We start from the raw sequence: 53,433 nt of genomic DNA, 5'->3' as shown, positions 1-53,433 counted from the left end.
CGTGCGGCTCTTGCCGATGCTGATGGTGAAGGCGGGGTAGCCGATCGAGCCGGCGAGCGGCCCGGCGACCGTGGCGCGCGGCACGGCCGGCGCCGACGCGGCGATCAGACGGACAGGCGCCGCCGTCGGTTCCGGCTCGGCCGCCTGCCGCAGCAGGAACACCGGCCGGCCGGTAGCTTGCGCCCGCGCATGCAGGCGGCGTGTCGCGGTCAGGTCGAGCCGCTGCGGATTGCCGCGGATTTCCAGGATAACGGCGGCAAGCGCGGTCATGCGGGCCGCCTCCTCGGCGACCCACAGCGCATCGACAAGCCTGGGCGCCTCGGAAAACAGCAATTGCCCGGGTTCAATGCCGAAGCAGCCATGCAGCCCCCTGGCGTAGGGAAAGCCGGCCTCGTGGAAAATTTCCGATGTCCCGATCCATAGGATGGGCAGCCCCTGCGCCCGGTTGAGGATCAGGCTGACGAGCGACAGAGCGAAGCCGGCGACGGCTCCCGCATCGCGGGTCTCCAGGCCATGGATTTCGGTCAGGGCGGCTTTCGGCAGGCCGCCGCTGAGCGCGGCATCGAGCCGCTCGATGCCGATGGGCAGGAAAGCATCCGGCAAGGCCGCGGCAAGGCCGCGCCGGACGATCGTCAGATCGCTGCCGGCGCCGGCATCAAGGGTTGCCGCCGCCGGCGCCTGCAGACGCTCGGGCAGCGTTCCCTCTATTTTCGCGATCTGGCGGCGCAGGGAAAAAACAGTCTCCCGCGCCACGGCGGTCATCGCCATGACGGTCAGCTTCCACTCACAATTGTTCCTGTTATGTTCTCTAGGATTCCAGAGGCGATCCGAAGAGTCAAGCAGAGTCATGAGGAATTTATTCCTCCCCTGGGCGACACCGGCCTATAGGCGTCATTTGCCTCGATCAGTGCGAAAGCCTATATGCCGGGTCAAAGGACAAAGCATGGCCCGCATTTACAAGACCCGCACCTGGCATGGCGAACTCGCGCCCTCGATGGAGGAACTGGAGTTCCTGGCGCTGGAGGCCTACGCCCATCTGCCGGAGGAATTTCGTAAGCTGACCGGCGAGATCATCATCCAGATCGCCGAATTCCCGACCGACGAGATCATGGACGATTTGTCGCTGGAGACGCCGTTCGACCTGCTCGGCCTGTTCGAGGGGCGCGGCATCGCCGAACGCTGGAACCCGCAAACCGGCGAAGGCCCGAACCGCATCACCCTCTATCGCCGCGCCATGCTCGACTACTGGGCCGAGAACGAGGAATCGCTGGGCGACATCGTCACCCACGTGCTGATCCACGAGATCGGCCACCATTTCGGCCTGTCGGACGATGATATGGAGAAGATCGAAGAGGCTGCTGAGTAGACCACTTTCGTCACCCTAGGGGTCTGCGCCGCCTCGCTTGGCTCCTTGCTTTACCCTAGGATGACGAAAAGAGAGGAGCCTCCGCGCTTTCCACCTACCAGTCGCTGAGCTTGGTATCCGGCCCGTATTCCTGGCCGTCGACATCCTTCACCACGGCTTGGCCGCAGCGCATGGTCTTGGCTTTCTTGTCATAGGCGTAGGTCGGCGAGCCGAACAGATGCCAGCCCTTGTTCAGCGCCGCCGTCACCTTATGGCAGAAGCTGGCGTCGTCCGGGGCGGTGAGAAAGCGGTAGAGTTTCATCGTCCAATTCCTGTCATGAATCCCAAGTCGACGAATATCATGCGCCGATGGCGGCGGCCTTCGCCAGCAGTTTTTCGGCCTGCGCCAGGTGCAGCCGCTCGACCATCCTGCCATTCAGCGCGATGACGCCCTTGCCGCTGTTTTGCGCCAGCGCGAAGGCATCCTTCACCGCGCGCGCCTCGGCCAGCGCCTGCGCCGACGGGGCGAAGGCACGGTTGGCGGCCTCGATCTGCGATGGATGGATCAGCGTCTTGCCGTCAAAGCCCATGGCGGCGGCCTGAGCGCACTCGCGCGCAAACGCATCCGGATCGCGAAAGTCGTTGAACACCCCGTCGAGCATGTCGAGGCCGCCGGCGCGCGCCGCCAGCAGCATCTGCATCAGCCATGGCAGGAGATAGGCGCGGTCCGGCGTTGCCAGCACGCCGGTATCCTTGATCAGGTCATTCGTTCCGGCAATGAAACAATCCAGCCGCGAGGCGGGGTCACGGCCGAGTTCGGCGATGGCGCCGATGTTGAGCATGGCCTTGGGCGTCTCGATCATCGCCCATAGTTTCACGGTGTCGGGAGCAAAATTGTCGTCCAGCACATCGCCGACCTCGAGCACGTCGCGCGGTGTGTCGACCTTTGGCAGCAGGATGCCGTCCGGTTCCGCCTTGGCGACGGCCGCAAGATCGTCAGTGCCCCATTCGCTGGACAGCGCATTGACGCGCACCACCATCTCGCAGCGCCGGCCATTGTGGTCGGCATCAGGGCGATTGGCGAAAATGCCAGCCAGTTTTTCGCGCGCGGCGATCTTGTCGGCGGGGGCAACGGCGTCCTCCAGATCGATGATGACGGCGTCGCAGGCAAGCTGGGCGATCTTGGCCAGCGCCTTCTCGTTGGAGGCCGGGACATAGAGCACGGAGCGGCGCGGGCGGTAGGGTTCCATGTCCGATCTATGCCGCGTGTGGTTGGTCGAGGCAAGCGTCCGCCCGGTACCTGACACGCGCCAACCGCGAAAGCTTGCACTGCGACCCTTTGGGCACAAGGCGATGCGAGGCTTGCGCCTAGTGCCCTATGGCCGTTTGCGGCGATCACCAGGTGGTTCCCCCGCTCCGTCCCGGCTTCGCCGAGCCACCTCTGCTCCCTCCGGAGGGAGAGGGAAAGGAGCCTGGCTGGGGCGGCGCCAACGTCCGGAACCGATGGCGGGCAGCGCACCAGCCCTGCACGAAAACTGCACTCGCCTGCGGAAAACCTCCTCCGATCCGCCGCATCGCTTCCCTGCCAGCTTGCGAGACAGGCGGCATGCACAAGCGAGCAAAACCCCGTCTGCCCTATCGGCTGCGCAGTGAAGGCTGGTGGCTGGTCGACCCGCCACGCGCCAAGCCCGCCGCAATTGTCATCCCCTTTGTCCGCCCGCATCGCGCTCGGAAAATCCATGGCCGCGGTCCGCCAATCTTCCGACGTTATCCCTAGCGCTTATGCCTGCTGTTTCATCAACTTCGCCGTGCTGATCGCCAACTACAATGTCGACCATTCCGTTGAAAATGACCGGCCAGGGCATTCCCCTCGACGCCTGGTATCTGCGCTCGCTCGGTCCGGGCGCGTTTCCGGCACTCGATCGCTTCTTCGATCATCAGAACAAGACCCCGGACGCGGGCGCTGTCCGCGAACTTGAAGGATTGCGGGCCAGCGACAGCGTCCAGCGGAACTGGCGTGGCTGGAGCTTTCGTGACTGGCGCCTGCTTCGATATCTCGACAGCAAGGGGTCGCTCGTGCTTCCTCAGCCTTCGCTACCTTCCTTGCCGGACCGCTGACCGATGCCGCATCACATTCTTGTCGCCGACGATGACCCGCATATCCGCGAAGTGATCTGTTTCGCGCTGGAAAAGGCCGGCATGAAGACGGCTGCCGTGTCCGATGGCGCCGCCGCCCTGCAGGCGATCGAACGGCACACGCCCGACCTTGTCGTGCTCGACATCGGCATGCCGGAGATGGACGGGCTGGAGGTCTGCCGGCGGCTGCGCCAGCGATCAGACGTGCCGGTGCTGTTCCTGTCCGCGCGCGACGAAGAGATCGACCGCATCCTCGGGCTCGAAATGGGCGGCGACGATTATGTGACAAAGCCGTTCAGCCCGCGCGAACTGGTGGCCCGCGTCAACGTCATCCTGCGGCGCGCCCGCCCGGCAGGGCCCGAACCGGTTGACGACAGGCAGTTTACCCATGGCAAGCTCACGCTAGTGCCGGCCAGCCATAGCGCCGGCTTCGACGGCCGGCCGCTTGCCCTGACCGGAATAGAATTCTCGATCCTGAAAGGGTTTCTGGCGCGGCCCACCCACGTGCTCGATCGCGACGCGGTGATGGCCAGTGCCTATGCCGGCAAGATCCATGTCGCCGACCGCACCGTCGACAGCCATATCCGCAACATCCGCGCCAAGCTGGCGGCGGTCGGATGCCTGGATGCCATCGAGACGGTACACGGCGTCGGCTTCCGGCTCGGCCGATGCGGCTGACGACCTCAAGCAAGTGGAGCGGCCGCAAATGGCGGCCGCGCCTCGCCACGGTCGTCGTCGCCATCCTGATCCTGGTCATGGCCTTGCCGCTGGTCGGCCTGTTCTTCTTTCGCCTCTACGAAAACCAGTTGATCCGCCAGACCGAGGCGGAGCTGATTGCGCAGGGTGCGGCCATCGCCGCCATCTATGCGCAGGAGGTGCGCGACGCCGGCATTTCACCGGAGAAGCTCGGCGTGCCAATGCCTGGGGCCAATGGCAGTGCGAGCCGAGGCGCCGATTCGCCTTATCGGCCGATCGAGCCGCAGCTCGATCTCGCCTCGGATTACGTGCTTGCGACCCGGCCGGCGGGGACGCCCGCGACGGCCGATCCAGCCTTCGCCGCGATCGGCGCGCGGCTGACCGGCATTCTCGACGCGACGCAGAAAACCACGCTGGCCGGCTTCCGGCTGCTTGATCCCACAGGTGTCGTCATTGCCGGGCGCGACGAGATCGGGCAGTCGCTTGCCGAGGTCGAGGAGGTGCGTGAGGCGCTCGCCGGGCGCTATGCCAGCGCGCTCAGGCTGCGCATCCCCAACCAACCGCCGCCGTCGCTCTATTCGGTCAGTCGCGGCACCAGGGTGCGCGTCTTCGTCGCGCTGCCGGTTGCCGTCGACGGCAAGGTCGCCGGCGTGGTCTATGTCTCGCGGACGCCCAACAACATCATAAAACATCTCTATGGCGAACGCGGCAAGGTGACAGCGGCGGCGATCGCCATCCTCGGCGGCACGCTGCTCATCGGCCTCGTCTTCCTGCGCACCGTCAGCCGGCCGATCTATGCGCTGATCGACCGCACCCAGCGCATTGCCGCCGGCGAGCGCGGCGCGATCCGGCCGCTCGACCATCATGGCACGCGCGAAATGGCCGAATTGTCCGCCGCCTTCCTCGACATGGCCGAAAAACTGCAGGCGCGCTCGGACTCGATCCAGACCTTCGCCACCCATGTCTCGCATGAACTCAAGTCGCCGCTGACGGCGATCCAGGGCGCTGCCGAACTGCTGCGCGATTCCGGCTCGGCGATGGACGATGACGAGCGGCGGCGCTTCTCCAACAACATCGTCACCGATGCCGGACGGCTTAATTTGCTGGTGCGGCGGCTGCTTGACCTGGCACGGGCCGAAAACCTTGCACCGAGCGGCGAAAGCACCTCGGTCGGTGCGGCGCTGGCGCTGCTTCCCGTCGACACCAGGCTCGCGGTTCGCGTCGAGGCCGGCGGCGATCTGGCCTTACGCATCTCGGCCGAGAACGGAGCAATCGTATTTGGCCATCTCATCGATAATTCGGCCAGGCACGGCGCGACGCAAGTTTCGATCACTGCCGCAAGCGCCGGTGGCAAGGCGACGCTGCTGGTCAGCGACAATGGCGCCGGCATTTCGCCAAGCAATCGGGCGCGCATTTTCGAGCCGTTCTTCACCACGCGCCGCTCTACCGGCGGCACCGGCATGGGGCTGGGCATCGTGCTGGCCCTCCTGAAAGCGCATGATGGTACGATCCGGCTGGTTGACACCGAGCGCGGCACGCGCTTCGAGATCACTTTGCCGGTCGCGTAAGACGGACGGCGGATCGGAGAAAAAATGCGCTATGACATCGTCATCATCGGCGGAGCCATCGTCGGGTCCTCGGTCGCCTACTATCTGCGCGAGGAAGGGTTTTCCGGCTCGATCGCCCTGATCGAACGCGACCCGCAATTCGCCCATGCGGCGACGACGCTGTCCATGGCCTCGATCCGCCAGCAATTCTCCATTCCGGAAAATATCCGCCTGTCGCAATTCACGCTGAAACTGTTCCGGCGGCTGAAGGAAGAATTCGGCGCCGAGGCCGATATCGGTTTTCGCGAGGGTGGCTATCTCATCCTTGCCGGCGAGGCCGGGCTGCCGATCCTGAAGGCCAATCACGCGGCGCAGGTCGCCGAGGGCGCAGACATCCTGCTCGAGAACGCCGACCAGCTGACGCGCCGCTTCCCCTGGCTGTCGGCCGAAGGCATCACCGCCGGCGCCTATGGCCGAAGCGGCGAAGGCTGGTTCGACGCCCATGCGATGCTGATGCTGTTCCGCAAGGCGTTGCGGGAGAAGAAGATCGACTTCATCAGCGCTTCGGTCTCCAGCATCGAGCGGCAGGGCGACCGCATCACCGGCGTCAGCCTCGACAATGGCGATCGGCTGGAGGCCGGCACCGTCATCAATGCCGCAGGGCCGAATGCCGGCAAGGTCGCCGCCCTTGCCGGGCTGGCGCTGCCGGTCGAGCCGCGCAAGCGCAACGTCTTCGTCTTCGAGGCACGCGAGAAATATGCCGACATGCCGCTGCTGGTCGATCCCTCCGGCATCTATGTCAGGCCGGAAGGCTCGGTCTACCTCACCGGCGGCGCCGAGCCGGAAGAGGGTGACGGCCCGGCCAATGCCGGGGATTTCGAGGTCGACTGGCCGCTGTTCGAGGAGGTGATCTGGCCGGTGCTGGCGACCCGCATCCCGGCCTTCGAGGCCATCAAGCCGACGCGCGCCTGGGCCGGGCACTATGACTACAATACGCTCGACCAGAACGCGGTGATCGGCCCGCACCCCGAGGTGGCGAATTTCCTCTTCGCCAACGGATTCTCCGGCCACGGCCTGCAGCAGGCGCCGGCGGTCGGCAAGGCGCTGGCCGAGTTGATCGTACATGGCGGCTACCGGACGATCGACTGCTCGGCGTTTGGGTATAGCCGGGTTGCCGAGGGAAGGGCGTTCCGGGAATTGAACGTGATTTGAGGCGGGGCGGGCATGCCTCTCCCTTCTCCCCTTTTTGGAGAAGGTGGCCTCGCGAAGCGAGGTCGGATGAGGGGTGTTCCAGCTTGGCAAGGACGGCGATCCGTCACCCACCCCTCAACCGCCTCGGCGCTGCGCGCCGATCCACCGCCCTGGGCGAGTCACGGGCCTCGCCCGCCCTTCGGGCCCCACAAGGGGAGAAGGAAGAAGCGTCTACGCCATCATCGCATCAACCTTAAGTGCATCGCCAAGCGCATTGCCTCCGGCCGTGTTGTCGAAGATGCCCCAGACCTCGGCACCCGCAGCGGCCGCTGCCTCCAATTGTCGGCTAAATCGGGCGAGATTTTCGGCGTCGTAATCGGAGTAATAGACGCGCGGCGCGCCGTGCCAGCGGAAGTAGGCGAGGCCAGGCCAGCCGCCCGGCACCGCGGCAGATGGCACCGGAGCGGGGTCGGCGGCGACACGCGCAATCCGGCGATCGGCCAGAAGCGCTTCAGCGTCCGGTTCGAACCAGCCGGGATGCCGCGGCTCGCAGACCAGCCTGGCCTTTGTTCGCCTGCTGTCGAAGAAACGGCGCGCGACAACCGGCTCGAAGGGCAGGCTCGGCGGCAGCTGCACCAGAAGCACGCTCAGCTTTGCGCCGAGGCCTTCGACCTGCTGGAGAAAGCTTTCCAAAAGCTCGTCGCAGTCGACGAGACGGCGCTCATGGGTGATCGCCTTCGGCAGCTTGACGGCGAAGCGAAAGTGCTCCGGCACGGCGCGCGCCCAGCGCTCGTAGGTCTCGCGGCGATGCGGCTTGTAGAAGGACGTGTCGATCTCGACGATCGGAAAATGCCGGCCGTAGCGTTCGAGATGCGATCCGGGTTGCGGAAAATCTTGCTGGTATCGTGTCGGAATGCCCCAGCCGGCCGTGCCTATGAAACATGCCTGTTTTGCCATGCATTGGATGTGGACCGGACGAGGTCCGGGTCAAGGCGGACAAAGGGTATGCAAAGCAGCGACCCGCGGCTCACGCAGCAACCCGCCTTCCGGCCTCGACGTGCGCTTGAAGCCAGGCCAGCACCTGTGCCCAGCCCTCGGCATGTTCGGTCGCCGCCTCATGCAGCCCGGCAAAGCCGCCATGGCAGATGGTGACGCGCGTGCCATTGGCGACGGGCTCCAGCAGCCAGGCGACCGTGGTTTGCCGCCGGCCAAGCGTAGGGTGGTCCCACTCATAGGTCCGCGTCTGCACGATCCGGCGCGGCGCTTCGATTTCGAGGAACTCGCCGCTGGCCGGCAGGTCCATGCCGTCAGCCGTGCGGACAATAACGGTCCAACGGCCGCCGACGCGCGGGTCGGCCGACCAGTCTACCATCCGGTAGGTCTCGGCTGACCCCCACCATTGCTCTACCTCCTTGCCGATCAGCGCCTCGAAGATGCGTTCTGGAGGTGCTTCCATCTCGGCGGACGTCATGACAGTCTCGCCATTGGTCATGCTCCATACCCTGAGAGCGTGCATCATGGATGTCTCCACGGATTTGTTTCGCTAGCGAAACGAGCCTTCACCCTTTTGATGGGGGGCGCTCGAACCCCTTGCCGGTCTCGAGCAGGCTCTTGAGGCTGGCCAGCACCAGCGGCCAGCCCATGGCAACGTTGCCGATCAGCTTGTGCGGCCCGTCCGCTTCATGGGTGACGGCAAGCTTCATCAACTCGCCTTCCTGTTCGATGGTGAAGGTGCAGCGCGTATAGCCGTCTTCCCTGATCTCGGGCATCCATTCATTACGCCATTTTATGACTAGGCGTCGCGGCGGGTCGATCTCGAGGATCTCGCCGCTGTCGGCGACTCGCCCGTCCGGGAAGATCAGCTTCCAGCTGGAGCCCACTTTCCAATCGCTCTCCTGATAGGAGCAGAGGAAAAACTGCCGGTTGAACTCCGGGTCGGTCAACGCTTCCCAGAGCTTTTCGGGCGTGGTTCGGATATAAGTCACATAAACGAAGCTGTTGCTCATCAGTCTTCCCTTTCGAGGCGTTTCTTCAGCTCGCTGAGGGCGGTCAGCCGCCCCCGCTCGAATTTGCCGATCCAGCGTTCGGCGATCTCATTGATCGGAACCGGATTGAGGTAGTGCTCCTTCTCTCGGCCCCGGCGGATGGTGGTGACGAGGTTTGCTTCCTCCAGGATCGCCAGGTGCTTGGTCACCGCCTGGCGGGTCATGGCCATCTCAGCGCACAGCGCATTCAGCGTCTGCCCATTCCTGGCATGGAGGCTGTCCAGCAATTGCCGGCGTGTCGGGTCCGCCAGGGCGCGAAAGGCTGCATCCATGCTCATGGCTTTAATATGCAACCAAATGGTTGCATGTCAAGCGGCAAGATGCCCGTTGTTGGCCGTAGGCGGGAGAAGAAATCAGCGCTTGCGGGAGATCCAGAAGGCGTCGGGCATACGTTTCATGCCGATGCGTTCGTAGAAGCCGACAGCGTCGGGCATCGAGATCAGGCTGATGGCGACCGACGGTCCGAGCTGCCGGGCAACCTCGTCCATCAGCCCCTTGCCGATGCCCAGGCCTTGCGCCTTGGCCGAGACGGCGAGATCGGAGATGTAGCAGACCCAGGAAAAGTCGGTCAGGCAGCGGGCAACGCCAATCAGCGGCTTGGCTTCCCTGTCGAGAGGGGCCATGTCGAGGGGGGCCATGTCGAGACGGGCGGTCACGATCAGGTTGGCGCCTTCCATCATCGCCTTCAGCCTTGCCTCGTCATCGACGGGCCTGACTTCGCCGAGACCGGATTCCACCAGCACGCGGCGGAATTCGGAAATGCCGAGCGTCGGTTCGCGCGCGTAGAGGACGTGGGCGTTTTCTGCCATGGGACCAGACTGCACCATCGGGCGGCGATTTCGAAGCCGTTTTTGTGCGGCACCCTCTTGCCGGCACCCACAAACAGTTGCCTTTTATTTGCGCGCGGCTTTGTGTAAACCGGGCCTCAGCAAATCCCCCGCAACGAAAAACACGGGCCAAAGCCATGGAAAAATTCACCAAGCTCACCGGCGTCGCCGCTCCCATGCCGATCGTCAATGTCGACACCGACATGATCATCCCGAAGGATTATCTCAAGACGATCAAGCGCACCGGGCTTGGCACCGGCCTGTTCGCCGAGATGCGCTACAATGACGACGGTTCGGAAAATCCGGATTTCGTGCTCAACAAGCCGGCCTACCGCAAGGCGCAGATCCTGGTCGCCGGCGACAATTTCGGCTGCGGCTCGAGCCGGGAACACGCGCCATGGGCGCTGCTCGATTTCGGCATACGCTGCGTCATCTCGACCTCGTTCGCCGACATCTTCTACAACAACTGCTTCAAGAACGGCGTGCTGCCGATCACCGTCAGCCCCGAGGACCTGGAGAAGCTGATGGACGACGCCTCGCGCGGCTCCAACGCCACTCTGTCGGTCGATCTCGAAGCCAAGGAAATCCGTGGTCCGGACGGCGGCGTGGTCACATTCGACCTCGACGATTTCAAGCGGCACTGCCTGCTCAACGGGCTCGACGATATCGGCCTGACCATGGAAAAGGCCGGCGCCATCGCCTCGTTCGAGAAGAAGAACGCCGAACTGCGCCCCTGGGCCTGAGCGGCGAATAGACCGGTCCTTTCGGGCCGAGCGGCGACCGAGGGAGGGACAGTCATGACACGTTTGCTTCTGGCCGGCGTTTGCGCTTCGGCGGTGATGTTTCTGACGATCGCGGGCGCGCATGCACAGACCGGCACTGACGATGCGTCCGGCGCCGCTGACCAGGGCGCGTCAAGCACGGGCAACGTGGCGCTGGCCGAGGATGACAAGCAGGCGCCGATCCCGTTCGAGGGCGGTCAGCTGACCATCACGCAGCCGGAGCAGGACGGCGAAAAGGTGCTGGCCTATGACGGCAAGCAACTGGCCAGCAACTACGATGTCTTCTTCAACAAGATCGTGGAGGTCGGCGGCATCAAGGTGGCGCTGTTCAATGTCGGCGATGGCGGCAATCAATGCGGCCCGGCGACGGTGATCGTCTGGAAGCCAGAAGGCGGCGAGATCCAGGGCACCACGGTCGAGCAGGACGAGTGCGGCGCGCCGCCCTCCGCGGTGTCCGACAACGCCATTTATTTCGTGCCGTATCTCCTGCCGGGGGACCAGAAGCCGGCGCTGCAGTGGTCGCCGACGGATGGGCTGACGATTTCGGGCAATCTCACCTACATGCCGGAACCCGGCACCGACTGGAAAGACATTGATCCGGAAAAGTACCAGAACATCATCGACGCCTTCCACAATGAGGCCGTCTACAAGGAAGCCGAAAAACTGCTCGGCAAGGACATGCCCGACATGGCGACCAGCCTGCTGGTCGGCGGCGGCACGGAAAAGACTGCGTCCGGCGCCTTTTACGCCAGCGGCTGCGTGCCGCATGATTGCGGCGGCAATGACGGTTTCATGGCGGTCGACCCGGCCAAGCATCAGCTCTATTTCGCCCGCCGCGGCGACAATGGCCAGCCGAACGCCTGGCCGGCGGTGGCGACATGGCCGGCCGACGTGAAGGAGGCGCTGGACAAGGCGCTGGGGTCGGCGAATTAGCTAGAGCATTTCCGGCGAAAACAGGGCGAGGCGAATTTCCTCCGGCTTACGCGCGACAACCGTCCATTGTTGCCGACGCCCGCAGGACTGCGGTTTATACGCCGTTCTTCCTATGAGTGCCGCCGATCGCCGGCGCGGAGATCGAGGATCGCCTTCTGCCCAACCCGCGTCAACGGCGATATTCGCTGGGACAAATGGAACCAGATCGGCCGCGCGGCGTCATAGAAGCAGCTTCGCGCTGCAGTGCCTGGAGTAAATTGATGGTCAGGCTCATTCTTCTGGCGCTTGTTTTGTTCGCCTTCGCAGCTGGCGCCACGGAGGCGGCAAAGCTGGACGCAGCCGCCGTCAACAATGCTCAATTCGGCGACGCCGCAACGAACGGCGTCGATGCGACCGCGCTGAAGGCGCAGATCCTTTTGGATCGCGCGCGGTTCTCGCCTGGCCTCATTGACGGCCACCAGGCGGAGAACTTCACCAAGGCGGTTCGGGCATTTCAGGCGGCCAACGCTCTGCCCGCCGATGGCAAGCTCAACCGGGAGACCTGGGACAAGCTGGTCGCAACCTCACCAGGCCCGGCTCTTGTGAATTACGAGCTGACGCGCAAGGACGTGCGTGGACCGTTTACCAAGCGCATTCCGGCCGGTATGGAAAGAATGGCTCGCCTGCGCAGGCTCGGCTATCGCAGTTCGCTGGAACGGACCGCAGAGCACTTCCACATCAGCGAACAATTGCTGCGAAGGCTCAACCCGGGCATCAGCTTCAGGAGGGCGGGCGCAAAGTTGCTGGTGCCGGCTATCGCCCGAGGCGATCCGCCCGCAGCCGTTGCGAACGTCGAAGTCGACAAGGCCGCGCGCGAAGTTCGCGTTCTCGACAATTCCGGCAAAGTGGTTTCGGTCTACCCCGCCTCGATTGGAAGCGAAGAGAAGCCGGCGCCGAGCGGCGAGGCACAAGTCACACGCGTGGTCCACAATCCCACCTATCACTATGACCCCAACTTCGCCTTCAAGGGGGTCAAAACCAAACGACCCTTCACCATCGCTGCCGGGCCTAACAATCCTGTCGGATCGGTCTGGATCGATCTGTCCATTGAAAGTTACGGGATTCACGGCACGCCCGAACCAGGCAAGATCGGGAGGACTTTTTCGCATGGTTGCATCAGACTGACCAATTGGGATGCCGAAGACCTGGCCCTTGAGGTGCACAAAGGCACAAGGGTTGTCTTCACCGGAGAAACGGCTGAATCGGCCAACGACCAACCGGGCTGACGCATGACGGGCAATGCGGACCCCTGAGCCGGTGCCGGGGCCGCACGGAGAGCACCTCTCGTTAGCCGGCGCACGAGCTGGCACATCGACGTCACAGGTCCTGCACCGTCGATCCATTCGTCTTGGCCCTTGGCGGGATCGCGTTTTCCCCACAGAGTAGCTGCAACCATGCGAGGTCCTTCATGCGCAAGCTCATCTCCACCGGTTCGCCGTTCGAAAAGACCGCCGGCTATTCGCGTGCGGTGGTACAGGGCGACTGGTGTTTCGTCTCCGGCACCACCGGCTATGACTATGCGACCATGACGATGCCGGACACGCTCGAGGCGCAGACGCGCAACTGCCTGGCGACGATCGGCAAGGCGCTGAAGGACGGCGGCTTTGACATGGCCGATGTGGTGCGGGCGCATTACTACGTCACCGACCAGGCTTTCGTGGACGTGGTCTTCCCGATCCTCGGCGAGACGTTCGGCGACATCAGGCCGGCGGCGACCATGATCGTGTGCCAGCTCAACAAGCCGGAAATGAAGATCGAGATCGAGGTGACGGCGCTACGGCGTACGGCCTGAGGAGACCTACGCCATGAAGGTCAGGCGCATCGTGGCCAATATCGAGACACTGAATGCGACGGCAGCGAACCGTTTCTATCATGACGTGCTTGGCCTCGACATCCTGATGGATCAGGGCTGGATCGTAACCTACGGTTCCGAGGAAACGATGCAGGTGCAGGTCAGTTTCATGGCGCAAGGCGGGTCCGGTACGCCGGTGCCGGACCTGTCGATCGAGGTCGATGACGTCGATGCGACGCTCGAGGCCATGAAGGCCGCCGGTTTCGCCATCGAATACGGACCGGCCGACGAACCCTGGGGCGTCCGGCGCTTCTATGTGCGAGATCCCCTTGGCCGGCTGGTCAACATTCTCTCGCATCGGTGAGGGCATGTTCCGTAGGGCTATGGCTTGGATTCCGTGACATGTCGGCGGGACAGAGGGGGGCGCGAAGGATCGCTGCTTGGCCACTGTTCAGCACCGCTGCGTCCTTACGGCTTGCGCTGCAACCGCTTGGCGTTTAGCAAGGCCGCGGTCGCACAGCGCCGCGCGCCTCCTTGGCGCGCAAAGGACGCTGTGCAAATCGAAACGCATTCTTTCTGGGACGGCTCACCATGGCAACGAAGCATCTTTTCCTGCTCCCCGGCGACGGCATCGGCCCCGAGGCGATGGCCGAGGTCAAGAAGCTGATCGCGGCCATGAACGCAAAGCTCGGCAGTGGCTTCGTCACCGACGAGGGCCTGGTCGGCGGCTGCGCTTACGATGCGCACGGCGCGGCGATTTCCGATGCCGACATGGAAAAGGCGATGGCCGCGGACGCGGTGCTGTTCGGTGCCGTCGGCGGGCCGAAATGGGATGCCGTGCCTTACGAGGTGCGCCCCGAGGCCGGCCTGCTGCGCCTGCGCAAGGACATGGAGCTGTTCGCCAATCTCAGGCCGGCCATCTGCTATCCGGCTTTGGCCGCATCGTCCTCCCTGAAGCAGGAAGTCGTCGAAGGTCTCGACATCCTCATCGTACGTGAGCTGACCGGCGGCGTCTATTTCGGCGAGCCCAAGCAGATCATCGATCTCGGCAACGGCCAGAAGCGCGGCATCGACACGCAGGTCTACGACACGTTCGAGATCGAGCGCATTTCGGGCGTCGCTTTCGAGCTCGCGCGGACCCGCAAGAACCATGTCACCTCGATGGAAAAGCGCAACGTCATGAAGTCGGGCGTGCTGTGGAACGAGGTCGTCACCCAGACCCACAAGGCACGCTATTCCGACGTCAAGCTCGACCACATGCTGGCCGATGCCGGCGGCATGCAGCTGGTGCGCTGGCCAAAGCAGTTCGACGTCATCGTCACCGACAATCTGTTCGGCGACATGCTGTCCGACATCGCCGCCATGCTGACCGGCTCGATCGGCATGCTGCCGTCGGCCTCGCTCGGCGCGCCGGATGCCAAGACCAAGAAGCGCAAGGCGCTGTACGAGCCGGTGCACGGCTCGGCACCCGACATCGCCGGCAAGGGCATCGCCAACCCGATCGCCATGATCGCCTCCTTCGCCATGTGCCTGCGCTATTCCTTCGGCATGGTCGATGAAGCCGACAAGCTCGAAGCTTCAATCGCCGCCGTGCTCGACCAGGGCTGGCGCACCAAGGATATTTTCTCGCCCGGCATGACCGAGATTGGTACCGTCGAGATGGGCGACGCGATTATCGCAAAATTCCTGGCCTAGCCGCAGGGCGGCTCGGACTCAGCGGATCTCGCCGGCAAGCTGCTGCAGCAGGCCGACGAGCTGCGCCTCGTCCACAGGTTCGAAGAAGGCCGCGTCGGCGGTCTCGACGGCGACGATCGCTTGCTGTGCCGCAGCCACTCCGGCGGCGGTGACGCGGATCACCTTGGCTCGGGAATCCCGGGGGTCGGCCTCGCGTGCAATCAATCCCTTGACTTCCAGCCGGGCGACGACGTCCGAGGTCATCTTCACCTCCGTGCCGGCCTGGGCGGCGAGCTGCACCTGGTTGGGCGGTTCGCCATTGCGGCCAAGCCACATCGCCGAGGCGAGCAGCACGAACTGGACATGCGTCAGGTCTAGCGGCGCCAGCGCCGCCGTCATGACGCGCTGCCAGCGCATGGTGGTTCGCCAGAGCAGCAAGCCGGGGCTCTCCGATGGTCCACCCTTGAAGCGCGTGTCCAGTTCAGCCACGGTTCGCCAACGCCTCCGCCTGCTCGAACAGCCTGGCCATCGAGACGTCGAAATCGCCACTGATCTGCGGCCCGAGTTCCGGGCCGACCTCGGCGGCCGAAGGGCCCGAGATATCAAGCCGGTGCGTCACCTGCGTGCCGCCTTCGACGGGCACCAGCGTGTGCCGGAACAGCAGCGTGGTGTCACCGAACGAGGTTTCATCGGCATAGGTCAAATTGTCGACGAGATCGACGATGGTCGATTCGAACGTGTCCTGTCCAACCGGTGTCACCGAGACGCGGGTGCCCTTGGCGAACGGCCCATGCAGCACGAAAGTGTCGGAGCCTTCATAAGTCAGGCGGCCTTCATGCAAGGCCTTGAGCGCGTTCCAGATGGCTTGGGCGGGAAGGGGGGAAGTCGCGGTGTATTCATTGGTCCACATCGTCTTGCTCCACTGGTTTATTTAATCCGCACACAGACTATCTGTGCGCAGATTAAATTGCAAGCGGAATCTTCATCTGTGACGAAGATCGGCTGAACCGTCGTTTTTGGAGTGACTTTTCTCGGGACCTGACCGCTAAATCCCGACCCCAGCAGGCACCGGTCCCCACTGGTTTTCATGCGCCTGGGTCGGGATCAGCGCGAACACCAGGATAATCAGGCTGCCGATGCTGGGGATCAGGATCACCAGATAGAGCCAGCCCGAAAGGCCGATATCATGCAGCCGGCGCACGGTCATGCCGAGGCCGGGCAGGAGCGTCGCCAGCAGGAAGGTGCCGCAGAGGCCGACCGTCACCACCGCGGAGACGTCGGTGTCGAAATTGCCCATTTCGATATCGGTGAAGATGCCGATGCCGCCGGTGATGAGCAGGCAGACCACCCAGAACAGGCAGTAGCCCCAATATTCCTTGCGGGGGGCGCGGCCGGCGAAGTTGAAGTAGTTCCGCGTCAGGCCACGCCAGAAATATCCCCAGAGATCACTGGGTTCGGCGGTTGCGCTCTCGCTGGGTCGGCCAAAATGCTGCGCCTGCGGTGCGCGAGCCGCGGGTGCGGTGCCGGCTGGAGCCGGAGCGGCGTTTATGCCGGCGGCCACGGTCGAGCTCGCGGTGGTTTGGCCGGCGATCGAAAAGACGTCTCGCGCCTGGCCGCCGCCCGCCTGGAACTCCACCACTGTCCCATTGGGCATCGCGGTTTGCCGGCGCAGGTTCTCGCGGGTGAAGGTGTAGCGGTTGCCATCGGCGCCGGTGATGAAGCCGAAGCCCTGATCCTCGTCATAGTGAAGCACTTCGCCGCGCATCGCCCGCTCCCTTGTCGCCACGTCCCTGCCAAGATGTGGCACAGGGCCGAACCGATGGGCAAGCCGCCCATAAGCTACCGCCTTCGCGGCAAATGACGCAAAAATCAGCAGCGAGGCTTTCGCGTCGGTCTTACGACGGCCGCTTCTTCGTCTTCTTGTGCTTAGGCGCGCCGGTATTTTCGAATTTCGGCTTGCCCGGCTTTTTCGCCCACGGCTTTGCCTCATGCGCGGCTGCCGGGCGCTGGTCGGCGGAAGCCGGTGCACGCTTCTCGAACTTGCGCTTCGGCGCGTTCGGGTCGAACGGCGCCTTGCCGCGATGCGGTTTCTTGTCGGGGCTGGGCGGCTGATAGCCGGCCCGCGACAAGTCAGGCGTGCCGTCCAGCCGCCTCACCACGATGTTGCCCTGCAATTTGCGGTCGGGGCCGATCGCGGCGAGAAAACGCTCGGCCCAGTCGGCGGCGATCTGCACGAACGTCTCTTCCGGCTGCATCTTGATGGCGCCGATCTCACGCTTGCTGATGCTGCCGGCACGGCACAGCATCGGGATCAGCCAGCGCGGCTCGGCATTTTGCCGACGTCCAACCGACAGCGAGACCCAGACGCTGTCGCCGAAATCGTCGCGGCGGCTGGGCGCCTCGTCGCGGTGCGCAAACTTCTCGCCCGCCAGCCTTTCGCGCGAAGGTGTGAAAGGCGCGACGTCCATCAGATCCTCGGGCGCGGAGCGGCTGGCGCGGCACTGGCGCACAAAGGCGGCCGCCACCTGTTCGGCACCATGCCTGGCGAGAAGCGCGTCGATGAACGCACGCTCGTCGTCCTTCACCGGTTCGTCGAAAGCCGGATCGGCAAGGATGCGCTCGTCGTCGCGCCGCATCACGTCGTCGGCCGAGGGCGGGCTCGCCCATGTCGCCGTCAGCTTGGCGCTTTGCAGCAGCCGCTCGGTGCGCCTGCGGGCGCTATTGGGCACGATCAGCGCGCTGACGCCCTTGCGTCCGGCACGTCCGGTGCGGCCGCTGCGGTGCAGCAGCGTTTCCGGATTGGTCGGCAGGTCGGCGTGGATCACCAGTTCGAGGTTGGGCAGGTCGATGCCGCGCGCTGCCACGTCGGTGGCGATGCAGACTTTCGCGCGGCCGTCGCGCATCGCCTGCAGCGCATGGCTGCGTTCGTTCTGGCTGAGTTCGCCCGAGAGCGCGACGACGGAAAAATTGCGGTTATTGAAGCGGGCCGTGAGATGATTGACGGCGGCACGCGTGTTGCAGAACACCAGCGCGTTCTTGGCCTCATAGAAACGCAGCACGTTGATAATGGCGTTCTCGCGGTCGGCCTGGGCGACATTCAGCGCCCTGTATTCGATGTCGAGATGCTGCTTTTCCTCGCCGGCGGCCGAGATGCGCACGGCATCGCGCTGATAGCCCTGGGCGAGCGTGGCGATGGAGCGCGGCACGGTGGCGGAAAACATCAGCGTGCGACGGTCGGCCGGTGCGGCATCGAGAATGAATTCGAGGTCCTCGCGAAAGCCGAGATCGAGCATCTCGTCGGCCTCGTCCAGCACCACGGCCTTGAGCGTCGACATGTCGAGTGAATTACGGGTGATGTGGTCGCGCAGCCGGCCGGGCGTGCCGACGACGATATGGGCGCCGCGCTCCAGCGTCCGCCGTTCGGTGCGCATGTCCATGCCGCCGACGCAGGATGCCACCGTGGCGCCGGTCGGCTCGTAGAGCCATTCGAGCTCGCGCGTCACCTGCAGCGCCAGTTCGCGCGTCGGCGCCACCGCCAACGCCAGCGGCGCCGCTGCCGGGCCGAAACGTTCCGCGCCGTCGAGCAGCGTCGGCGCCAGGGCAAGGCCGAAGGCGACGGTTTTGCCCGAGCCGGTCTGTGCCGACACCAGAGCGTCGGCCTGCCCGAGCTCCAGCACCGCCTTCTGCACCGGTGTCAGGTCGGAATAACCGCGTTTCTCCAGCGCTTGTGCCAGCGCGGGAACAATACCTTCGAAGTTGGACATCTCATTCTTTCGGAATTCAGGGTTCTGCGCTCATCATGGAGCACAAGCCGGGGCTGGCGCCGTGCCAGCCAAACAAACTTGGCCGTTCGTACTTCCTGCCGCCCTTTTTGTACAGGGCAGGCGCGCAGCGCCAAGACGGTTGAGGGGTGTTCCAGCGGAGTGAGGCGTTGGTGTTCCCTGGAGCACCCCCATCCGACCTCGCTTCGCTTCGCGAGGCCACCTTCTCCCACAAGGGAGAAGGGAGAACCGCGTTGCGCCCCGCGATTGACTCCTGCGGCAAACCGCGTAAAAGCCGGCATCGAACGGGATCAATCTCGATGCGCGGCCTTTTGATGGCTCTTCCTGCCTTCGACGTCCCCGGCCACATCAGTGGGGCCGGACGCGTTGGTGCATCTTACCGTCCGACCAAAACTATGGCCAAAACCACCACCAAAACGGTGTGATTCCCTTGGCCTAACCACCCTCTCCCGGGTCCGGCCCGGGGGACGGAACCCGCACTTGGCCGGCGGGTTTTCTCCAAGAACCAAGCGGAGAGGGACAGGAGATTTCTATGAGTTTCAAGGTTGCAGTCGTCGGCGCCACGGGCAATGTGGGCCGGGAAATGCTCAACATTCTGGAAGAGCGCGGCTTTCCGGTCAGCGAAGTCGTGGCGCTCGCCTCGCGGCGCAGCATGGGCACGGAAGTGTCGTTCGGCGACCGCACGCTGAAGGTCAGGCCGCTCGACCAGTATGATTTTTCCGACACCGACATCTGCATCATGTCGGCCGGCGGCAACGTCTCCAAGGAGTGGTCGCCGAAGATCGGCAAGCAGGGCTGCGTCGTCATCGATAATTCATCGGCCTTCCGCTACGACCAGGACGTGCCGCTGATCGTGCCCGAGGTGAACCCGGACGCGATCTCGCTGTTCACGCGCAAGAACATCATCGCCAACCCGAACTGCTCGACGGCGCAGCTCGTCGTGGCGTTGAAGCCGCTGCATGATGCCGCCACCATCAAGCGCGTCGTCGTCGCCACCTACCAGTCTGTATCCGGCGCCGGCAAGGAAGGCATGGACGAACTGTTCACGCAGACGCGCGCCGTGTTCGTCGCCGACCAGGTCGACGTCAAGAAGTTCACCAAACGCATCGCCTTCAACGTCATCCCGCATATCGATGTCTTCCTCGACGACGGCTTCACCAAGGAAGAGTGGAAGATGGTCGCCGAGACCAAGAAGATGCTCGACCCCAAGATCAAGCTGACGGCGACCTGCGTGCGCGTGCCGGTGTTCATCGGCCATTCGGAAGCGGTCAACATCGAGTTCGAGAAGCCGATCACCGCCGACGAGGCGCGCGACATCCTGCGTGAAGCGCCTGGCTGCCAGGTCTTGGACAAGCGCGAGGATGGCGGCTACATCACGCCGCTGGAATCAGCCGGCGAGGATGCCACCTTCATCTCGCGCATCCGCGAGGATTCGACCGTCGACAACGGCCTGTCGATGTGGATCGTCTCCGACAACCTGCGCAAGGGGGCGGCGTTGAACGCGGTGCAGATCGCCGAACTGCTGGTCGAACGCGGGTTGATCCAGCCGAAGAAGAAGGCGGCTTAGTTTTCGCTCACGGGCCGTATCGCCGCTGCCGCGGCGGGCCCTCCGCGAGGGCGCCGGACGACCGGCGGCCCGCCGTCGCGGGCTTGGCCTTTCGGCCGGATGCCTTTCCTTCTCCCCGTTTACGGGAGAAGGTGCCCGAAGGGCGGATGAGGGGCAGCGCCGGCCATACCGATTTGGCGCTGCCGAGTCATGAGATTAGCCGTCAAAGCCGCTCTGCGCCGATTTCAACTCGCGCTATCCATACTCAGTTCGCGCAGCACCGCCATCGCCTCCTCCGCCCGCCCGGCCGGCACAAACAGATGGTCGTGGTAAAAACCCGAGACTGGATTGACGCCCATGCCGGCGGCGGCGAGGCGTGCGGTGATGGCGGCGAGGAAGCCGACGGCTTCGAGCGATGAGTGGATGTTCAGCGTGATCATCCGGCAGCGGAACGAAGCCTCCAGCCCCGTGGTCCGGGCGGCTTCCTCGGTCACGATCAGCGTCGTGCCCTCGCGCTCGCGAAACACCATCACCGGCTCCAGGCCTTCGGGCTGCGGCACGTGCGGCGCCAGCGTGGCAAAGACATAGGTGCCATCAAGCAATTCGGGCGTCATCGACGCCAACAATGTCCTCAGATCGGTCTCGCCGGTCATTTGTCGTCTCGCCTGGTGCACTGCCCGCTCCTCAATAGCCCGCCATGGACGAATGCCGATAGCTCTGCTGGCAGCAGAGTCGCAGCATGGTGGAAATCGGCGCCAAGACAAATCCAGACCCCTGTCGGATCGCCGCCTCACGGCACGTCCTTGGTTCGACCCCGCTGAAAACGGGGCTAACCATCAGGAGGGACCACCAATGAGCATTTCTCAAACCGCGCCTGTCTCGTCCGGCGCCCTGTGGACCGGCCGCGTGCTCAGCGGCCTCATCATCCTGTTCATGATCTTCGACGGCGCCATCAAGCTGCCACCGCTCGATATCGTCACCCAGACGATGGTGCCGCTCGGCTGGCCGGCCGACGCCAATGTCGCGCGCATGCTGGGCATCATCGGCCTGGTCTCGACCGCGCTCTACGCCCTGCCGCGCACCTCCACGCTCGGCGCCATCCTGCTCACCGCCTATATGGGCGGCGCCATCGCCACCAATGCGCGTATCGGCAGTCCGCTGTTTTCGCACACGCTGTTCGGCGTCTATCTCGGCATCATCCTTTGGGGCGGCCTCTATCTGCATGACCCCAACGTGCGCGCTCTGATCCCGTTCAGCCGGTAGCCGTTCCGCGCCAATCGCTGCCAGGTGTCGTCGCGATCTTCATTCTTCTCGGGATCAAATTAGCCGTCTGAGAGTTAGGGACTTGGCGGCGAGACGGCGATCCGCATGTGAGAGGAACGACAAATGAAGAGAATCCTGACCATTCTGGTACTAACGACGGCGCTCGGCGCCTGTTCGCAAACGGAAAAAGGTGCTGCCGTCGGTGGCCTCGGCGGTGCCGCGGTTGGTGCGGCGGTCGCCAATAATCCGGTGCAAGGCGCGGTTGTCGGCGGTGCCGTCGGGGCCGTAGCCGGTGCGCTGATCGGCCGGGCCAGCGAACCGGGCCGTTGCCGCTATCGCGACCGCAATGGCCATACCTATGTCGATCGCTGCCCAAGCGGTTATTGAACGACCGCATGCCAAAAATGAAGAGCAAACGGCGGGCTTTTGACCCGCCGTTTTCGATCGATGAATTGGCTGCACTCGTTTGAGGCACTATCACGGCGCGCGCTACAGGAGCTCCCGGACGTATCGCCAGGCGTCCCGCCCCAAACCCGCGTCGGCGCGGTCATTGCCGCCATGGGCATGCGAGCTTGAGCGCGGCGTGTTTTCACCCGGCAGGAGAATGCGGTGGCCGGCGTCGGGAGCCGAAACGAGGCGCGTGGCCTTTCCGGCGTCTTTTCGACGCCGGACGATCGATCGAGCAAAATCCAGGGATGGCCACAGGACGTCGCCGCCGCCCGCGACCAGCACGATCTCCGCCGAAATAACCTCGACGGGAATGGCGGCCCTGTCCGCTTCCTGTTTGAATCTTGCCAGGCAGTGTTCGAAAAGCCCTCGATAGGACACAAGGCCATCGAGGTAGCATGCCTTCCAATCCGGGTCGGTTGGAACAAACGGGCATGGAACCCCGTTCAGCGTCCATGACGACCGCTCGGGCCAACTGATGCCGTCGCGGCCCGGCCCGATGTTGCCCCAGACCACCGATGTCGGGCTGATCGCGACCACCGCATCGATGCGCGGGTCATGCGCTGCCGCGAGCAAGGATGCCTCGGCGCCCTTGGATGTGCCGACATAGACGATGCGCCGGCACCCCAATCCGACAAGCCAGTCGGTCGCGGCGAAAAACGTCTCCAGGGGGATTTCGCATATGCCTGGGACCTGGCCTTCGCCGCCGAACCAGCGGAGGGCAAGGGCAGAGACGCCCACATCGGCAAACAGTCGTGCGCGCTCGACATCGACGCGGCCGCTCGATCCGCTCAACACCACGACACCTGTCGTGGGATCGACGCATCGCAACAGGGTTCCGGCGACGCCGCCGGACAGGATTTCCTCCGCGACTGCTCGTTCGTCCATCCGATCCTCAGCCGGAAATCAGAAGCTTTCCCAAGGAAAAATCAGAAGCTTTTCCCAAGGAAACAGCAAAGGGCAGGTGAGTGACAATTGCAAACAGCAAAACGGCGGGCACAGGCCCGCCGTTCTGTTTGCGCAAGGAATAGGAAGCGATTACTCGGCGGTGGCGGCTTCCGCTTCGGCTGGTGCGGCAGCGGCCGCGGCGACGGCGGCAGCGGCGTCGTCCTGGGCCTTCTTCAGCAGGGCGGCCCGTTCTTGCGCCTTCTTGCCGGGCTCGGCCTTCTTCGGGTTGGAGCGGGCTTCGCGCTTGGCAAGGCCGGCTTCATCGAGGAAGCGCAGAACGCGGTCGGTCGGCTGGGCGCCGTGCGACAGCCAATGCTTGACGCGGTCGGCGTCAACCTTGATGCGCTCGCCGTCCTTCGGCAGCAGCGGGTTCCACGAGCCGAGCGACTCGATGAACCGGCCGTCGCGGGGCGAACGGGCGTCGGCGACGACGACGTGGTAGTAAGGACGCTTCTTCGAGCCCGCACGGGCCAGTCTGATCTTCAGTGCCATTTTCTTTTCTCCTAAAAGCTCTGATTTCGTTGATTGTTCAGGCTGGTTGTCAGCCGGTTTTCGTCACGCCGTTGGCAGCGGCGATCTGTTCGTGGTGCCGGATCACTTCGCGGACGACGAAGTTGAGGAATTTTTCCGCGAAATCCGGGTCGAGATGCGCATCTTTCGCAAGCTGGCGAAGACGGGCGATCTGCTGCTGCTCGCGCGCCGGGTCGGCCGGCGGCAGGCCATGCTCGGCCTTGAGCATGCCGACCGCCTTGGTGCAGCGGAAGCGCTCGGCCAGCATATGGATGAGGGCGGCATCGATGTTGTCGATCGAGGCGCGATAGCCGGCCAGGATGGTGCGGGCGTCGGCCATGTCCTTTTCTTCGTTCATAGCGTCCTCACTTTTTCTTGCCGAGACCGGGCAGGCCGCCACCACCGCCAAGGCCGGGAAGCTTCATGCCGCCAGGCAGGCCGGGCAAGCCGCCGCCTGGGGCGGGCAAGCCCTTCATGCCACCGAGGCCGGCGGCCTGCGCCTGTTTCTGCAAGGCTTCGAGCTGCTTGGGATCCATCTTCGACAGGTCGGGCATGCCGCCGCCCATCATGCCGCCCCCGGGCACCATGCCGCCAAGGCCCATCTTGGAGGCGAGGCCGCCCATCATGCCGCGCATCAGCCCGCCGCCTTTGCCCTTGCCACCCATCGCCTTCATCATGTCGGCCATGCCGCGATGCATCTTCAAGAGCTTGTTGATCTCGGCCGCATCGGTGCCGGAGCCGGCGGCGATGCGCTTCTTGCGCGAGTGTTTCAGTATATCGGGATTGGCGCGCTCGGCCTTGGTCATCGAGGAGATGATGGCGAGCTGGCGGCCGAACATCTTGTCGTCGAGGCCGGCGGCGGCCATCTGGTCCTTCATCTTGCCCATGCCGGGCATCATGCCCATGATGCCGCCCATGCCGCCCATCTTCGACATCTGCTGAAGCTGCTGGGCGAGGTCGTTCAGGTCGAACTTGCCCGACTGCATCTTCTTGGCCATCGCCGCCGCCTGCTCGGCGTCGATGTTTTCCGCCGCCTTCTCGACGAGCGAGACGATGTCGCCCATGCCCAGGATGCGGTCGGCGATCCGCTTGGGGTGGAATTCCTCCAGCCCGTCCATCTTTTCGCCGGTGCCGATCAGCTTGATCGGCTTACCGGTGACGGCGCGCATCGACAGCGCGGCACCGCCACGGCCGTCGCCGTCCATGCGGGTCAGCACCAGGCCGGTGATGCCGACGCGCTCGTCGAAGCTTTTCGCCAGGTTGACGGCGTCCTGGCCGGTCAGCGAATCCGCGACCAGCAGGATTTCGTGCGGGCTCGACACCTTCTTGATGTCGGCCATCTCGACCATCAGCGGCTCGTCGATATGGGTGCGGCCGGCGGTGTCGAGGATGACGACGTCATGGCCGCCGAGCTTGGCCGCCTGCACGGCGCGCCTGGCGATATCGACCGGGTTCTGGCCTGCTATCACAGGCAGCGTCGCGACCTTGACCTGCTCGCCGAGCTGGCGCAACTGCTCTTGCGCGGCGGGGCGCCGCGTGTCGAGCGAGGCCATCAGGACCTTCTTGTTCTGCCGCTCGGTCAGGCGCTTGGCGATCTTGGCCGAAGTCGTCGTCTTTCCGGAGCCCTGCAGGCCGACCATCATGACGACGACCGGAGCAGGCGCGTTGAGGTCGATGGCGACGCCCTCGGCGCCCAGCATGTCGACCAGCTCGTCATGGACGATCTTGACGACCATCTGTCCAGGCTTGATCGACTTCAGCACGGCGGCGCCGACGGCCTTCTCGCGCACCTTGTCGGTGAAGGAACGCACGACCTCCAGCGCCACGTCGGCCTCGAGCAGCGCACGGCGCACCTCACGCAACGCCGCCGAGACATCAGCCTCGGAAAGCGCGCCGCGGCCGGTCAGGCCGTTCAGGATGGAGCCAAGGCGCTCTTGCAGGGACTCAAACATTGATCAACCCACCGCGCGAGAGCGCCTTGGAGTCATAGTGATCCCTGTCGGGCCGATGGCCCTCCACGCCTCTTGTGCGCTGCTGCAGCGATTCAAACATTCGTTTTCCTTTCCCTGGCACCCGGATGGTGCCCGAGAGGTAATGCGTTCGCGCCCAGTCTCCAAGCAAAAGCCAGTCCAAGCAAAAGCCCAAAACCAAAAAGCACCCGGGGGCGCACAGCGCTGCCGGGTGTTGGCCTCCAGGATCTGTTTACAGCACTTGGCCTCAAGAGGCTTCGGCGTCCTGGTCGGCTTGCTCGGAGGGGTACTCGTCGCGGAATTGGTGGGCTGTAGACAGGAAATCGGCGCGAGAGTCAAGGCAAGGCCGGTGTCGCGCCGTTTCCCGGACCGCGATCAGGCCGTACCCACGGCGTTCGGGACCTCAGCCGAGACCCTGAGCGGCGAGCGTGGGTGCAGCAATAGAGCAATCGTCAGCAAGCTGCAGGCGATGCCGATGAGGGCGATGAGAATTGCATCCGACATCATCCATCCCGGCCCTTCGAGTGGCTTGGCGGTGAACAAGGCGAAGGAATTGTAGCTCTGCTGATGCGAGATCAGCAGGAAGCCGGTGAGGTTGTTGCCGAGATGGGCGCCAAGTGCTGCGCCGAGATTGCCGGTGGCGTAGACCATGAGTGTCAGAAGCAGCGCGAAAGCGGCGATCGAAACCAGCACGCAGGCATTGATGGCGGCCGACGAACCGCCGCTCCAGTGCAGCGAGGTGAACAGCAGGCCGGGCAGCAGCGCCCAGATGAAAGGGCTGCGGAACCGGCTGGCGAGGCCGCGCAGCAGATAGCCGCGAAACAGCACCTCTTCCGACGAGGTCTGCAGCAAGGTGAGCGCGACGATCGGGATCGCGAACAGCAGCCAGGACGACAGGCTGATCGTGCCGCGAGCGATCCCCGGCGCTAGCCAATAGAGCAGGATTTCGGACAAAGCCGAGGTGATCAGCACCGCGATCAGACCCTTGAGGAAGTCCGGTCGCGATACGCGGCGGCCGGTGCCGAGGAGGGCCGACAGCGGCTCGCCATGCACCCAGCGCATCGCGATCCACAGACCGATCCAGATCCCGGCGAAGGAGGTGAGCGCGCTGAGGATGCCAATGGGCGAGGCGAGAAAACCCTCCATGCCATATGGCGAAGCCGTCACCTGCCAGGCGAAGTAGACATGTGTGCCACCCAACAGCACGGCCGCGGTGGTGGCGCCCCAGAGCAGGACGACGATCAGTGTCCCCAGAAATAGACGCAACAAAGTCGTCCTGGCGTTCGGCGTGTTGCGATAGCGCTCGAAGGCAGTGTCGTCGATTGTCACGCTTGTCCTCGATCCGAATCCATCGCTGCTTGATCCAGCTGTCCTTGATCTAGCCGATGGCCTCGGGAATCGGAATCGATATCGCAAACGGATCGTGCGGCACCCAAGCGCCGTCCGGTGCCGGCACGGTCTTCCTAGTGTCGTCAGCCGCCGCTTCGGCGACCTCTGGCCTCTGTCAACGCACCACGTACATGATGCGCCGGGTCTGCGGGTCGACCAGCGTCGGCTGACCGTTCACGTAGACATAGCGATACTTGTAGTCGGGAATTTCGCGCAACTCCACGGTGTCGGGCAGGGTTGCGCCGGTCACCACCTCGCCTTCGAGATAGACGGGGTCGAGGCGATGGGTGTCGACGTAGGTCCTGACCTCGGCCGGAGGCCGGACGACGGTGTCGATCGGCTCGCCGGTGACGATCGCTCCGGTGTACTCGGTGGAATAGTTGCCGATGTCGTCCGGCGGCGAGACGACGGCAACGGCGGAGCGACGCTGCGTCAGCACCACGCGGCTGCCGCCGAAATCGGCGGTGACGTAGTCGGAATAGACCCAGCCCTGGCCGCCGGCTTCTGCGATCGTGCACCATTTGCTGTTTTCGATGCAGCCATTGAGCGTCGCCGACTGGCCGGCGGCCAGCACGCCGATCACCGGATATTGCGGACCCGGGCCAGCGCGCACGTTGAGATCGGTGACCGCCGATACGGCGGTGTCCGCCAATGCGGCGCCCGACATCATGGTGAACACTCCGGCGATTGCGGGAAACAATACGGATTTCATGGTTTCTCTCCGTTTTCGTGGTCCCTCGCCAGCGAAAACGGGGCAGCGGCGCATGCGTTCCGGTTAAAACGCGCGAGCCAACACACGATTTCCCGTGTCTTTCGGCAAGCTGGTCACAAGATCGTGAACAAAGGCCAGTTTCTGCGCCGTCACGTCCGAAATGACGAAGGGGTAGAGGTCGGGCAGGCCCATGCAGCGGTTGATCGAGTTGGAGGCTTCCGACAGCACCAGCCAACGGGCAAGAATCTTGTCGAAGGGTTCGGGCGTCTTTGCAGGCTCCGACGGCGCTGCCTGCAGCCCGCCACCAGTATCGCCCCGGGGCAGTTCGGCCGCCTCCACCGTCTCCAGCCGGCCGAGCGGGAAGTTCAACGCATGGACCATCTCCAGCGTGTCGGTGATGTGCAGATGGTGAGCCCAGGTCTCGGCCCAGTCCTCCCACGGATGCGAGGTGGCGTAGGCCGAGATGTGGTCTTGCTGCCAGTCGGGCGCGGCGCCATTGGCGTAGTAGGCCTTCAGCGCCTGTTCGTAGTCGGCGCGTTCGTCGCCGAACAAAGCGCGGAACGCTTCCAGCCCTTGCGGATCGTCGCGGATCAGGCGGTCCCAGTAATAATGGCCGAGCTCGTGGCGGAAATGGCCGAGCAGCGTGCGGTAGTTCTCGCCCATCTCGACGCGACGTTTTTCGCGCTCGGCTGAATCGGCCTCGGCGACGTTCAGCGTAATCAGGCCATTGTCGTGGCCGGTGAGAATCCGTTCGCCGCCCGGGCCGCCGCCGATCGGATCGGCGAGGAAGTCGAAGGCCAGCCCGATCTCGTCCGTCGGGCTTTGCTTGGGCGCCACCGGAAGGCCGAAGGCGAGCAGCGAATAGATGGCGCGCTTCTTCGCCGCCTCGACGCGGATCCAGCGGCGGCGGTTGCCGTCGACCGAGAGGTCGGGGATCAGCTGGTTCAGCACGCAGGCACGGCAGAAGACCTGCCCCGGCTCGGCCATCCAGTTGCAGGCGCATTCGTCGGCATTGGTGCACTGGATGGCGCCGTCGACGCGGGACAGGACAAAGCGCGCGCGCTCAGGATCATAGAGCACGAGACTGCTGCAGTTCAGGCACTGGGCGTTCTCGAAATAGAGACGGTGGCCGCAATGCGGGCAGTCGAAAAGTTTCATCTCGGTCTCAATTCATCAGAAGGGCACAGGATGCATGGCGGCCCGTGCCCAAACGCGAGCCACCGGCCGGTGTTCCGCGGTCCGGCGAGACTATCTCGCTTCGCTGGTCCAGGCGCTCCGATGCGGTCCACGGCCGGCGTCAACGTCTTTCATGCATGGCCTCGCCATAATAATCACTTGATCGTAGGCAAATTCCCCGGCATTCGCCAGCATCGCGCCACAGACGGTGACAAATGTGCCTTTCGCTGGCAAATTCGCAATCGGGACGTGAATCAGGCAACCAGGAGAACAACATGGCATTTCTTGCCAAGGGTAGGATTTTAGCAGCCGCGGTGGTGGCGGTGCTGGGGCTGGCAACGGGCGCGCAAGCGGCGGCCAGCTGCGGCAAGACCGGCGCCGGCTTCGATGCCTGGAAACAGGATTTCGCCGCCGAGGCCAAGTCCGAAGGTGTCGGGTCGAGGGGGCTGGCCGCTCTGGCCGGCGCGACCTATGCAACAAGGACCATCTCCGCCGACCGCGCCATCCACAAGGCGTTCAGCGGCTCGGTGGACGATTTCATGAAGCGCCGTGGCGGGTCCGCTATTATTTCCAAGGGCCGTTCGCTGAAGAAGTCGAACGCGGCGCTGTTCAACCAGATCGAACAGAACTACGGCGTGTCGCCGGGCGTGCTGCTCGCCATCTGGGGCATGGAGACCGGCTTCGGCGCCTCGATGGGCAACCAGAACACGGTCTCCGCCATTTTGACGCTTGCCTATGATTGCCGCCGCCCCGACTATTTTCACCCGCACGCCATCGCGGCCCTGAAGCTGGTTGATCGCGGCGCGTTGACCGCCTCGTCGGTCGGTGCCATGCATGGTGAGATCGGCCACACGCAGTTCCTGCCCGGAAACGTCCTGAAATATGCGGTCGGCAGCGGAAACCTGCGCGACAAGGCCACCGCTTTGGCCTCCACCGCCAACTTCCTCAAGGGTCACGGCTGGCGGGCTGGCGCCAGCGCGCAGTCGAATATAGGCGCGATCGCCGGCTGGAATTCCGCAAGCGTCTATCAGCAGGCCATCGCCCGCATCGCCACCGCGATCGACGCCGACTGATCGAACCGCACGGCATTGAACGAAGAACCCGGCCTTCGCGCCGGGTTTCATTTCACGTCGAGCGCATAGGAGCAGCCGGCCAGCGTCTTGCCGGGATGGGACTCGAGCGTCGAGACGTTGAGCGTGATGCGCGTGGCAAGGCTCAAGCTGCCTGCCTCCTCGGTGCTTTCGGCCACGACCTTCTCACCGAGGAACTTGTCCGGCGTCGAGACCGTCGCCGGGACGTCGAGCTGGCGGGCGAGGTCCGGCGCGGCGATGCCATCAAGAACGGCCATCGGCCCTGTCGCGGTAAAGACGATTGTCTCGGTCTCGCGCCCGAAGACATGGACCGGGGCGGGCAAGTCATATTGGCGCAGGAACGGATTGCCTGACGGAGCTTCGTTCCAGCTCAGCGCCTTCGCGGCGCCGGGTTCGCCGGCCAGCCAGAGGGCAAAGCCGTTATAGCTGGGCACGTCGGCCCGGCACTCGATCAGGGCGGCAAGGTCGAGCGAGGCAGGGTCGAAATTCCCGGCCATGGCCGGGGCCGCCAGAAGGACCAGCGGCACCAGGCATCGGCCGGGACAGCGCATCCCGTCTACAGTATGTAAGCTTCTGATTTTATGCATGTCGTTGTCCCGGACACTTCCGGGCGACAGGCATTAGCTGTTGCGGTTGCGCGCGGCCAATGTCCGCAGCCTCAGCGCATTGAGGCGGATGAAGCCGGCGGCGTCCTTCTGGTCGTAGGCGCCACGGTCATCCTCGAAGGTGACCAGCGCGTCGGAATAGAGCGTCTTCTTCGACTTGCGGCCGGTGACCATGACATTGCCCTTGTAGAGCTTCAGCCGCACCGTGCCTTCGACGTCTTCCTGGCTCTTGTCGATCATCGCCTGCAGCATCAGGCGCTCGGGCGAGAACCAGAAGCCGTTGTAGATGAGCTCGGCATAGCGCGGCATGAACTCGTCCTTGAGGTGCGCGGCACCGCGGTCGAGCGTGATCGATTCGATGGCGCGATGGGCCACGATCAGGATGGCGCCGCCGGGCGTCTCATACACGCCCCGCGATTTCATGCCGACGAAACGGTTCTCGACAAGGTCGAGCCGGCCGATGCCATTGTCGCGGCCGAGATCGTTGAGGGCGGCCAGCATGGTCGCCGGCGACAGTTTCTTGCCGTTGAGAGCGACCGGGTCGCCCTTCAGGAACTCGATCTCGATCTCGGTGACGGCATCCGGCGCGTCCATCGGCGACACGGTGCGCTGATGCACGAATTCCGGCGGCTCCACCCATGGATCCTCCAGCACCTTGCCCTCGGACGAGGAGTGCAGCAGATTTGCGTCGACCGAGAACGGCGCATCGCCCTTCTTGTCCTTCGGCACCGGGATCTGGTGCTGTTCGGCGAAGTTCATCAGGTCGGTGCGCGACTTGAACGACCAGTCGCGCCACGGCGCGATGACCTTGATGTCGGGGTTGAGCGCGTAGGCGGAAAGCTCGAAGCGAACCTGGTCGTTGCCCTTGCCGGTGGCGCCATGGGCAATCGCATCGGCGCCGGTCTCCCTGGCGATCTCGACCAGGTGCTTGGAAATCAGCGGCCGTGCGATCGAGGTTCCCAGCAGGTAAGTGCCTTCATAGACGGTGTTGGCGCGGAACATCGGGAAGACGAAGTCGGATACGAATTCCTCGCGCACGTCGACGACGCGGATGTCCTTGATGCCCATCATCTCGGCCTTGCGGCGCGCCGGCTCGAGCTCGCCGCCCTGGCCGAGATCGGCGGTGAAGGTCACGACTTCGGCGCCGAGTTCGGTCTGTAGCCATTTCAGGATGATGGATGTGTCGAGGCCGCCGGAATAAGCGAGCACGACCTTCTTGACGTCTTTGATCTTGGACATTTGGCAGTTCCACGACAGGAGTTCTCGGCGCGCGAGGTATCACGCCGCTTCCAGGCTGCGCAAGAGATGAACACCAGGCAGGTGGTGACACCAGGATCGAGCAGGGCTGGATCAGCACTCTTGCCGTCCGGCCGCTGGCAAGAAGGGGCGGCATCCTCTATAGCCTGACGTCCCCAACCCAAAGGCCTGCCCATGTCCTTCATTCCCGACACCGCCACGCTGATTCAGTTTGCGATCGCCACCGTGATCCTGGCGATCACGCCAGGCCCTGATATGACGCTGTTCGTGTCGCGCACGCTGAGCCAGGGTCGGGCCACCGGCTTTGCCTCGATGGCCGGCGCGCTGTGCGGAACGCTGATCCATACCACGCTGGTGGTGGTCGGCGTCTCGGCGCTGATCGTCGCCTCGCCTATGGCTTTCTTCGTGCTGAAGATCTTTGGCGCCGGCTATCTCGTCTTCCTGGCCTGGCAGGCGATCGCCAAGGGCTCGGCCTTTTCGCCGGAAAAGAAGACGGGCCCGCAGATCTCGCTGCTGCGCAGCTGGGCCGCGGGGCTTGGCGTCAACTTGCTCAATCCGAAGATCATCCTGTTCTTCATGACCTTCCTGCCGCAATTCGTGTCCGCGCACGATCCGAATGCGCCCGGGAAGCTGTTCTTCCTTGGCTCCATGTTCATCGTGCTGTCGATCCCGGTGACGGCGCCCATGGTGCTGGCGGCGGAAAAATTCTCGGCGGCGATGAAGGCCAGCCCACGCGTGACGCGGGTGGTCGACTATCTCTTCGCCGGCGTGTTCTCGGCCTTCGCGCTCAAGATCCTGACGGCCCAGGCGAAGTAGGAGCTTTCTCGTCCTTCCACCAGCTTCCGGCCCAGCGGCCGGCGCTGAGCCAATAGAAGATGCCGCCGATCATGCCACCACCGATCACCGCCATGATCGCGCTGGTCTCGGTGACGGCAAAAGCGGAATCGCGGATGTTGTCGACGAGGCCCAGGAAAACCCCCGACACCAGCGCGCCCGCCAGCGCGTAGAACAGCCAGTCGCGCCGGCCGAGGATTTCGGCAATCAGGATGACGACCGCGGCCGGCATGAAGCCGAAATAAGCGACAAACAGGGCGACGAAAGGAATTGAAAAATAGAGCGATGCCGTTGCCGCCGGATGGGCTTGCGCCGGCGCGTAGCCGAGCGAGGCCAGGAACAGGATGTTGAGGAAGGCGCTCGCCGCCAACGAGGCGATGGTGTAGCCGAACAGGATGACGGCGAAGCGCACAATATAGGCGACGAGACGGTTCATCAGGGATCACGGCCCGTGAGATGACCGGACTTGTGTCCAGCCAGAAACCAGTAGACCCAGCCGGCGGCAATACCGGCCGCGGCCAGAAAACCGAGGAAGCCCGGATTGAAAACGAAGCCGCCGGCGGAGCCTGGGACAAAAACACCGAAGACGATCGACGTGACCGCGCCCGTGACGGCAAAGTAGAACCATCCTCGCAGCGCCAGCCGTTCGGCGACGAAGATCGCTGGGCCGACGATCAGCAGCGCGCAGATCGCCACGGTCAACACGGCGAGCGGGAAGGAGGCCAGCCAGTCGAATGTGAAAATGATCGACCAGTTGCCGTCCTCGATCCCGGCCAGAAGAACGATCAGCAGCACCGGCACCAGGATGGAGGTGAGCACAGCGGCGACGTAGCCGACTGTTATGATGGCGAAGCGCTTCGAGCAGGCGACGAGACGGCTCACACCTCGCCGTGCCCCGCGATCATCATGGCTTCCAGCGCCAGCCGGTCGACCTTGCGCATGCGCTCCGATTCCGACTTCAGCTGGCCGCAGGCGGCCAGGATGTCGCGGCCGCGCGGCGTGCGGATCGGCGAGGCATAGCCGGCATTGTTGATATAGTCGGCGAACTTCTCGATCGTCTCCCAGTCCGAGCACTGGTAGTTGGTGCCAGGCCACGGGTTGAACGGGATCAGGTTGATCTTGGCCGGAATGCCCTTGAGCAGCTTGATCAGCCCCTTGGCTTCCTCAATGGAATCGTTGACGTCCTTCAGCATCACATATTCGAAGGTGATGCGCCTAGCGTTGGACAGGCCGGGATAGGCGCGGCAGGCGGCGATCAGCTCCTTGAGCGGATACTTCTTGTTGATCGGCACCAAGAGGTCGCGCAGGTCGTCATTGGTGGCATGCAGCGAGATCGCCAGCATGACGCCGATCTCCTCGCCGGTGCGGAAAATCTCCGGCACGACGCCGGAGGTCGACAGCGTGATGCGGCGCTTCGACAGGGAAAGACCGTCGCCGTCGGAGGCGATCAGCAGCGCCTTCTTGACCGCCTCGAAATTATAGAGCGGCTCGCCCATGCCCATCATGACGACGTTGGATACTTTCCGGCCCTCGGCGGGCACGATGGCGCCATCCGGCGTGCCGCGGTCAGGGAAGTCGCCGAGCCGGTCGCGGGCGGTGAGCAACTGGGCGAGGATTTCCTCAGCCGTCAAATTGCGCACCAGCTTCTGCGTGCCGGTGTGGCAGAACGAGCAGGTCAGCGTGCAGCCGACCTGCGAGGAGATGCAGAGCGTGCCGCGGCCTTCCTCGGGGATATAGACGGTTTCGATCTCGACCGGCCGGCCGGCGCCGCGCGGCGGAAAGCGGAACAGCCACTTTCGCGTGCCGTCGGCGGAAATCTGCTCCTCTACAATCTCGGGCCGGGCGACGGTGAAATGCCTGTCGAGCTCGGCGCGCAGGTCCTTGGAGATGTTGAACATGCCGGCGAAGTCGGAAACGCCGCGTACATACATCCAGTGCCAGAGCTGCTGTGCGCGCATTTTTGCCTGACGCTCCGGCACGATCCCTGCAGCGACCAGGGCGTCCGCGAGTTCGGCCCGTGTCAGGCCAATCAGCGACGGTTTTTCGGCCGGCATGGCGCGGGTACGCAAGGCGTCACGGGCACCGTCGGCGGTGAGGTCGAGTGAAAGGGTCATGGTTGCACAGATATAAGCGGTTTACGGCCGATTTCATCCATCGTGCCTGATCTCAAGCGGGGCGCATAGCACAGCTTGGCGGCAGAGTCATGCCGCGGGCGATCGGGCAGCCTGTCCCGCCGCCGGGCAGTGGTGCTCCACCAGTGCGCGATCGATCACATATTCGTGTCAGCGTAACGGCCGGCGCGCCATCCGCGAACCCTGAGTGGGGCAACTGTGCCCCTGCACAATGGGAGTATGTGGAATGAAATCGATCAAGCTCGCCGTCATTGCCGGCCTCGCCGCTCTCTGCGCCTCGCAGGCGTTCGCCGAGGACACGATGGGCACCATGACCATGATGAAAGGTGGGCAAGTAACGGCGATCATGCCGGACGGGCACATGGGCACCATGATGCCGGACGCGAAGATGGGCGCCGATATGATGAAGATGGCCAAGCCGATCAAGCACTGCATGATGATAATGACCGACGCCAAGGGCAAGGCGTATATGATCGACACGTCGACCAAGAAGGCCCAGGCCGAATGTGAAAAAATGGCCATGTGACGATCTCGCAACGATTGCCCGCCGGCGTGGAGGTCGGCGGGTCGCGCAGCTTTCACTTCGATTGACGGAGGCGCTCTCTGGATCATGCGCGCGAGCGGACGCCCAACACCGCGGCCCGTTGATCCCGGCCGGTCGTCAGACTCTTGCTTGATCGGTGCCATGCCTGTGTTAGGGCTGGGTTTTCCCCGCGAGGACAGACATGGCCGGCCAATCGCGAAGACATCCCATGCTGCGGCGTTCGCGCGCCATGTGGGCCTCGCGCCGCGTCTGGCAGCCGCGCCTTGTGTTCTGGGCCGGTGCGATCTCGATCGGCCTGATCAGCGTGTTGTTTGCCGTGCTGGCCGACAAGGCACAGGCGCTGTTTCATGTGGTGATCGGTAGTGATGGCGGCTGGCGCTTCTATCTGCCGCTGGCGATCACCCCGCTCGGCTTTGTCCTGTGCGCTTGGCTGGCGCACGCCTTCTTTCCGGGCTCGCAAGGCAGCGGCATTCCGCAAGCGATCGCCGCCCGGCACCTGCGCGACGACGACGACCGCAGCCATATCCTGTCGCTCAGGCTGGTGGCGGGCAAGATAGCGCTCACCCTTGTCGGCCTGTTCTGCGGTGCGTCCATCGGCCGCGAGGGGCCGACCGTGCAGGTCGGCGCGTCGCTGATGCTGCAGGCGGCGCGCTGGGGCGGCATGGCGCAGGCGCGGGGCCTGATCCTGGCGGGATCGGCCGCCGGCATCGCCGCCGCCTTCAACACGCCGCTTGCCGGCATCGTCTTTGCCATCGAGGAAATGGGCCGCACCTATGAGGCGCGCACCAACGGGCTGGTGCTGACGGCGGTCATCCTGGCCGGCCTCGCCTCGCTCGGCGTGCTCGGCAACTACACCTATTTCGGCCTGTCCAAGGAGACGATCTCGTTTGCCGTCGACTGGCCGCTGGTGATCGCCTGCGGTGTCATCGGCGGCGGCTTTGGCGCCTTGTTCTCGTTGCTGGCGTTGAAGGCGACGCGGCGTATCCGGCGCTGGAGCGCACTGCAGCCGCTGTGGCGCGCGCTGCTGGTGGCGGCGGTCTGCGGACTGGTGGTGGCGGTGATCGGCATCGCGTCGGGCGGGCTGACCTTCGGCACCGGCTACGCGCAAGCGCGCAGCGCGGTCGAAGGCACGCCGCTGCCCTGGTTCTTCTTCGCCGAGAAATTCGCGGCCGGGCTGCTGTCGATGATTTCAGGCATACCCGGGGGCATCTTCGCGCCCTCGCTGGCGGTCGGCGCCGGCATCGGCAGTTCGCTCGGCCTGGTGTTCGGCAGCGGCGCCGGCGTCGCGGCGCTGCTCGGCATGGCCGGCTATTTCGCCGGCGTGGTACAGGCGCCGATGACGGCCTTCGTCATCATCCTCGAAATGACCGGCAATCACGACAATGTCATCGGCCTGATGCTGGCCTCGATGCTGGGTTACGGCACGGCGCGCCTGATTTCGCACGAGCCGCTCTATCACGCCCTGTCGCGGGTCTTCATCGCCGAAGCGATCCGGCGGCGGCGGGCGGAAGCCGCACCGGAATCAGGCCACGGCTGAAAAAGCAAAAGGCCGGGGTTGCGGCCCGGCCTTTGGTTCAAAAACGAAGATAGCCTATTTGCACTTGGCGATCGAGGACAGCGCCGCCGAAATGCCCTTCAGCGAAAAGACATAATTCGTGGGATTGCCGCGGCCCGACTTCGCCGACACCTTCATGTCGGTGCCGGTCTTCATCGCCGCGATCAGCACCGGTTCCTCGGCGGCGTTCTCGACCCAGGCCGATTTTCCGCGCGTGAACATCGAGAAGCTCTTCTTGTCGATGGTGACGGTGGCCTTGGAGCCTTCCTGGAAATTGTAGCCGGCGATGAACTGCGGCTCATAGGATACCTGTTGGCCGGGCCGCTGGCTGACGAAGAAGAACATGTCGCCATGGTCGAGCGTCGGCGGCTGCTTGTCGGTCGGCACGGTCAGCACGTAGCAGACCTTGCCGCCCGACGCCTGGTAACTGTAGGTGCCCCAGGCATTGTGCTGGCCGATCTTGGTCGCCTGCTGCGCCAGCGCCGGCGCTACCGAGGCCGCCAGGACCAGGCTCGAAACTAGTGCAATCAATCCGCGCATCGTTTTTCCCGTATTCCAAATGGTGCGGAGGCGGGCCGCGTGGCGTCCTGCCGTCGCTTCATTTTGATTTAATCTGGGTTACCAAACGGTGAAGTTCCCAAGAGAAAAGGACCTTCACCCCAGGAAACCGCCGCCATTTCCGCGCCGCCGCTTTGTCAGCGGTCGGCACGGCGTCCCTTTGGCGACTTGGAGGCCACGAAAACGGCAAGAGTTTGACTTTTGACCCGCCGCTGAACGCCCCTGTCCAGGGGCTGAGCCGACGTGGCGGGTTCGGCGGGCGGGACTTTAGCCCTTGTCGGCGATGGCGTCCTTGGCGGCCTGCCGGTGCGCCGGCGTGATATGGGCGCTGACGGCGGTGATCGCGGCGGTCAGCACGGCGATGTCGTCGGTGAAGCCGAGGCCGAAGATGAAGTCGGGGATGAGGTCGACCGGCAGGACGAAGTAGCCGAGCGCGGCCACCAATATGCCCTTGGCGCGCAGCGGCGTTTTCTTGTCCATGGCGCAGTAATAGGCGGCGACGACGTCTTCCATGAACGGAATCTGCCGCGCGGCCTTCTTGGCAGTGCGCCAGAACTTTTCGCGCACTTCGCGCTCGCCGCCCAGTCTGTCGCCAAAGCCGAAGAAGTCAAAACCGGATTCTTGCGCCATCAATCTCTCCTAGAGCGTCCCATGCCCATACTGGCGCATGCCCGCGGATCAAAATGTGGTGAAAGCCGAACCCGGCTGCAAGATGCGGGCGCCGATTTGGCGGGTCCGCGCCGGGCCCGTGAGCATGGCCAGTCCGCGTTCAGCCGCCGAAATAGCGGTTCATCTTCTTGGCCAGTTCGATATCGAGCGCCGTGACGCCGCCGGCGTCATGCGTGTTCAACGTCACGTCGACGGTCTTGTAGACATTCGACCAGTCGGGATGATGGTCCATCTTCTCGGCGGCCAGCGCGACACGGGTCATGAAGGCGAAGGCTTCGGAGAAATTCTTGAAGGTGAAGGTGCGGGCGATCGAGGCGCCGTCCTTTGCCAGCGCCCAGCCGTCAAGCGCCGCAAGCGCTGCTTCGGCGGCTTCCCTGCCCAGTTTCTCTCTCGTCATGTCCGCTTCCCGTGCTATTGCGCTGGAGTAGCCAGCATAGCGCCGGATCCATGATAGCGAAGCCCATAAATTCCATTCTTTTCGTCTGTCTCGGCAACATCTGTCGATCGCCGCTGGCGGAAGGCGTCCTTCGCGCCGTGCTTTCGGAGCGCGGATATGGCGGGGATATCGTGCTCGATTCGGCCGCGACCGGCGGCTGGGAGGTCGGCTCCGCTCCCGATCCGCGCTCGATTGCGATCGCGTCGCGCCACGGCATCGACATCTCGCGGCAGCGGGCGCGCAAGATCGTGCCGGAGGATTTTCACCGCTTCGACCTGATCTTCGGCATGGACCGGTCCAACGTCCACGACCTGAAGGCGCTGGCGCCGGCAGCAGTGCGCGATCGCATCCACCTGTTCCTGGACTTCGCCGAGGGAAGGCCGCGCGATGTGCCGGACCCCTATTATGGGGACCGGGAAGCGTTTGCTTCGGTCTATCGCATGATCCGCGAGGCGTCGGAGGCGCTGGCGACACGGCTTGCGGCGCGCGTATCGACGCCGGACAGCGGCCAGGCTTCCTCGACGACATAAGGGCCGCCGCCGACCGAATCACGCGACGACATCAGGACGAAGCGGCCGATGCGGAACGGCAGCGTCGAGAAATTGCCGCGCGCCGACAGATATTGGGCGACGTCGAGCGGGCTCGAATTGCGCAGGCGAGCCAGCGTCACATGCGGCATGAACTTGCGCGGATCGGCGGGAATGCCGAGCCGTTGGCAAATGCGCTCGATCTCGGCCTGAAGGGCGGCCAGATCGGGCGAGGGGGAAGCGCCCGCCCACACCGCATGCGGCTTCTTCTGGCCGAAAGCGCCGACACCCGACAGTGCCAGCGAGAAGGACGGGCGCTGCACCCGGTCGAGCGCATTGGCGATCTCGTCGGCGACATGGCCTTCGACATCGCCGATGAAGCGCAGCGTCAGATGGTAATTTTCGACGTCGATCCAGCGGGCCCCGGGCAGGCCGCCCCGGAGCAGGGACAGCGAAAGGGCGGCATCACGCGGAATTTCGAGGGCGGTGAAAAGACGCGGCATGAAGAGCCTCCCTTCCTCGAATCGAACTGTCATCCCTAGCGAATCATCGATAATCAAATGGAGCAAGTGGTTTGTTGGTCGCAGGCCTTCGCTAAACGTTTCCCCAACGGAAAGCGGCTTTATCGGACATCATGAATCTCCCGGCACCGCCGCGATGGCCTTCTCCACCGTCGGCAGGATGCGCTCGACCATCTGATCGACCCCTCTGGCGTTCGGATGCAGGCCGTCTCCGAGTTGCAAACTGGACTGGCCGGCGACGCCGTCGAGAAAGAACGGATACAGCGTAACGCCGTATTTCGCGGCGAGTTCCGGAAAGACGGCGTCGAAGGCGCTCTGGTAGTCGGCGCCGAGATTGGGCGCGGCGCGCATGCCGGCCAGGAGCACGGCGATCTTGCGCCCTTTGAGCTTGCCCAGCATCGCGTCAAGGTTCTTCCGGGTGATGTCGGGTGAAACGCCGCGCAGCATGTCGTTGGCGCCGAGTTCGAGGATGACAAGTTGCGTCCCGTCCGGCACCGACCAATCGAGCCGCGCCAGGCCGCCGCTGGAGGTATCGCCGGACACCCCGGCATCGGCGACGGCGACGTCATGGCCCCTGGCGCGAAGGGCGGCCTGCAATTTGTCGGTAAAGCCCTCACCCGGCCCAAGGCCGAACCCCGCCATCAGGCTGTCACCGAAGCCGACGATCTTGAATGGCTCGGCGCGCGCCGACGAAATGGCGCCGCAAATGGCGAGGAAAACGATCAGGCCTGCGGCAAAGCGGCGTTTGAAAGACATGCGGCAGGCCCCATATGACAGAGAATTCTTCCGGCGATGGCTTCCGACAGGCAGAGCCTCCCTTTCCATATAGGACGCTTTCATTTTGACAGAAGCCGTCATCGCGCTGAAAGACGTATCCCTGACACTCGGCGAAGGGGCTTCCTCCGTCCATGTGCTGAAGGGCGTCAGCCTCGAAGTGGCGCGCGGCGAGGCGACGGGCATCGTCGGTCCGTCGGGGTCCGGCAAGTCGACATTGCTGATGGTGCTGGCCGGGCTGGAGCGGGTCGACTCGGGTACGGTACGAATCGTCGGCGAGCTGCTCAACGACAAAACCGAGGATCAGACCGCTTCGTTTCGTGGCCGAAACATCGGCATCGTGTTCCAGTCCTTCCACCTGATCCCCAACATGACCGCGCTCGAAAATGTCGCGGTGCCGCTGGAACTGGCCGGCCACGCCGATCCGTTTTCGGTGGCGGAGCGGGAACTGGCGGCCGTGGGCCTCAGCGACCGCGTCACCCATTACCCCGGCGAACTCTCGGGTGGCGAGCAGCAGCGCGTGGCGATCGCCCGGGCGCTGGCGCCGTCGCCACGCATCCTGATCGCCGACGAGCCGACCGGCAATCTCGACCAGGCGACGGGGCGGCAGGTCGCCGATCTTCTATTCGCGAAGGCCGCCGAGCGCGGCATGACGCTGGTGCTGGTCACCCATGATCCGGCGCTCGCGGCGCGCTGCTCGCGCCAGGTGTCGATGCGCTCCGGACGGATCGAAGCGCCGGCGCCGGTCAAGGTCACCGCCTGATGCCGCTGGCGCGGACCTTGAAGCTTGCGATCCGCTTCTCTGTGCGCGAGATGCGTGGCGGCCTGTCCGGCTTCCTTATTTTCCTCGCCTGCATAGCGCTCGGCGTCGCGGCCATCGGCGGCGTCAATTCGGTGGCCCGCTCCATTACCGCCGGTGTCGCCGATCAGGGCCAGACGCTGCTCGGGGGCGACCTTCGCTTCCAGATCAACCAGCGCGACGCCAACCAGGCTGAGCTTGGCTTTCTCGACGGGCTGGGCGTCGTTTCGCATACCGCAGGCATGCGCTCGATGGCGCGCCTGGCCGACGGATCCGACCAGGCGCTGGTCGAGGCCAAGGCGGTCGACGAGGCCTATCCGCTCTATGGCGCGCTGGAAACCGAACCGGCGCTGACGAAGCAGGAACTGTTCGGCGGGCAGTTCGGCGTTTTCGGCGCCGCTGCACCCGACCTCTTGTTCGAACGGCTGCATCTCAAGATCGGCGACCGGCTGAAACTCGGCACCGCCATCTTCGAACTGCGCGCCAAGCTGGTGAGCGAGCCCGACGCGGTTTCCGACGGGTTCGGCTTCGCGCCAAGGCTGATGATCTCGACCGAGGGCCTCGCGGCCAGCGGGCTGATCCAGCCGGGCAGCCTGGTCGAGAACGCCTACAAGGTCCGGCTGCCCGCCGGTGCCGACGAGGCGCGGCTCAAGGCCATCCAGGACCAGGCGACCAAGGATTTCCCGGAGGCCGGCTGGTCGATCCGCACGCGCAGCAACGCAGCACCGGCGCTGTCTTCCAACATCGAACGCTTCTCGCAATTCCTGACGCTGGTCGGGCTTACCGCGCTGGTGGTCGGCGGCGTCGGCGTCGCCAATGCGGTGCGGGCCTATCTCGACGGCAAGCGCGGCGTCATCGCCACCTTCAAGAGCCTGGGGGCGTCCGGCGGCTTCGTCTTTGCCGTCTACCTCGTGCAGATCCTGATCATCGCCCTGCTCGGCATCGGCGCCGGCCTGGTGCTGGGCGCGCTGATGCCGTTTGTCGCAAGTGCCGCCCTGCAGTCCGTCATTCCGGTGCCGGCGCAAGGCGGCTTCTATCCCGGCGCGCTCGCCATGGCGGCGCTGTTCGGCCTGCTTGTGACGCTCGCCTTCGCGCTGCTGCCGCTCGGCCGCGCCCGTGATGTGCCGGCGACCGCGCTGTTCCGGGAGATGGGGCTGGAAGGCCGCGGACTGCCGCGTCCCGTCTATGTCGTTTGCGCGCTCGGCATCGCGCTTTTCCTGGCGGCGCTGGCGATCCTGTTTTCGGGCGACCAGCGCATCGCCTCGATCTTCGTCGGTGCCACGATTTTTGCTTTCCTGGTGCTGCGTCTCGTCGGCGGACTGGTGCAATGGGCAGCCAGGAAAAGCCCGCGCGTGCGCTTTGTCGCGCTCAGGCTCGCCATCGGCAACATCCACAGGCCCGGCGCGCTGACCCCGTCGGTGGTGTTGTCGCTGGGGCTTGGACTGACTCTCCTGGTGACGCTGGCGCTGATCGACGGGAATCTCCGGCGCCAGATCTCCGGCAACGTGTCGGAGCGGGCGCCGAACTTCTTCTTCGTCGACATCCAGGGCAGCGAAGTCGATGCCTTCTCATCGCTGATCGCAAAGGAGGCGCCGCAGGGAGCGCTGGCCAAGGTGCCGATGCTGCGGGGCCGGGTGATGGCGCTCAACGGCGTCGATGTCGACAAGGTCAACGTGCCCGCCGAAGGCGCCTGGGTGCTGAAGGGAGATCGCGGCCTGACCTATGATATCAGGCAGCCGGAAAACGCGACGCTGACCGAGGGCAAATGGTGGCCGGACAATTATGCCGGCGAGCCGCTGGTTTCGTTTTCCGACAAGGAGGGCAAGGAAATCGGGCTGAAGCTCGGCGACACCGTCACCGTCAATGTGCTCGGCCGCAACGTCACTGCGCGGATCGCCAATTTCCGCCAGGTCGAATGGGAGACGATGGGCATCAATTTCGTCATGGTGTTCTCGCCCAACACATTCGCTGGCGCCCCGCATGGCTGGATCGCGACGCTCACCGAAAAGAGTGCTTCGAGCGCCGACGACGCGCGCGTCCTCAATGCCGTGACCCGCGCTTTCCCGGCGGTGACGACGGTGCGGGTCAAGGACGCGCTCGACATCGTCAACCGGTTGGTCGGCCAGCTCGGCACGGCGATCCGGGCGGCGGCCGGCGTGGCGCTGATTGCCTCGGTCCTGGTGCTTGCCGGCGCGCTTGCCGCCGGCAATCGGGCGCGCATCCACGACGCGGTGGTGCTGAAGACGCTGGGCGCGACGCGCACCACGCTGATAACGGCCTTCTCGCTGGAATACATGCTGATCGGGCTCGCCACCGCGATCTTCGCGCTTGCCGCAGGCAGCGCCGCAGCCTGGTTCGTCGTCGCGCGCATCATGACCTTGCCGTCGCATTTCATGCCGGAAGTCGCGGTCGCCACGATTGCCTTTTCGCTGGTGATCACGGTCGGCATCGGCCTTGCCGGCACCTGGCGGGTGCTTGGCCACAAAGCGGCGCCCGTGCTGCGAAACCTCTGATTCGCCGCCTTGCGCCGCCTGCCCGGGTTAAATCTTTGTAAGAATGCCGTCTAAAACGGCCGGCGGAGCGGCATTTTTAGCCTGTCACGAACCGTTACAACAGGTTACGGTCTTGTTCTCGACGCGAATAACCATCATATTTCGGCGCAGGCATGCTGGAGCCCCGCCAGCGGCGCCTGGGTCCGCAAGAGGCCCGACACCGGACGGGGCAGAAGCAACAGAGGATTTCCAATGGCTGATCCCATTCGCAATTATCAGACGTCGGCGGTGCCCGGCGTCCGCGCCGACATCGACCAGGGTCTGCGCGCGTACATGATCAAGGTCTACAATCTGATGGGGCTTGGCTTGCTCATCACCGGCCTTGCCGCCATCGGCACGATCATGCTGGCCACCACCGCCGACCCGGCCTCGGCCGTCGCGACGTTGCCGAGCGGCGAGATGCTGACCTCGTTCGGCTATGCGATCTTCGGTTCGCCGCTGCGCTGGGTTGTCATGCTGGCGCCGCTGGCCGCCGTGTTCTTCCTGTCGTTCAGGATTCAGTCGATGAGCGTCGCCGCCGCGCAGACGACCTTCTGGGTCTATGCCGGCCTGGTCGGCCTGTCGCTGTCGTCGATCTTCCTGGTCTACACCACGGCAAGCATCTCGCAGACCTTCTTCGCCACCGCCGCCGCTTTCGGCGCGCTGTCGCTGTTCGGCTACACCACCAAGCGCGACCTGTCGGCGATGGGCTCGTTCCTGATCATGGGCGTGTTCGGCATCATCATCGCGTCGGTGATCAACATCTTCCTGCAGTCGTCGGCGCTGACCTTCGCCGTCTCGGCGATCGGCGTGCTGGTGTTCGCCGGCCTCACCGCTTACGACACGCAGAAGATCAAGGAGATGTATTTCGAGGGCGACGCATCCGATGTCGCCGGCCGCAAGGCCATCATGGGCGCGCTGTCGCTCTACCTCGACTTCATCAACCTGTTCATGTTCCTGCTCCAGTTCATGGGCGACCGTCGCTAAGCGGTATTGGACCATCAACTCTTGGAAGGGCGGCCCAATGGCCGCCCTTTTCTTTTATGTGGGCCTCTGCTGTTGTCGAGGGCACATAAGAGGGCTGCATAAAGAATGAGCAATATCGTGATCAGGCCGGCAACCCCGGTCGACCTCGACATAATCACGGAAATCTATGCCGACGCGGTGACCAACGGCACGGCGAGCTATGAACTGGAGCCGCCCAGCCGCGCCGAGATGGGGACGCGATTCGCCACGCTCGCGGCCGGCGGCTTTCCCTATCTGGTGGCCGAGAAGGACGGCGCCGTGCTCGGCTATGCCTATGCCGGCCCCTTCCGGCCGCGCCCGGCCTATCGCTTCATCGTCGAGGATTCGGTCTATGTCGCGCCCAATGCCAAGGGTCAGGGCGTCGGCCTCAAGCTGATGCAAAGCCTGGTTGCGGCGGTGCAGGCGGCAGGCTTTCGCCAGATCGTCGCGGTCATCGGCGATGGCCACGCCCACAGCGCCTCGGTCAGGCTGCACGAGAAGCTCGGCTTTCGCCATTCCGGCCGCCTCGAAGGCTCCGGCTACAAGCACGGGCGCTGGCTGGACACGGTGTTCATGCAGCTATCGCTGAACGGCGGGGCATCGGTGCCACCCGATCCGGATTCGTTGCCGGAGCGGAAATTCCGGAAGGGGGAATTGAAGAATTGAGGAATTGAGGAACTGAAGAATGAAAGAAAAATGGCGCTTACGTCAGACGCCGAGTGTTTTATTCCTCAATTCCTCGTGTTTTATTCCTCAATTCCTCAATTCCTCGTTCAAACCTGGACCAGCTTCAGCTTGCCGTCGAAGACGCCAAGCACGCGGCCAAGCTCCTGGCCGCGTTTGAGGATGCGCCCGCCCGCCGCGATGACGGCGAAGGCGCCCTGCTTGCGCGCCAGTTTCGGATCCTTGACGATCTGGAACAGCGGTACTTCGCTGGCGCGACGAAAAACGGAAAAGACAGCGCGGTCGGCGAGATGATCGATGGCGTAGTCGCGCCATTCATTGGCGGCGACCATGCGTCCATAGAGCCTCAGGATCTGGTCCAGTTCACGCCGGTCGAAGCGGACCGGCTGGTCGAGGCGTTCACGTCGCGCTTCGTGTAGCGGGATCAATATTGCGGATGCGTCTCCATCCCCCATCCCGCCGCCGTCATCAGTCATGCCTCGATCCTTCAAAATGAATCTTTGCCAACCAAAGTTGGCCCCTTCGCAACCCAATTGCAAGAGCCGGCGAAGCGAAGCCGCCGGCGAGCCGTTTCCGTCGCGTCCAGTCACGTTTGTGAAACGCATGTTGGAATTGGTGATGCTTCGCCACATTTCTGCCTTTTTTTATCCGCGCTCATGCCCCAATGTCCGACGAATTTACCGGCGTTGCCTGAGACGGTTCGGTCCGGCACCGGCTCGTAAACCCCAAGCCCCCCGCCCACGGGTCTGCGTCGGATCGAACCAACCTCGGCCTTTTCCATGGAAAAGCGCCAGGTGCGACGATCCCAAAACCTAAATGACCGGCGTCAGAAGCAAGCTGACGTCGGTTTTTTCGTTTTTGCACCTTTTTACGCAACTAAGGCGACCCGTGGAACTCGGCGTAAAGCCCCGAGGCGGCCATATCGACTCAATCCGCCGACGTGCTTGCCATTTGCCGCCTCACTTAATAGGGTGTTAAGTGAAACGGAGACGGCAATGCCAGGCGCATCGGACTCCACGGCAAAACAGGTGAATGGTGGGACGGTCGCGCCAGAGGCCGGCGGCGTCGGCCCTCGCATCAAGGCATTGCGCACGGCGCGGCGCGTCTCGCTGCGCCAACTCGCAGACATGGCCGGCACGACGGCGAGCTTCATCAGCCAACTCGAGCGCAATCTGTGCGGCGCCAACACCGGCACGCTGCTCAAGATCGCCGCCGCTCTCGACCTCGGCATCAACGATCTGTTCGAGGACAATGCCCGCCCCCTGCACAAGGTGCTGCGGCGCGAGGAGCGGCCGGTCGTTCCGGTCGGCGTGCAAGGCCGCAAGATGCTCCTGTCGCGGCGGCCGATCCACCAGTTCGAGGTCTATGCCGGACATTTCGAGGTCGGCGGGTCGACCGGCGACGAGACCTATGTCCATAGCGGCGAACACGAAATGTTCATGGTGCTCAAGGGGACGGTGGAGCTGACGCTTGCCGACGAGCGCCATGTGATGGGCGAAGGCGACAGTGTCGAATACGCAACATCGGTGCCGCATCGCACGGTCAATGTCGGCGACACGCCGGCTGAGGTGCTGTGGATCATCGCGCCGCCAACCGCCGGCGCGCTCGAACTCGATCAATACAGGCCCGGAAACCGCTCGCATCCGGGTGAATGAAAACAAATGCGAGTTCAGCAATGGGAGAGTTGATCATGAGACTGAGATTTGGACATGCGGCGTGCGTCGCCGTGCTTATGGCTGCTACCGCCGCGCTCGCACAATCCAAGCCGGTGGCGGGAGAGGTGGCTGAAGGCTCGCTGAAGGGCAAGACGCTGACCTTCGTGTCCTATGGCGGAATCTACCAGGACGGCCAGGTGGCCGCGCTCAAGGAGTTCGTCGACAAATCCGGCGTCAAGCTGCTCAATGACGGCCCGACGGAGATCGCCAAACTGCAGGCGCAGGTCGAGTCGGGCAATGTCACCTGGGACGTCGTCGATACCGACGACCTGCCGCCCTATGTATATTGCGGCAAGCTGTTCCAGAAGCTCGATCTGACGAAGCTCGACGTCTCGAAAATCCCGGAAGGTCAAGTCGGCGAATGCTCGGTGCCGGCGATGAACTACGGTGTCGTGCTGATGTATAACAAGGAAAAGTACGGGGATAATCCGCCCAAGAGCTGGGCCGACTTCTTCGATACCCAAAAATTCCCAGGCGTGCGTGGGATCGACGGCTCCGGCAGCCCGACCGGCGGTTTGCTGGAACAGGCGTTCAAGGTCGCCGGCGGCGACCCGAAGGCGATGACGGTGGCCGACATCGACAAGGCCATCGATGTGGTCCGCAAGCTCGGCCCCGACACCATTTTCTGGAAGACCGGCGCCGAATCGCAGCAGCTCGCCGAATCCGGCGAGGCCGACATGCTGATGATGTGGACGGGCCGCGCCATGACGGCAGTCAAGAACGGTGCCAAATATGCACCCGCCTGGCAGGACTGGCTGGTGGTGATGGACCAGATGACGATCCCGGTCGGCGTCAAGGATACGGATGCATCCTACGCGTTGCTCAATGCCTATCTCGGCAAGCATGCCCAGGAAATATTGGCGGAGAAGACCTCCTACACGCCGATCAACAACGACGCGCAGCCCAAGGTCGACGCTTCCGTGTCCGCCTACCTGACCAACACGCCTGAACGCCAGAAGCAGGGCTACAAACAGAATTTCAAGTTCTGGGTGCCGAACTTCGCGGTGGCGCAGGAGAAGTGGTCGGCGCTGATGGCCGGCAACTGACCGGCTGACGGGAATACAGACCGTGAGCGCGTCCAAGCCAACCATTCCTGCTGCCGAAAGGCGCCGGGCATGGCGGCCGTACGCGCTCGCGCTGCCGGCGCTGGTCCTGCTCCTGGCGGTGATCGGCTATCCGCTGCTCACCATCATCCTGCGCAGCCTGTCGGAGCCGGAGTGGGGCCTGCAGAACTATATCTGGTTCTTCAGCATGCCCATCAATCTCACCGTGCTCCAGCGGACCTTCGTCATTTCGATGTGGGTCACGCTGGTGTGCGTGGTCTCGGCCTATCCCTACGCTTATCTGATGACCGCGGTCGGGCCGCGCGTTCGGCTGGTGCTGATGCTGTGTGTGCTGATCCCGTTTTGGGTGAGCGGCGTGGTGCGCACCCTGTCGTGGGTGATCCTGCTCCAGGATTCAGGGGTCATCAACTCGATCCTGCGGTCGCTCGGGCTCGGCGGCGTCAGGCTGATCCGTACCCAGACGGGCGTGGTCATCGGCATGGCGCAGGTTCTTTTGCCCTTCATGATCCTGCCGCTCTATTCGGTCATGAAAGGCATCGACCTCAGGCTGATGCGCGCCGCGCAAAGTCTTGGCGCCCGACCGTCCCGCGCCTTCTTCACCATCTACCTGCCGCTGTCGCTGCCGGGCGTCTATGCCGGGGCGATCATCGTCTTCATCCTGGCGCTCGGCTTCTACATCACACCGGCTCTGCTCGGCGGTCCTCGTTCGACCATGCTGTCCACCCTGGTGCAGACGCAGGTGCTCAGTCTGCTGCAATGGGGCAGGGGCGGCGCGATGGGCGTGGTGCTGCTGGTCACGACTTTCGTGCTGCTGGCGCTTGCCGCGCCGGTGATGCGATCCCGGTACCGGGAAGCGGAGCGGCGCTGATGGAAATGAAGCCGCTCACGCGCGTCGTCCTGGGTCTTGTCTGCCTGCTGGTGGCCATATGGCTGGTGGCGCCGACGCTGGTGGTGGTGCCGATGTCGTTCAACGAGAACAAGTCGCTGGCGTTTCCGCCGCAGGGCTTCTCCTGGCAGTGGTACCAGAATTTTGTCACCAACCCCGATTGGTCGAACAGCTTCCTGAATTCGCTGAAGGTCGCCTCGATCGTCGCAGTGCTGGCAACGGTGCTCGGCACGCTTGCCGCCTTCGGCCTCGACCGCATGAAAGCGCGGCCGGCAAACCTGCTGCGCATGCTGATGTTGACACCGATGATCGTGCCCGGCGTGGTGCTGGCCATCGGCATCTACGCTGTCTATCTCGATACGCGGCTTGTCGGTACGCTGCTCGGCTTCGTGCTCGCCCACACCATCCTTGCGCTGCCCTTCGTGCTGATTGCCGTCTCGGCCAATCTCGAAGTGTTCGACAAGCGCCTCGAGACGGCCGCGGCGAGCCTGGGCGCGAACGCGCTCACCACGTTCCGCACGGTGACGCTGCCGTTGATTGCGCCCGGCGTGCTGTCAGGGCTGCTGTTCGCCTTCGCCACCTCCTTCGACGAGATTGTCGTGTCGCTGTTCATCACCAATCCCTACCTCAAGACATTGCCGGTGCAGATCTTCGCTTCCATCACGCGCGACGCCGACCCCACGGTAGCGGCCGTCGGCACGATCCTGTTGTTTGCCACCACGATCCTGATCGGCAGCGGCATGCTTCTTCTTGGCCGTGAGCGGAAAGGACGCCAATGAATCCGGGGCAAGAGAGCAGGGGGAACCCGGGGCAAGCGAGCAGGGGCGCGGCGATCGATCTCAAGTCGATCAGCAAGGCCTATGGCAGCTTCAAGGCGCTGGACGGCGTATCGCTGCACATCAAGGCCGGCGAGTTCATGACGCTGCTCGGGCCGAGCGGTTCCGGCAAGACGACGACGCTCAATGTCGTTGCCGGTTTCACCGAGGCCAGTTCGGGCGCGCTGGAAGTGGCCGGCAAGAGCGTCGTCGGCGTCCCGGCGCACAAGCGCAACATCGGCGTGGTGTTCCAGCATTACGCGCTGTTCCCGCACATGACCGTGAGCCGCAACGTCGCCTATCCGCTCGCCCTGCGCGGTGTGGCCGGAGCCGGGCGCGAACGCCGCGTGCGCCAAGCGCTCGACATGGTCAAGATGGCGGATTTCGGCCACCGCTTTCCCAGCGAACTTTCGGGCGGCCAGCAGCAGCGCGTGGCGCTGGCGCGCGCCATTGTCTTCGATCCGCCGCTGCTGCTGATGGACGAGCCGCTCGGCGCGCTCGACAAGAAGCTGCGCGAATGGCTGCAGCTCGAAATCAAGCGCATCCACCGCGAACTCGGCACCACCTTCGTCTATGTGACGCACGACCAGGAAGAGGCGCTGGTGCTGTCGGACCGCATAGCCGTGTTCAACCGGGGCCGCATCGAACAGATCGGCACCGGGCGCGAGCTGTATGACGAGCCGGCGACGCTGTTCGTCGGCAAATTCATCGGCGATTCCACCGTGCTGCGCGGGGCCGCCGCCACCTCCGGCGGGGAGACGGCGATCGACATTGCGGGCCAGAAGGTAGCGACAGCCAAGCGTCTCGCCAATGGCGGCAGGCCGGTCATGCTGCTGCGGCCCGAAAAGCTGGTGCTTGCCCGCCGTGGTGCCGGCGGCGATGGCCGCAACCGGCTCACGGGGCGCATAGGCGAAGCGATCTATCTCGGCTCCGGCTCCAAATACGAGGTCGATCTGGCCGACGGCTCCAAAGCCATCGTGCGCTCGACCCTGGAAGCAGACAGTTTTGCCATCGGAGACGAGGTCGACGTGCTGTTCGCCGGCGCCGACGTGAAGCTGCTCGCCGACGACGACAAGGCCGACCTGACGCTTACCTGAATTTCGGAACGGATTTCAAAAAATGCAAGCCAAGCATAATGGCGACGTGTCGTTCTGGTATGCCGATATCGGCGGCGTTCCCGCTTATCGGCCGCCCATGCCCGGCGACATCGAGGCCGATGTCTGCGTCATCGGCGCCGGCTACACCGGCCTGTGGACCGCCTACTATTTGAAGAAGGCACAGCCTGCGCTGCGCGTCGCCATCGTCGAAAAGGAGTTCGCCGGCTTCGGCGCCTCGGGCCGCAATGGCGGCTGGCTGTCGGGCGGTTTCAGCTGGTCGCGCGAGAAATACGCAAAAACATCGTCGCGCGGCGCCGTGATCGACATGCAACGCGCCATGTTCGGCACGGTCGAAGAGGTGATCGCGGTGACGGAAGCCGAGGGCATCGATGCCGATATCCGCCGTGTCGACAATATCACCGTCGCCACCAACGCTGCGCAATTACAGCGCGCCAAGGCAGAATACGAGGAGCTGCTGGGCTGGGAGATGCCGCCGGAGCGGCTGGCCTTCCTCGACGCGCGGGAGGCGCGCCAGCGCATCGCCATCGAAAAGGTGCTGGGCGCCTTGGTCGTGCGCAACGTCGCGCGTGTACAGCCGGCCAAGCTGGTCCAGGGTCTGGCGGCCGCGGTCGCGCGGCTCGGCGTGCCGATCTACGAGCAGACGCAGGTGCTGGCGATCGAGAAGGGCAAGGTCACCACCACCAGAGGCATCGTGCGGGCGCAAAAGATCGTCCGCGCCACCGAGGGGTTCACGGCGGGCATTCCCGGCTATGAGCGTCTCTGGCTGCCGCTGAACAGCGCCATCGTGGTGACCGAGAAGCTGCCGCAGGAACTCTGGGACGCGATCGGCTGGAATGGTTACGAGGTGCTGGGCGATGCCGCGCACACCTATTGCTACGCTCAGCGCACGCGCGAAGGCCGCATCGCCATGGGCGGCCGCGGCGTGCCCTATCGCTTCGGCTCGCGCACCGATGTGCGCGGCCGGACCCAGCAGGCAACCATCGACCAGTTGCACGAGGTGCTGACCAGGCTGTTGCCGCAGACCAAAGGCGTGCGCCTCGACCATGCCTGGTGCGGCACGCTCGGCGTGCCGCGCGACTGGTGCACGACTTCGGGTTTCGACCGTGAGAGCGGCATCGGCTGGGCCGGCGGCTATGTCGGGCTCGGCGTGTCGAGTTCCAACCTGTCGGGCCGCACCTTGCGCGACCTGGTGCTCGGCCACGACACCGAACTGACCCGGCTGCCCTGGGTCAACCGCACGGTCAAGAAATGGGAGCCGGAACCACTGCGCTGGCTCGGCGTGCATACCATGTACCAGCTCTATCGCATCGCCGACCGGCGTGAAGCAAACGGCTTGGGCCGTACCTCACGCCTTGCGGCCTTTGCCGATCGCCTGACCGGACACTGAAACCATTCGAAGATGTGTAACGGTTTGCGTCTGGAATTGCGCCGAACCCGTGACGTTACAGGTTCCGATCGATGGAGGTCTCGGATCCGGGCTTGTGGATGAAAGCCGCACCCAGAATAGGACCCGGGAGGCCATCCTTGCCGACCGACTGCAAAAGCACGGCGCAGCCGCCCTTCTTGGTGATCTCGCTCAGCGGCAATTCGTAGCGCTGCGCCTTGCCGTGCCACATGCCGGCGGTCTGGATGCCGGTGACCGCGTTCCAATAGGTCATCTTGCGGCCAGAGTTCTCGCCCTGGCCGATCTTGACCGTCTGCGGTGCGTCGAAATAGACGATGACGACATGGGCGTCGTTCGGGCCGGCGCCGGCATCGCCGGTGTCGATGATGACACGGTCGCCGGTGCGGCTGACCTTGACGGGCACACGCATGCCTTCGCCGGCACGGGCCATGCGGGCAAGCGCGCCATCGACCTCGGCGCGATTGGCGCCGTTGACATGCATGCGGCCGTTCAGGACGGCCTGCGGCGTATAGACGGAACGGCTGCTGAAATAGCGCATATAGTCATATTGCCGCTCGGTGTTTTCCTTGTGGCTCAGCGTGTCCTTCCAGCCGAGATAATCCCAGTAGTCGACGTGGTAAGCGAGCGCGACAAGATCTTGCCTGGTGGCGAGTTCGGCGAAGAACGCGTCCGCCGGCGGGCAGGAACTGCAGCCCTGGCTGGTGAACAGTTCGACCACACCAAGCGGCCGGTCGGGCTGGGATTTTTCGGCTTGGACCGTTTCGGGCTCGCTGCCTTGGCCAGCACCGGCAAAAACCGAAAAGGCCAGCGCGAAGGCTGCCAGCCATAATGATCGTCGCGAGGCCATGACCATTCCAATTCCCGCCGGTGATGCCGGCTTTGTTCTGCTTGGCCGAAATATGTGGCAGAACGGGAAGTCAACGGGAAGTCACGTTGCGGTGAAATTTTATCGCTGCAATCGTGAGGTAAGGCGGCAATAGGAGAAGCCACTGCATTTCACGGTGTGGTTCGATCCGGCGGCGGCATCATCCCTGTGGCAGGTTCTCCTCACCCCCGCCGATCTCTATTGCGATCGAACCGGCCCTGGACTTTGGTCCGGGCCGGTCAGTGCTTTGACGAACCCTGCCTTCATCGCTGCAGGACTGTGGGGCGTGCGGG

General features: G+C 64.2%; 61 protein-coding genes (1 of these 61 only partly in view). 29 read left to right on the top strand and 32 right to left on the bottom strand.

Going from position 1 to position 53,433, the window contains the following annotated elements:
- A protein-coding gene (locus FJ434_RS30360) for a hypothetical protein (RefSeq protein ID WP_140751967.1) crosses the window boundary here: on the bottom strand, window positions 1–768 show its 5' portion. 276 nt of this gene lie to the left of the window's left edge; only the first 768 of its 1,044 coding nucleotides appear in the window; its start codon is at window positions 766–768; the stop codon falls past the left edge of the window.
- A 175-nt stretch (window positions 769–943) separates the two neighbouring features.
- Here FJ434_RS30360 and FJ434_RS24935 point away from each other — a divergent pair, with 175 nt between their 5' ends.
- Window positions 944–1,366 (top strand): metallopeptidase family protein, encoded by a 423-nt coding sequence (locus FJ434_RS24935; protein ID WP_140510548.1) that lies wholly within the window; start codon window positions 944–946, stop codon window positions 1,364–1,366.
- Window positions 1,367–1,460: 94 nt separating this feature from the next.
- Here FJ434_RS24935 and FJ434_RS24930 read toward each other — a convergent pair whose 3' ends face one another.
- A complete protein-coding gene (locus tag FJ434_RS24930; protein WP_027145959.1) occupies window positions 1,461–1,667 on the bottom strand; it encodes a DUF1737 domain-containing protein in 207 nt (68 codons plus the stop codon).
- Between the two features lie 37 nt (window positions 1,668–1,704).
- A complete protein-coding gene (locus FJ434_RS24925; protein ID WP_140751965.1) occupies window positions 1,705–2,595 on the bottom strand; it encodes a CoA ester lyase in 891 nt (296 codons plus the stop codon).
- Window positions 2,596–3,172: 577 nt separating this feature from the next.
- Between FJ434_RS24925 and FJ434_RS24915 the strand changes: the two genes are divergently transcribed.
- The 4 genes from FJ434_RS24915 to FJ434_RS24900 are packed head-to-tail and all read left to right on the top strand — an operon-like array spanning window position 3,173 to window position 6,936.
- Window positions 3,173–3,463, top strand: coding sequence for a hypothetical protein (locus FJ434_RS24915; RefSeq protein ID WP_246678391.1), 291 nt, complete (start codon window positions 3,173–3,175; stop codon window positions 3,461–3,463).
- 3 nt (window positions 3,464–3,466) lie between these two features.
- On the top strand, window positions 3,467–4,159 hold the full coding sequence (locus FJ434_RS24910; protein WP_140510545.1) for a response regulator transcription factor: 693 nt from the start codon (window positions 3,467–3,469) through the stop codon (window positions 4,157–4,159).
- Window positions 4,150–5,745: a HAMP domain-containing sensor histidine kinase gene (locus tag FJ434_RS24905; RefSeq protein WP_140751961.1), complete on the top strand. Its 1,596-nt coding sequence runs from the start codon at window positions 4,150–4,152 to the stop codon at window positions 5,743–5,745. Before FJ434_RS24910 ends, FJ434_RS24905 begins: the two co-directional genes overlap by 10 nt.
- Before the next feature lie 24 nt (window positions 5,746–5,769).
- Window positions 5,770–6,936, top strand: a complete 1,167-nt coding sequence (locus FJ434_RS24900; RefSeq protein ID WP_140751959.1) for an FAD-binding oxidoreductase — start codon at window positions 5,770–5,772, stop codon at window positions 6,934–6,936.
- Between the two features lie 210 nt (window positions 6,937–7,146).
- On the opposite strand, the gene FJ434_RS24895 is transcribed toward FJ434_RS24900, so the two are convergent.
- The 5 genes from FJ434_RS24895 to FJ434_RS24875 form a co-directional block, all read right to left on the bottom strand.
- Window positions 7,147–7,872, bottom strand: a complete 726-nt coding sequence (locus FJ434_RS24895) for a DUF72 domain-containing protein (protein ID WP_140510540.1) — start codon at window positions 7,870–7,872, stop codon at window positions 7,147–7,149.
- 70 nt (window positions 7,873–7,942) lie between these two features.
- Window positions 7,943–8,434 carry an SRPBCC domain-containing protein gene (locus FJ434_RS24890; protein ID WP_140751957.1) on the bottom strand — a complete coding sequence of 164 codons (492 nt, stop codon included), beginning with the start codon at window positions 8,432–8,434 and terminating at the stop codon, window positions 7,943–7,945.
- Window positions 8,435–8,474: 40 nt separating this feature from the next.
- Window positions 8,475–8,921, bottom strand: a complete 447-nt coding sequence (locus FJ434_RS24885) for an SRPBCC family protein (RefSeq protein ID WP_140717916.1) — start codon at window positions 8,919–8,921, stop codon at window positions 8,475–8,477.
- Complete coding sequence (locus tag FJ434_RS24880) at window positions 8,921–9,238, bottom strand: metalloregulator ArsR/SmtB family transcription factor (RefSeq protein WP_084636878.1); 318 nt, start codon at window positions 9,236–9,238, stop codon at window positions 8,921–8,923. Before FJ434_RS24880 ends, FJ434_RS24885 begins: the two co-directional genes overlap by 1 nt.
- 75 nt (window positions 9,239–9,313) lie before the next feature.
- The gene (locus FJ434_RS24875) at window positions 9,314–9,769 is read right to left on the bottom strand and encodes a GNAT family N-acetyltransferase (protein WP_140751955.1); all 456 of its coding nucleotides are present in this window, start codon (window positions 9,767–9,769) and stop codon (window positions 9,314–9,316) included.
- Between the two features lie 155 nt (window positions 9,770–9,924).
- Between FJ434_RS24875 and leuD the strand changes: the two genes are divergently transcribed.
- The 6 genes from leuD (at window position 9,925) to leuB (ending at window position 15,028) form a co-directional block, all read left to right on the top strand.
- On the top strand, window positions 9,925–10,530 hold the full coding sequence (leuD, locus tag FJ434_RS24870; RefSeq protein WP_027145969.1) for a 3-isopropylmalate dehydratase small subunit: 606 nt from the start codon (window positions 9,925–9,927) through the stop codon (window positions 10,528–10,530).
- 54 nt (window positions 10,531–10,584) lie between these two features.
- Window positions 10,585–11,502, top strand: coding sequence for a hypothetical protein (locus FJ434_RS24865; protein WP_140751953.1), 918 nt, complete (start codon window positions 10,585–10,587; stop codon window positions 11,500–11,502).
- A gap of 116 nt (window positions 11,503–11,618) precedes the next feature.
- Window positions 11,619–12,767, top strand: coding sequence for a L,D-transpeptidase (locus FJ434_RS24860; protein ID WP_246678390.1), 1,149 nt, complete (start codon window positions 11,619–11,621; stop codon window positions 12,765–12,767).
- A 182-nt stretch (window positions 12,768–12,949) separates the two neighbouring features.
- Window positions 12,950–13,333 (top strand): RidA family protein, encoded by a 384-nt coding sequence (locus tag FJ434_RS24855; RefSeq protein ID WP_140510531.1) that lies wholly within the window; start codon window positions 12,950–12,952, stop codon window positions 13,331–13,333.
- 13 nt (window positions 13,334–13,346) lie between these two features.
- On the top strand, window positions 13,347–13,697 hold the full coding sequence (locus FJ434_RS24850) for a VOC family protein (RefSeq protein WP_140510530.1): 351 nt from the start codon (window positions 13,347–13,349) through the stop codon (window positions 13,695–13,697).
- A 227-nt stretch (window positions 13,698–13,924) separates the two neighbouring features.
- Window positions 13,925–15,028, top strand: coding sequence for a 3-isopropylmalate dehydrogenase (leuB, locus tag FJ434_RS24845; RefSeq protein ID WP_140751951.1), 1,104 nt, complete (start codon window positions 13,925–13,927; stop codon window positions 15,026–15,028).
- An 18-nt stretch (window positions 15,029–15,046) separates the two neighbouring features.
- On the opposite strand, the gene FJ434_RS24840 is transcribed toward leuB, so the two are convergent.
- The 4 genes from FJ434_RS24840 to FJ434_RS24825 form a co-directional block, all read right to left on the bottom strand.
- Window positions 15,047–15,496, bottom strand: a complete 450-nt coding sequence (locus tag FJ434_RS24840; RefSeq protein ID WP_140751949.1) for a MarR family winged helix-turn-helix transcriptional regulator — start codon at window positions 15,494–15,496, stop codon at window positions 15,047–15,049.
- Window positions 15,489–15,917: a polyketide cyclase gene (locus FJ434_RS24835; protein ID WP_140717926.1), complete on the bottom strand. Its 429-nt coding sequence runs from the start codon at window positions 15,915–15,917 to the stop codon at window positions 15,489–15,491. The genes FJ434_RS24840 and FJ434_RS24835 overlap by 8 nt, the downstream gene beginning before the upstream one ends.
- A gap of 135 nt (window positions 15,918–16,052) precedes the next feature.
- A complete protein-coding gene (locus FJ434_RS24830) occupies window positions 16,053–16,772 on the bottom strand; it encodes a DUF805 domain-containing protein (protein ID WP_140751947.1) in 720 nt (239 codons plus the stop codon).
- Between the two features lie 130 nt (window positions 16,773–16,902).
- Entirely contained in the window at window positions 16,903–18,771 is a 1,869-nt protein-coding gene (locus FJ434_RS24825; RefSeq protein WP_140751945.1) for a DEAD/DEAH box helicase, read from the bottom strand.
- A gap of 550 nt (window positions 18,772–19,321) precedes the next feature.
- Here FJ434_RS24825 and FJ434_RS24820 point away from each other — a divergent pair.
- On the top strand, window positions 19,322–20,356 hold the full coding sequence (locus FJ434_RS24820; protein ID WP_140510518.1) for an aspartate-semialdehyde dehydrogenase: 1,035 nt from the start codon (window positions 19,322–19,324) through the stop codon (window positions 20,354–20,356).
- Window positions 20,357–20,580: 224 nt separating this feature from the next.
- On the opposite strand, the gene FJ434_RS24815 is transcribed toward FJ434_RS24820, so the two are convergent.
- Window positions 20,581–20,988: an ACT domain-containing protein gene (locus tag FJ434_RS24815; RefSeq protein ID WP_140510516.1), complete on the bottom strand. Its 408-nt coding sequence runs from the start codon at window positions 20,986–20,988 to the stop codon at window positions 20,581–20,583.
- Window positions 20,989–21,187: 199 nt separating this feature from the next.
- Here FJ434_RS24815 and FJ434_RS24810 point away from each other — a divergent pair, with 199 nt between their 5' ends.
- On the top strand, window positions 21,188–21,598 hold the full coding sequence (locus tag FJ434_RS24810) for a DoxX family protein (RefSeq protein ID WP_140751943.1): 411 nt from the start codon (window positions 21,188–21,190) through the stop codon (window positions 21,596–21,598).
- A gap of 123 nt (window positions 21,599–21,721) precedes the next feature.
- Window positions 21,722–21,985, top strand: coding sequence for a YMGG-like glycine zipper-containing protein (locus FJ434_RS24805; RefSeq protein ID WP_027146224.1), 264 nt, complete (start codon window positions 21,722–21,724; stop codon window positions 21,983–21,985).
- A 102-nt stretch (window positions 21,986–22,087) separates the two neighbouring features.
- Here FJ434_RS24805 and FJ434_RS24800 read toward each other — a convergent pair whose 3' ends face one another.
- From FJ434_RS24800 to FJ434_RS24765, 7 genes are all read right to left on the bottom strand, one after another.
- The gene (locus FJ434_RS24800; protein WP_140751941.1) at window positions 22,088–22,933 is read right to left on the bottom strand and encodes an acyl-CoA thioester hydrolase/BAAT C-terminal domain-containing protein; all 846 of its coding nucleotides are present in this window, start codon (window positions 22,931–22,933) and stop codon (window positions 22,088–22,090) included.
- Window positions 22,934–23,083: 150 nt separating this feature from the next.
- On the bottom strand, window positions 23,084–23,485 hold the full coding sequence (gene rpsP, locus FJ434_RS24795) for a 30S ribosomal protein S16 (RefSeq protein WP_027146222.1): 402 nt from the start codon (window positions 23,483–23,485) through the stop codon (window positions 23,084–23,086).
- A 49-nt stretch (window positions 23,486–23,534) separates the two neighbouring features.
- On the bottom strand, window positions 23,535–23,861 hold the full coding sequence (locus tag FJ434_RS24790; protein ID WP_027146221.1) for a chorismate mutase: 327 nt from the start codon (window positions 23,859–23,861) through the stop codon (window positions 23,535–23,537).
- A 7-nt stretch (window positions 23,862–23,868) separates the two neighbouring features.
- Window positions 23,869–25,455, bottom strand: coding sequence for a signal recognition particle protein (ffh, locus tag FJ434_RS24785; RefSeq protein ID WP_140751939.1), 1,587 nt, complete (start codon window positions 25,453–25,455; stop codon window positions 23,869–23,871).
- A gap of 393 nt (window positions 25,456–25,848) precedes the next feature.
- On the bottom strand, window positions 25,849–26,802 hold the full coding sequence (locus FJ434_RS24775; protein WP_140751937.1) for a type II CAAX endopeptidase family protein: 954 nt from the start codon (window positions 26,800–26,802) through the stop codon (window positions 25,849–25,851).
- Between the two features lie 175 nt (window positions 26,803–26,977).
- On the bottom strand, window positions 26,978–27,574 hold the full coding sequence (locus FJ434_RS24770) for a DUF1236 domain-containing protein (protein ID WP_140510507.1): 597 nt from the start codon (window positions 27,572–27,574) through the stop codon (window positions 26,978–26,980).
- A gap of 63 nt (window positions 27,575–27,637) precedes the next feature.
- Window positions 27,638–28,732, bottom strand: coding sequence for a putative zinc-binding metallopeptidase (locus FJ434_RS24765; RefSeq protein WP_140751935.1), 1,095 nt, complete (start codon window positions 28,730–28,732; stop codon window positions 27,638–27,640).
- 293 nt (window positions 28,733–29,025) lie between these two features.
- On the opposite strand from FJ434_RS24765, the gene FJ434_RS24760 reads away from it, so the two are divergent.
- On the top strand, window positions 29,026–29,823 hold the full coding sequence (locus FJ434_RS24760; RefSeq protein ID WP_140718499.1) for a lytic transglycosylase domain-containing protein: 798 nt from the start codon (window positions 29,026–29,028) through the stop codon (window positions 29,821–29,823).
- A 47-nt stretch (window positions 29,824–29,870) separates the two neighbouring features.
- On the opposite strand, the gene FJ434_RS24755 is transcribed toward FJ434_RS24760, so the two are convergent.
- The gene (locus FJ434_RS24755; RefSeq protein WP_140751995.1) at window positions 29,871–30,392 is read right to left on the bottom strand and encodes a hypothetical protein; all 522 of its coding nucleotides are present in this window, start codon (window positions 30,390–30,392) and stop codon (window positions 29,871–29,873) included.
- A gap of 69 nt (window positions 30,393–30,461) precedes the next feature.
- Window positions 30,462–31,685: an argininosuccinate synthase gene (locus FJ434_RS24750; protein ID WP_027146214.1), complete on the bottom strand. Its 1,224-nt coding sequence runs from the start codon at window positions 31,683–31,685 to the stop codon at window positions 30,462–30,464.
- 192 nt (window positions 31,686–31,877) lie between these two features.
- Between FJ434_RS24750 and FJ434_RS24745 the strand changes: the two genes are divergently transcribed.
- Entirely contained in the window at window positions 31,878–32,519 is a 642-nt protein-coding gene (locus FJ434_RS24745) for a LysE family translocator (RefSeq protein ID WP_019862084.1), read from the top strand.
- Here the strand turns inward: FJ434_RS24745 and FJ434_RS24740 are convergent.
- Genes FJ434_RS24740 through rlmN form a run of 3 tightly spaced genes read right to left on the bottom strand, consistent with a single transcriptional unit; the run spans window position 32,491 to window position 34,651 of the window.
- Window positions 32,491–32,973: a hypothetical protein gene (locus FJ434_RS24740; protein WP_140751933.1), complete on the bottom strand. Its 483-nt coding sequence runs from the start codon at window positions 32,971–32,973 to the stop codon at window positions 32,491–32,493. The genes FJ434_RS24745 and FJ434_RS24740 overlap by 29 nt on opposite strands.
- Entirely contained in the window at window positions 32,973–33,419 is a 447-nt protein-coding gene (locus FJ434_RS24735) for a hypothetical protein (protein ID WP_140751931.1), read from the bottom strand. The genes FJ434_RS24740 and FJ434_RS24735 overlap by 1 nt, the downstream gene beginning before the upstream one ends.
- Window positions 33,416–34,651, bottom strand: coding sequence for a 23S rRNA (adenine(2503)-C(2))-methyltransferase RlmN (gene rlmN / locus FJ434_RS24730; RefSeq protein WP_140751929.1), 1,236 nt, complete (start codon window positions 34,649–34,651; stop codon window positions 33,416–33,418). Before rlmN ends, FJ434_RS24735 begins: the two co-directional genes overlap by 4 nt.
- 244 nt (window positions 34,652–34,895) lie before the next feature.
- Between rlmN and FJ434_RS24725 the strand changes: the two genes are divergently transcribed.
- Window positions 34,896–35,195, top strand: a complete 300-nt coding sequence (locus tag FJ434_RS24725; RefSeq protein WP_140510494.1) for a hypothetical protein — start codon at window positions 34,896–34,898, stop codon at window positions 35,193–35,195.
- A gap of 199 nt (window positions 35,196–35,394) precedes the next feature.
- Entirely contained in the window at window positions 35,395–36,750 is a 1,356-nt protein-coding gene (locus FJ434_RS24720) for a chloride channel protein (protein ID WP_140751927.1), read from the top strand.
- A gap of 54 nt (window positions 36,751–36,804) precedes the next feature.
- Here FJ434_RS24720 and FJ434_RS24715 read toward each other — a convergent pair whose 3' ends face one another.
- The 3 genes from FJ434_RS24715 to FJ434_RS24705 all read right to left on the bottom strand — a co-directional run bounded on the left by FJ434_RS24715 (window position 36,805) and on the right by FJ434_RS24705 (window position 38,392).
- Window positions 36,805–37,308, bottom strand: coding sequence for an invasion associated locus B family protein (locus FJ434_RS24715; RefSeq protein ID WP_140510920.1), 504 nt, complete (start codon window positions 37,306–37,308; stop codon window positions 36,805–36,807).
- A gap of 285 nt (window positions 37,309–37,593) precedes the next feature.
- On the bottom strand, window positions 37,594–37,956 hold the full coding sequence (locus FJ434_RS24710; RefSeq protein ID WP_140751925.1) for a YkvA family protein: 363 nt from the start codon (window positions 37,954–37,956) through the stop codon (window positions 37,594–37,596).
- Between the two features lie 139 nt (window positions 37,957–38,095).
- Window positions 38,096–38,392: a 4a-hydroxytetrahydrobiopterin dehydratase gene (locus tag FJ434_RS24705; protein WP_140510918.1), complete on the bottom strand. Its 297-nt coding sequence runs from the start codon at window positions 38,390–38,392 to the stop codon at window positions 38,096–38,098.
- A gap of 50 nt (window positions 38,393–38,442) precedes the next feature.
- Here FJ434_RS24705 and FJ434_RS24700 point away from each other — a divergent pair, with 50 nt between their 5' ends.
- The gene (locus FJ434_RS24700; RefSeq protein ID WP_140510916.1) at window positions 38,443–38,961 is read left to right on the top strand and encodes a low molecular weight protein-tyrosine-phosphatase; all 519 of its coding nucleotides are present in this window, start codon (window positions 38,443–38,445) and stop codon (window positions 38,959–38,961) included.
- Here FJ434_RS24700 and thpR read toward each other — a convergent pair.
- Both thpR and FJ434_RS24690 read right to left on the bottom strand, forming a co-directional pair.
- Window positions 38,865–39,461, bottom strand: coding sequence for an RNA 2',3'-cyclic phosphodiesterase (thpR, locus tag FJ434_RS24695; protein WP_140510914.1), 597 nt, complete (start codon window positions 39,459–39,461; stop codon window positions 38,865–38,867). The two genes, FJ434_RS24700 and thpR, sit on opposite strands and share 97 nt — an antisense overlap.
- Before the next feature lie 129 nt (window positions 39,462–39,590).
- A complete protein-coding gene (locus FJ434_RS24690; protein WP_140751923.1) occupies window positions 39,591–40,235 on the bottom strand; it encodes an arylesterase in 645 nt (214 codons plus the stop codon).
- A gap of 85 nt (window positions 40,236–40,320) precedes the next feature.
- Here FJ434_RS24690 and FJ434_RS24685 point away from each other — a divergent pair, with 85 nt between their 5' ends.
- The 4 genes from FJ434_RS24685 to FJ434_RS24670 all read left to right on the top strand — a co-directional run bounded on the left by FJ434_RS24685 (window position 40,321) and on the right by FJ434_RS24670 (window position 45,254).
- On the top strand, window positions 40,321–41,016 hold the full coding sequence (locus FJ434_RS24685) for an ABC transporter ATP-binding protein (RefSeq protein ID WP_140751921.1): 696 nt from the start codon (window positions 40,321–40,323) through the stop codon (window positions 41,014–41,016).
- Window positions 41,016–43,565 carry an ABC transporter permease gene (locus tag FJ434_RS24680; protein WP_140751919.1) on the top strand — a complete coding sequence of 850 codons (2,550 nt, stop codon included), beginning with the start codon at window positions 41,016–41,018 and terminating at the stop codon, window positions 43,563–43,565. Before FJ434_RS24685 ends, FJ434_RS24680 begins: the two co-directional genes overlap by 1 nt.
- Window positions 43,566–43,796: 231 nt before the next feature.
- Window positions 43,797–44,570 carry a Bax inhibitor-1/YccA family protein gene (locus FJ434_RS24675; RefSeq protein ID WP_140510906.1) on the top strand — a complete coding sequence of 258 codons (774 nt, stop codon included), beginning with the start codon at window positions 43,797–43,799 and terminating at the stop codon, window positions 44,568–44,570.
- A 105-nt stretch (window positions 44,571–44,675) separates the two neighbouring features.
- Entirely contained in the window at window positions 44,676–45,254 is a 579-nt protein-coding gene (locus tag FJ434_RS24670; RefSeq protein ID WP_140751917.1) for a GNAT family N-acetyltransferase, read from the top strand.
- Between the two features lie 107 nt (window positions 45,255–45,361).
- Here FJ434_RS24670 and FJ434_RS24665 read toward each other — a convergent pair whose 3' ends face one another.
- On the bottom strand, window positions 45,362–45,748 hold the full coding sequence (locus tag FJ434_RS24665; protein ID WP_140751915.1) for a DUF2794 domain-containing protein: 387 nt from the start codon (window positions 45,746–45,748) through the stop codon (window positions 45,362–45,364).
- Between the two features lie 519 nt (window positions 45,749–46,267).
- Here FJ434_RS24665 and FJ434_RS24660 point away from each other — a divergent pair.
- From FJ434_RS24660 to FJ434_RS24635, 6 genes are read left to right on the top strand one after another with little or no spacing between them, the layout of a single operon-like run.
- The gene (locus FJ434_RS24660) at window positions 46,268–46,927 is read left to right on the top strand and encodes an XRE family transcriptional regulator (protein WP_140751913.1); all 660 of its coding nucleotides are present in this window, start codon (window positions 46,268–46,270) and stop codon (window positions 46,925–46,927) included.
- Window positions 46,928–46,962: 35 nt separating this feature from the next.
- Window positions 46,963–48,033 carry a PotD/PotF family extracellular solute-binding protein gene (locus FJ434_RS24655; RefSeq protein ID WP_027146196.1) on the top strand — a complete coding sequence of 357 codons (1,071 nt, stop codon included), beginning with the start codon at window positions 46,963–46,965 and terminating at the stop codon, window positions 48,031–48,033.
- 22 nt (window positions 48,034–48,055) lie between these two features.
- Window positions 48,056–48,919: an ABC transporter permease gene (locus FJ434_RS24650; RefSeq protein ID WP_140510896.1), complete on the top strand. Its 864-nt coding sequence runs from the start codon at window positions 48,056–48,058 to the stop codon at window positions 48,917–48,919.
- Entirely contained in the window at window positions 48,919–49,716 is a 798-nt protein-coding gene (locus FJ434_RS24645; RefSeq protein ID WP_140751911.1) for an ABC transporter permease, read from the top strand. Before FJ434_RS24650 ends, FJ434_RS24645 begins: the two co-directional genes overlap by 1 nt.
- Complete coding sequence (locus FJ434_RS24640) at window positions 49,713–50,849, top strand: ABC transporter ATP-binding protein (protein ID WP_140751909.1); 1,137 nt, start codon at window positions 49,713–49,715, stop codon at window positions 50,847–50,849. Before FJ434_RS24645 ends, FJ434_RS24640 begins: the two co-directional genes overlap by 4 nt.
- Before the next feature lie 22 nt (window positions 50,850–50,871).
- Window positions 50,872–52,257: an FAD-binding oxidoreductase gene (locus FJ434_RS24635; RefSeq protein ID WP_140751907.1), complete on the top strand. Its 1,386-nt coding sequence runs from the start codon at window positions 50,872–50,874 to the stop codon at window positions 52,255–52,257.
- Window positions 52,258–52,312: 55 nt separating this feature from the next.
- Here FJ434_RS24635 and FJ434_RS24630 read toward each other — a convergent pair whose 3' ends face one another.
- A complete protein-coding gene (locus tag FJ434_RS24630; protein WP_140751905.1) occupies window positions 52,313–53,128 on the bottom strand; it encodes a thioredoxin family protein in 816 nt (271 codons plus the stop codon).
- Window positions 53,129–53,433: the final 305 nt, after the last annotated feature.

Source organism: Mesorhizobium sp. B2-5-13 (genome assembly GCF_006440535.1).
Lineage (GTDB): Bacteria > Pseudomonadota > Alphaproteobacteria > Rhizobiales > Rhizobiaceae > Mesorhizobium > Mesorhizobium salmacidum.
This window is presented reverse-complemented; position numbering and strand designations above follow the sequence as displayed.

What these genes read in the sequence shown, in the direction of transcription:
- FJ434_RS24865 (WP_140751953.1), top strand. Translation starts at nt 10,585, where the DNA reads ATGACACGTTTGCTTCTGGCCGGCGTTTGCGCTTCGGCGGTGATGTTT.
- FJ434_RS24710 (WP_140751925.1), bottom strand. Translation starts at nt 37,956, where the DNA reads ATGGCGCAAGAATCCGGTTTTGACTTCTTCGGCTTTGGCGACAGACTG.
- FJ434_RS24725 (WP_140510494.1), top strand. Translation starts at nt 34,896, where the DNA reads ATGAAATCGATCAAGCTCGCCGTCATTGCCGGCCTCGCCGCTCTCTGC.
- FJ434_RS24925 (WP_140751965.1), bottom strand. Translation starts at nt 2,595, where the DNA reads ATGGAACCCTACCGCCCGCGCCGCTCCGTGCTCTATGTCCCGGCCTCC.
- rlmN (WP_140751929.1), bottom strand. Translation starts at nt 34,651, where the DNA reads ATGACCCTTTCACTCGACCTCACCGCCGACGGTGCCCGTGACGCCTTG.
- FJ434_RS24680 (WP_140751919.1), top strand. Translation starts at nt 41,016, where the DNA reads ATGCCGCTGGCGCGGACCTTGAAGCTTGCGATCCGCTTCTCTGTGCGC.
- FJ434_RS24690 (WP_140751923.1), bottom strand. Translation starts at nt 40,235, where the DNA reads ATGTCTTTCAAACGCCGCTTTGCCGCAGGCCTGATCGTTTTCCTCGCC.
- leuD (WP_027145969.1), top strand. Translation starts at nt 9,925, where the DNA reads ATGGAAAAATTCACCAAGCTCACCGGCGTCGCCGCTCCCATGCCGATC.
- FJ434_RS24890 (WP_140751957.1), bottom strand. Translation starts at nt 8,434, where the DNA reads ATGATGCACGCTCTCAGGGTATGGAGCATGACCAATGGCGAGACTGTC.
- FJ434_RS24715 (WP_140510920.1), bottom strand. Translation starts at nt 37,308, where the DNA reads ATGCGCGGATTGATTGCACTAGTTTCGAGCCTGGTCCTGGCGGCCTCG.
- FJ434_RS24655 (WP_027146196.1), top strand. Translation starts at nt 46,963, where the DNA reads ATGAGACTGAGATTTGGACATGCGGCGTGCGTCGCCGTGCTTATGGCT.
- FJ434_RS24835 (WP_140717926.1), bottom strand. Translation starts at nt 15,917, where the DNA reads ATGTGGACCAATGAATACACCGCGACTTCCCCCCTTCCCGCCCAAGCC.
- FJ434_RS24670 (WP_140751917.1), top strand. Translation starts at nt 44,676, where the DNA reads ATGAGCAATATCGTGATCAGGCCGGCAACCCCGGTCGACCTCGACATA.
- FJ434_RS24885 (WP_140717916.1), bottom strand. Translation starts at nt 8,921, where the DNA reads ATGAGCAACAGCTTCGTTTATGTGACTTATATCCGAACCACGCCCGAA.
- ffh (WP_140751939.1), bottom strand. Translation starts at nt 25,455, where the DNA reads ATGTTTGAGTCCCTGCAAGAGCGCCTTGGCTCCATCCTGAACGGCCTG.
- FJ434_RS24720 (WP_140751927.1), top strand. Translation starts at nt 35,395, where the DNA reads ATGGCCGGCCAATCGCGAAGACATCCCATGCTGCGGCGTTCGCGCGCC.
- FJ434_RS24850 (WP_140510530.1), top strand. Translation starts at nt 13,347, where the DNA reads ATGAAGGTCAGGCGCATCGTGGCCAATATCGAGACACTGAATGCGACG.
- FJ434_RS24895 (WP_140510540.1), bottom strand. Translation starts at nt 7,872, where the DNA reads ATGGCAAAACAGGCATGTTTCATAGGCACGGCCGGCTGGGGCATTCCG.
- FJ434_RS24935 (WP_140510548.1), top strand. Translation starts at nt 944, where the DNA reads ATGGCCCGCATTTACAAGACCCGCACCTGGCATGGCGAACTCGCGCCC.
- FJ434_RS24915 (WP_246678391.1), top strand. Translation starts at nt 3,173, where the DNA reads ATGTCGACCATTCCGTTGAAAATGACCGGCCAGGGCATTCCCCTCGAC.
- FJ434_RS24825 (WP_140751945.1), bottom strand. Translation starts at nt 18,771, where the DNA reads ATGTCCAACTTCGAAGGTATTGTTCCCGCGCTGGCACAAGCGCTGGAG.
- FJ434_RS24745 (WP_019862084.1), top strand. Translation starts at nt 31,878, where the DNA reads ATGTCCTTCATTCCCGACACCGCCACGCTGATTCAGTTTGCGATCGCC.
- FJ434_RS24705 (WP_140510918.1), bottom strand. Translation starts at nt 38,392, where the DNA reads ATGACGAGAGAGAAACTGGGCAGGGAAGCCGCCGAAGCAGCGCTTGCG.
- FJ434_RS24875 (WP_140751955.1), bottom strand. Translation starts at nt 9,769, where the DNA reads ATGGCAGAAAACGCCCACGTCCTCTACGCGCGCGAACCGACGCTCGGC.
- FJ434_RS24645 (WP_140751911.1), top strand. Translation starts at nt 48,919, where the DNA reads ATGGAAATGAAGCCGCTCACGCGCGTCGTCCTGGGTCTTGTCTGCCTG.
- FJ434_RS24630 (WP_140751905.1), bottom strand. Translation starts at nt 53,128, where the DNA reads ATGGTCATGGCCTCGCGACGATCATTATGGCTGGCAGCCTTCGCGCTG.
- FJ434_RS24760 (WP_140718499.1), top strand. Translation starts at nt 29,026, where the DNA reads ATGGCATTTCTTGCCAAGGGTAGGATTTTAGCAGCCGCGGTGGTGGCG.
- FJ434_RS24635 (WP_140751907.1), top strand. Translation starts at nt 50,872, where the DNA reads ATGCAAGCCAAGCATAATGGCGACGTGTCGTTCTGGTATGCCGATATC.
- FJ434_RS24700 (WP_140510916.1), top strand. Translation starts at nt 38,443, where the DNA reads ATGATAGCGAAGCCCATAAATTCCATTCTTTTCGTCTGTCTCGGCAAC.
- FJ434_RS24815 (WP_140510516.1), bottom strand. Translation starts at nt 20,988, where the DNA reads ATGACCGGCGAGACCGATCTGAGGACATTGTTGGCGTCGATGACGCCC.
- leuB (WP_140751951.1), top strand. Translation starts at nt 13,925, where the DNA reads ATGGCAACGAAGCATCTTTTCCTGCTCCCCGGCGACGGCATCGGCCCC.
- FJ434_RS24820 (WP_140510518.1), top strand. Translation starts at nt 19,322, where the DNA reads ATGAGTTTCAAGGTTGCAGTCGTCGGCGCCACGGGCAATGTGGGCCGG.
- FJ434_RS24750 (WP_027146214.1), bottom strand. Translation starts at nt 31,685, where the DNA reads ATGTCCAAGATCAAAGACGTCAAGAAGGTCGTGCTCGCTTATTCCGGC.
- FJ434_RS24805 (WP_027146224.1), top strand. Translation starts at nt 21,722, where the DNA reads ATGAAGAGAATCCTGACCATTCTGGTACTAACGACGGCGCTCGGCGCC.
- FJ434_RS24660 (WP_140751913.1), top strand. Translation starts at nt 46,268, where the DNA reads ATGCCAGGCGCATCGGACTCCACGGCAAAACAGGTGAATGGTGGGACG.
- FJ434_RS24740 (WP_140751933.1), bottom strand. Translation starts at nt 32,973, where the DNA reads ATGAACCGTCTCGTCGCCTATATTGTGCGCTTCGCCGTCATCCTGTTC.
- FJ434_RS24900 (WP_140751959.1), top strand. Translation starts at nt 5,770, where the DNA reads ATGCGCTATGACATCGTCATCATCGGCGGAGCCATCGTCGGGTCCTCG.
- FJ434_RS24770 (WP_140510507.1), bottom strand. Translation starts at nt 27,574, where the DNA reads ATGAAATCCGTATTGTTTCCCGCAATCGCCGGAGTGTTCACCATGATG.
- FJ434_RS24930 (WP_027145959.1), bottom strand. Translation starts at nt 1,667, where the DNA reads ATGAAACTCTACCGCTTTCTCACCGCCCCGGACGACGCCAGCTTCTGC.
- FJ434_RS24905 (WP_140751961.1), top strand. Translation starts at nt 4,150, where the DNA reads ATGCGGCTGACGACCTCAAGCAAGTGGAGCGGCCGCAAATGGCGGCCG.
- FJ434_RS24880 (WP_084636878.1), bottom strand. Translation starts at nt 9,238, where the DNA reads ATGAGCATGGATGCAGCCTTTCGCGCCCTGGCGGACCCGACACGCCGG.
- FJ434_RS24765 (WP_140751935.1), bottom strand. Translation starts at nt 28,732, where the DNA reads ATGAAACTTTTCGACTGCCCGCATTGCGGCCACCGTCTCTATTTCGAG.
- FJ434_RS24910 (WP_140510545.1), top strand. Translation starts at nt 3,467, where the DNA reads ATGCCGCATCACATTCTTGTCGCCGACGATGACCCGCATATCCGCGAA.
- rpsP (WP_027146222.1), bottom strand. Translation starts at nt 23,485, where the DNA reads ATGGCACTGAAGATCAGACTGGCCCGTGCGGGCTCGAAGAAGCGTCCT.
- FJ434_RS24800 (WP_140751941.1), bottom strand. Translation starts at nt 22,933, where the DNA reads ATGGACGAACGAGCAGTCGCGGAGGAAATCCTGTCCGGCGGCGTCGCC.
- FJ434_RS24855 (WP_140510531.1), top strand. Translation starts at nt 12,950, where the DNA reads ATGCGCAAGCTCATCTCCACCGGTTCGCCGTTCGAAAAGACCGCCGGC.
- FJ434_RS24755 (WP_140751995.1), bottom strand. Translation starts at nt 30,392, where the DNA reads ATGCGCTGTCCCGGCCGATGCCTGGTGCCGCTGGTCCTTCTGGCGGCC.
- FJ434_RS24675 (WP_140510906.1), top strand. Translation starts at nt 43,797, where the DNA reads ATGGCTGATCCCATTCGCAATTATCAGACGTCGGCGGTGCCCGGCGTC.
- FJ434_RS24830 (WP_140751947.1), bottom strand. Translation starts at nt 16,772, where the DNA reads ATGCGCGGCGAAGTGCTTCACTATGACGAGGATCAGGGCTTCGGCTTC.
- thpR (WP_140510914.1), bottom strand. Translation starts at nt 39,461, where the DNA reads ATGCCGCGTCTTTTCACCGCCCTCGAAATTCCGCGTGATGCCGCCCTT.
- FJ434_RS24640 (WP_140751909.1), top strand. Translation starts at nt 49,713, where the DNA reads ATGAATCCGGGGCAAGAGAGCAGGGGGAACCCGGGGCAAGCGAGCAGG.
- FJ434_RS24810 (WP_140751943.1), top strand. Translation starts at nt 21,188, where the DNA reads ATGAGCATTTCTCAAACCGCGCCTGTCTCGTCCGGCGCCCTGTGGACC.
- FJ434_RS24665 (WP_140751915.1), bottom strand. Translation starts at nt 45,748, where the DNA reads ATGACTGATGACGGCGGCGGGATGGGGGATGGAGACGCATCCGCAATA.
- FJ434_RS24790 (WP_027146221.1), bottom strand. Translation starts at nt 23,861, where the DNA reads ATGAACGAAGAAAAGGACATGGCCGACGCCCGCACCATCCTGGCCGGC.